The 50,927-nt window shown below is 37.7% G+C and carries 55 protein-coding genes, 1 tRNA gene and 1 pseudogene; 22 read left to right on the forward strand and 35 right to left on the reverse strand.

The window, feature by feature from the left end; all coding sequences use genetic code 11:
* Positions 1-221: 221 nt before the first annotated feature.
* From AC27EF_RS11660 to AC27EF_RS11670, 3 genes are all read right to left on the reverse strand, one after another.
* Positions 222-761 (reverse strand): CvpA family protein, encoded by a 540-nt coding sequence (locus tag AC27EF_RS11660; RefSeq protein ID WP_487110956.1) that lies wholly within the window; start codon positions 759-761, stop codon positions 222-224.
* Between the two features lie 13 nt (positions 762-774).
* Positions 775-1,968 carry a DUF5711 family protein gene (locus AC27EF_RS11665; RefSeq protein ID WP_487110957.1) on the reverse strand — a complete coding sequence of 398 codons (1,194 nt, stop codon included), beginning with the start codon at positions 1,966-1,968 and terminating at the stop codon, positions 775-777.
* A 104-nt stretch (positions 1,969-2,072) separates the two neighbouring features.
* Positions 2,073-3,212, reverse strand: a complete 1,140-nt coding sequence (locus tag AC27EF_RS11670; protein ID WP_487110958.1) for a LysM peptidoglycan-binding domain-containing protein — start codon at positions 3,210-3,212, stop codon at positions 2,073-2,075.
* A gap of 156 nt (positions 3,213-3,368) precedes the next feature.
* Here AC27EF_RS11670 and yyaC point away from each other — a divergent pair, with 156 nt between their 5' ends.
* Positions 3,369-3,941 (forward strand): spore protease YyaC, encoded by a 573-nt coding sequence (gene yyaC, locus AC27EF_RS11675; RefSeq protein WP_487110959.1) that lies wholly within the window; start codon positions 3,369-3,371, stop codon positions 3,939-3,941.
* Here yyaC and AC27EF_RS11680 read toward each other — a convergent pair.
* Positions 3,910-4,965, reverse strand: a complete 1,056-nt coding sequence (locus AC27EF_RS11680; RefSeq protein WP_487110960.1) for a PTS sugar transporter subunit IIC — start codon at positions 4,963-4,965, stop codon at positions 3,910-3,912. The two genes, yyaC and AC27EF_RS11680, sit on opposite strands and share 32 nt — an antisense overlap.
* Positions 4,966-5,088: 123 nt before the next feature.
* Between AC27EF_RS11680 and AC27EF_RS11685 the strand changes: the two genes are divergently transcribed.
* The 4 genes from AC27EF_RS11685 (at position 5,089) to AC27EF_RS11700 (ending at position 7,276) form a co-directional block, all read left to right on the forward strand.
* Positions 5,089-5,352, forward strand: a complete 264-nt coding sequence (locus tag AC27EF_RS11685) for a hypothetical protein (RefSeq protein ID WP_487110961.1) — start codon at positions 5,089-5,091, stop codon at positions 5,350-5,352.
* Positions 5,353-5,528: 176 nt separating this feature from the next.
* Positions 5,529-6,077 (forward strand): RNA polymerase sigma factor, encoded by a 549-nt coding sequence (locus AC27EF_RS11690; protein ID WP_487110962.1) that lies wholly within the window; start codon positions 5,529-5,531, stop codon positions 6,075-6,077.
* A complete protein-coding gene (locus tag AC27EF_RS11695; RefSeq protein ID WP_487110963.1) occupies positions 6,074-6,781 on the forward strand; it encodes a DUF4367 domain-containing protein in 708 nt (235 codons plus the stop codon). The genes AC27EF_RS11690 and AC27EF_RS11695 overlap by 4 nt, the downstream gene beginning before the upstream one ends.
* Positions 6,782-6,871: 90 nt before the next feature.
* Positions 6,872-7,276, forward strand: a complete 405-nt coding sequence (locus AC27EF_RS11700; protein WP_487110964.1) for a hypothetical protein — start codon at positions 6,872-6,874, stop codon at positions 7,274-7,276.
* A gap of 384 nt (positions 7,277-7,660) precedes the next feature.
* Here the strand turns inward: AC27EF_RS11700 and AC27EF_RS11705 are convergent, their stop codons facing one another.
* The 7 genes from AC27EF_RS11705 to AC27EF_RS11735 all read right to left on the reverse strand — a co-directional run bounded on the left by AC27EF_RS11705 (position 7,661) and on the right by AC27EF_RS11735 (position 13,133).
* Positions 7,661-8,173, reverse strand: coding sequence for a dCTP deaminase/dUTPase family protein (locus tag AC27EF_RS11705; RefSeq protein WP_487110965.1), 513 nt, complete (start codon positions 8,171-8,173; stop codon positions 7,661-7,663).
* 76 nt (positions 8,174-8,249) lie between these two features.
* Entirely contained in the window at positions 8,250-9,071 is an 822-nt protein-coding gene (locus tag AC27EF_RS11710) for a delta-lactam-biosynthetic de-N-acetylase (RefSeq protein WP_487110966.1), read from the reverse strand.
* A 44-nt stretch (positions 9,072-9,115) separates the two neighbouring features.
* Positions 9,116-9,805: a hypothetical protein gene (locus AC27EF_RS11715; RefSeq protein WP_487110967.1), complete on the reverse strand. Its 690-nt coding sequence runs from the start codon at positions 9,803-9,805 to the stop codon at positions 9,116-9,118.
* A gap of 87 nt (positions 9,806-9,892) precedes the next feature.
* A complete protein-coding gene (locus AC27EF_RS11720) occupies positions 9,893-10,585 on the reverse strand; it encodes a 5'-methylthioadenosine/adenosylhomocysteine nucleosidase (protein WP_487110968.1) in 693 nt (230 codons plus the stop codon).
* Between the two features lie 77 nt (positions 10,586-10,662).
* Entirely contained in the window at positions 10,663-12,021 is a 1,359-nt protein-coding gene (locus AC27EF_RS11725; protein ID WP_487110969.1) for an MATE family efflux transporter, read from the reverse strand.
* Positions 12,014-12,466, reverse strand: a complete 453-nt coding sequence (locus tag AC27EF_RS11730) for a MarR family winged helix-turn-helix transcriptional regulator (protein WP_487110970.1) — start codon at positions 12,464-12,466, stop codon at positions 12,014-12,016. The genes AC27EF_RS11725 and AC27EF_RS11730 overlap by 8 nt, the downstream gene beginning before the upstream one ends.
* A 235-nt stretch (positions 12,467-12,701) precedes the next feature.
* The gene (locus AC27EF_RS11735) at positions 12,702-13,133 is read right to left on the reverse strand and encodes a PTS mannitol transporter subunit IIA (protein WP_487110971.1); all 432 of its coding nucleotides are present in this window, start codon (positions 13,131-13,133) and stop codon (positions 12,702-12,704) included.
* Positions 13,134-13,416: 283 nt separating this feature from the next.
* On the opposite strand from AC27EF_RS11735, the gene AC27EF_RS11740 reads away from it, so the two are divergent.
* Complete coding sequence (locus tag AC27EF_RS11740) at positions 13,417-13,662, forward strand: TIGR03905 family TSCPD domain-containing protein (protein ID WP_487110972.1); 246 nt, start codon at positions 13,417-13,419, stop codon at positions 13,660-13,662.
* Between the two features lie 15 nt (positions 13,663-13,677).
* Entirely contained in the window at positions 13,678-14,748 is a 1,071-nt protein-coding gene (gene murG / locus AC27EF_RS11745) for an undecaprenyldiphospho-muramoylpentapeptide beta-N-acetylglucosaminyltransferase (RefSeq protein WP_487110973.1), read from the forward strand.
* Positions 14,749-14,861: 113 nt separating this feature from the next.
* Here the strand turns inward: murG and AC27EF_RS11750 are convergent, their stop codons facing one another.
* From AC27EF_RS11750 to AC27EF_RS11780, 7 genes are all read right to left on the reverse strand, one after another.
* The gene (locus tag AC27EF_RS11750; protein ID WP_487110974.1) at positions 14,862-16,091 is read right to left on the reverse strand and encodes a hypothetical protein; all 1,230 of its coding nucleotides are present in this window, start codon (positions 16,089-16,091) and stop codon (positions 14,862-14,864) included.
* A 31-nt stretch (positions 16,092-16,122) separates the two neighbouring features.
* Positions 16,123-17,271: a hypothetical protein gene (locus tag AC27EF_RS11755; protein WP_487110975.1), complete on the reverse strand. Its 1,149-nt coding sequence runs from the start codon at positions 17,269-17,271 to the stop codon at positions 16,123-16,125.
* A complete protein-coding gene (locus tag AC27EF_RS11760; protein ID WP_487110976.1) occupies positions 17,271-17,825 on the reverse strand; it encodes a 5-formyltetrahydrofolate cyclo-ligase in 555 nt (184 codons plus the stop codon). The genes AC27EF_RS11755 and AC27EF_RS11760 overlap by 1 nt, the downstream gene beginning before the upstream one ends.
* Before the next feature lie 96 nt (positions 17,826-17,921).
* Positions 17,922-18,827, reverse strand: a complete 906-nt coding sequence (pfkB, locus tag AC27EF_RS11765; RefSeq protein ID WP_487110977.1) for a 1-phosphofructokinase — start codon at positions 18,825-18,827, stop codon at positions 17,922-17,924.
* On the reverse strand, positions 18,805-19,569 hold the full coding sequence (locus tag AC27EF_RS11770; RefSeq protein ID WP_487110978.1) for a DeoR/GlpR family DNA-binding transcription regulator: 765 nt from the start codon (positions 19,567-19,569) through the stop codon (positions 18,805-18,807). Before AC27EF_RS11770 ends, pfkB begins: the two co-directional genes overlap by 23 nt.
* Before the next feature lie 184 nt (positions 19,570-19,753).
* Positions 19,754-21,799 (reverse strand): ABC transporter permease, encoded by a 2,046-nt coding sequence (locus AC27EF_RS11775; protein WP_487110979.1) that lies wholly within the window; start codon positions 21,797-21,799, stop codon positions 19,754-19,756.
* Entirely contained in the window at positions 21,789-22,556 is a 768-nt protein-coding gene (locus AC27EF_RS11780) for an ABC transporter ATP-binding protein (protein ID WP_487110980.1), read from the reverse strand. Before AC27EF_RS11780 ends, AC27EF_RS11775 begins: the two co-directional genes overlap by 11 nt.
* 175 nt (positions 22,557-22,731) lie before the next feature.
* Between AC27EF_RS11780 and AC27EF_RS11785 the strand changes: the two genes are divergently transcribed.
* Positions 22,732-23,082 carry a cupin domain-containing protein gene (locus tag AC27EF_RS11785; protein ID WP_487110981.1) on the forward strand — a complete coding sequence of 117 codons (351 nt, stop codon included), beginning with the start codon at positions 22,732-22,734 and terminating at the stop codon, positions 23,080-23,082.
* 41 nt (positions 23,083-23,123) lie between these two features.
* Here AC27EF_RS11785 and AC27EF_RS11790 read toward each other — a convergent pair whose 3' ends face one another.
* The 17 genes from AC27EF_RS11790 to rpmH form a co-directional block, all read right to left on the reverse strand.
* Positions 23,124-23,912, reverse strand: a complete 789-nt coding sequence (locus AC27EF_RS11790) for a histidinol-phosphatase HisJ family protein (RefSeq protein ID WP_487110982.1) — start codon at positions 23,910-23,912, stop codon at positions 23,124-23,126.
* 23 nt (positions 23,913-23,935) lie between these two features.
* The gene (locus AC27EF_RS11795; protein ID WP_487110983.1) at positions 23,936-24,949 is read right to left on the reverse strand and encodes a sensor histidine kinase; all 1,014 of its coding nucleotides are present in this window, start codon (positions 24,947-24,949) and stop codon (positions 23,936-23,938) included.
* Positions 24,946-25,623: a response regulator transcription factor gene (locus AC27EF_RS11800; RefSeq protein ID WP_487110984.1), complete on the reverse strand. Its 678-nt coding sequence runs from the start codon at positions 25,621-25,623 to the stop codon at positions 24,946-24,948. Before AC27EF_RS11800 ends, AC27EF_RS11795 begins: the two co-directional genes overlap by 4 nt.
* Positions 25,610-26,896, reverse strand: a complete 1,287-nt coding sequence (gene serS / locus AC27EF_RS11805) for a serine--tRNA ligase (protein ID WP_487110985.1) — start codon at positions 26,894-26,896, stop codon at positions 25,610-25,612. The genes AC27EF_RS11800 and serS overlap by 14 nt, the downstream gene beginning before the upstream one ends.
* Before the next feature lie 15 nt (positions 26,897-26,911).
* Positions 26,912-27,403: a DUF4446 family protein gene (locus AC27EF_RS11810; RefSeq protein WP_487110986.1), complete on the reverse strand. Its 492-nt coding sequence runs from the start codon at positions 27,401-27,403 to the stop codon at positions 26,912-26,914.
* 12 nt (positions 27,404-27,415) lie between these two features.
* On the reverse strand, positions 27,416-28,300 hold the full coding sequence (locus AC27EF_RS11815; RefSeq protein ID WP_487110987.1) for a ParB/RepB/Spo0J family partition protein: 885 nt from the start codon (positions 28,298-28,300) through the stop codon (positions 27,416-27,418).
* Positions 28,297-29,070, reverse strand: coding sequence for a ParA family protein (locus AC27EF_RS11820; RefSeq protein ID WP_487110988.1), 774 nt, complete (start codon positions 29,068-29,070; stop codon positions 28,297-28,299). Before AC27EF_RS11820 ends, AC27EF_RS11815 begins: the two co-directional genes overlap by 4 nt.
* A 168-nt stretch (positions 29,071-29,238) precedes the next feature.
* Complete coding sequence (gene argS / locus AC27EF_RS11825; protein WP_487110989.1) at positions 29,239-30,924, reverse strand: arginine--tRNA ligase; 1,686 nt, start codon at positions 30,922-30,924, stop codon at positions 29,239-29,241.
* A 12-nt stretch (positions 30,925-30,936) separates the two neighbouring features.
* Positions 30,937-31,689, reverse strand: coding sequence for a hypothetical protein (locus tag AC27EF_RS11830; protein ID WP_487110990.1), 753 nt, complete (start codon positions 31,687-31,689; stop codon positions 30,937-30,939).
* Between the two features lie 36 nt (positions 31,690-31,725).
* Entirely contained in the window at positions 31,726-32,451 is a 726-nt protein-coding gene (gene rsmG, locus AC27EF_RS11835) for a 16S rRNA (guanine(527)-N(7))-methyltransferase RsmG (protein ID WP_487110991.1), read from the reverse strand.
* Positions 32,452-32,454: 3 nt separating this feature from the next.
* Positions 32,455-34,338, reverse strand: coding sequence for a tRNA uridine-5-carboxymethylaminomethyl(34) synthesis enzyme MnmG (gene mnmG, locus AC27EF_RS11840; protein WP_487111007.1), 1,884 nt, complete (start codon positions 34,336-34,338; stop codon positions 32,455-32,457).
* Positions 34,339-34,340: 2 nt separating this feature from the next.
* A complete protein-coding gene (gene mnmE / locus AC27EF_RS11845) occupies positions 34,341-35,714 on the reverse strand; it encodes a tRNA uridine-5-carboxymethylaminomethyl(34) synthesis GTPase MnmE (protein ID WP_487110992.1) in 1,374 nt (457 codons plus the stop codon).
* 45 nt (positions 35,715-35,759) lie between these two features.
* Positions 35,760-36,557: an RNA-binding cell elongation regulator Jag/EloR gene (gene jag / locus AC27EF_RS11850; protein ID WP_487110993.1), complete on the reverse strand. Its 798-nt coding sequence runs from the start codon at positions 36,555-36,557 to the stop codon at positions 35,760-35,762.
* Between the two features lies 1 nt (position 36,558).
* Positions 36,559-37,548 (reverse strand): YidC/Oxa1 family membrane protein insertase, encoded by a 990-nt coding sequence (locus AC27EF_RS11855; protein WP_487111008.1) that lies wholly within the window; start codon positions 37,546-37,548, stop codon positions 36,559-36,561.
* Positions 37,545-37,787 (reverse strand): membrane protein insertion efficiency factor YidD, encoded by a 243-nt coding sequence (gene yidD / locus AC27EF_RS11860; protein WP_487110994.1) that lies wholly within the window; start codon positions 37,785-37,787, stop codon positions 37,545-37,547. The genes AC27EF_RS11855 and yidD overlap by 4 nt, the downstream gene beginning before the upstream one ends.
* 6 nt (positions 37,788-37,793) lie before the next feature.
* Entirely contained in the window at positions 37,794-38,132 is a 339-nt protein-coding gene (gene rnpA, locus AC27EF_RS11865; RefSeq protein ID WP_487110995.1) for a ribonuclease P protein component, read from the reverse strand.
* Between the two features lie 49 nt (positions 38,133-38,181).
* Positions 38,182-38,316, reverse strand: a complete 135-nt coding sequence (gene rpmH / locus AC27EF_RS11870) for a 50S ribosomal protein L34 (protein ID WP_008392981.1) — start codon at positions 38,314-38,316, stop codon at positions 38,182-38,184.
* Between the two features lie 430 nt (positions 38,317-38,746).
* On the opposite strand from rpmH, the gene dnaA reads away from it, so the two are divergent.
* The 14 genes and pseudogenes from dnaA to AC27EF_RS11940 all read left to right on the forward strand — a co-directional run bounded on the left by dnaA (position 38,747) and on the right by AC27EF_RS11940 (position 50,670).
* Positions 38,747-40,078: a chromosomal replication initiator protein DnaA gene (gene dnaA, locus AC27EF_RS11875; protein ID WP_487111009.1), complete on the forward strand. Its 1,332-nt coding sequence runs from the start codon at positions 38,747-38,749 to the stop codon at positions 40,076-40,078.
* Positions 40,079-40,361: 283 nt separating this feature from the next.
* Positions 40,362-41,465: a DNA polymerase III subunit beta gene (gene dnaN, locus AC27EF_RS11880; protein WP_487110996.1), complete on the forward strand. Its 1,104-nt coding sequence runs from the start codon at positions 40,362-40,364 to the stop codon at positions 41,463-41,465.
* Positions 41,466-41,477: 12 nt separating this feature from the next.
* Positions 41,478-41,687 carry an RNA-binding S4 domain-containing protein gene (locus tag AC27EF_RS11885; protein WP_487110997.1) on the forward strand — a complete coding sequence of 70 codons (210 nt, stop codon included), beginning with the start codon at positions 41,478-41,480 and terminating at the stop codon, positions 41,685-41,687.
* A gap of 11 nt (positions 41,688-41,698) precedes the next feature.
* Positions 41,699-42,784: a DNA replication/repair protein RecF gene (gene recF / locus AC27EF_RS11890; protein ID WP_487110998.1), complete on the forward strand. Its 1,086-nt coding sequence runs from the start codon at positions 41,699-41,701 to the stop codon at positions 42,782-42,784.
* Positions 42,785-42,793: 9 nt separating this feature from the next.
* Positions 42,794-44,713, forward strand: a complete 1,920-nt coding sequence (gene gyrB, locus AC27EF_RS11895; protein WP_487110999.1) for a DNA topoisomerase (ATP-hydrolyzing) subunit B — start codon at positions 42,794-42,796, stop codon at positions 44,711-44,713.
* 14 nt (positions 44,714-44,727) lie between these two features.
* Complete coding sequence (gyrA, locus tag AC27EF_RS11900; protein ID WP_487111000.1) at positions 44,728-47,193, forward strand: DNA gyrase subunit A; 2,466 nt, start codon at positions 44,728-44,730, stop codon at positions 47,191-47,193.
* A gap of 15 nt (positions 47,194-47,208) precedes the next feature.
* Positions 47,209-48,051 carry a fumarate hydratase gene (locus AC27EF_RS11905; RefSeq protein WP_487111001.1) on the forward strand — a complete coding sequence of 281 codons (843 nt, stop codon included), beginning with the start codon at positions 47,209-47,211 and terminating at the stop codon, positions 48,049-48,051.
* Between the two features lie 14 nt (positions 48,052-48,065).
* The gene (locus AC27EF_RS11910) at positions 48,066-48,632 is read left to right on the forward strand and encodes a Fe-S-containing hydro-lyase (protein ID WP_487111002.1); all 567 of its coding nucleotides are present in this window, start codon (positions 48,066-48,068) and stop codon (positions 48,630-48,632) included.
* Entirely contained in the window at positions 48,633-48,806 is a 174-nt protein-coding gene (locus AC27EF_RS11915; protein ID WP_487111003.1) for a hypothetical protein, read from the forward strand.
* A gap of 88 nt (positions 48,807-48,894) precedes the next feature.
* Positions 48,895-49,125: a PH domain-containing protein gene (locus tag AC27EF_RS11920; protein WP_487111004.1), complete on the forward strand. Its 231-nt coding sequence runs from the start codon at positions 48,895-48,897 to the stop codon at positions 49,123-49,125.
* Positions 49,106-49,330, forward strand: coding sequence for a hypothetical protein (locus AC27EF_RS11925; RefSeq protein WP_487111005.1), 225 nt, complete (start codon positions 49,106-49,108; stop codon positions 49,328-49,330). The genes AC27EF_RS11920 and AC27EF_RS11925 overlap by 20 nt, the downstream gene beginning before the upstream one ends.
* A 15-nt stretch (positions 49,331-49,345) precedes the next feature.
* Positions 49,346-49,939: pseudogene (locus tag AC27EF_RS11930) on the forward strand (PH domain-containing protein); the annotation flags it as partial.
* Between the two features lie 78 nt (positions 49,940-50,017).
* Positions 50,018-50,428 (forward strand): hypothetical protein, encoded by a 411-nt coding sequence (locus tag AC27EF_RS11935; RefSeq protein ID WP_487111006.1) that lies wholly within the window; start codon positions 50,018-50,020, stop codon positions 50,426-50,428.
* Positions 50,429-50,582: 154 nt separating this feature from the next.
* Positions 50,583-50,670 (forward strand) — tRNA-Ser (locus AC27EF_RS11940).
* Positions 50,671-50,927 lie beyond the last annotated feature (257 nt).

Here is a 50,927-nt window from a genome sequence, read left to right on the forward strand (position 1 = left end):
ATTTGCAACGTTCTATATATTATCACTATTTTAAATTAGTGTCAACACCTTTTTGCTATTTCAAAAAATTTAGTTTTCTCCCCACCAAACACCCCAAAATGCATCTTCTTTTTCATAATTACGCTGTGAATATCTGAAAATGTTTCTTATTATTTATTCTAAAGAAAAAACATTCCGCCTTAGAGATTTTTCATCTTTCCGACGGAATGTATCATTATCTTTTATTTGATTTTAATATTTAGCAAATCCTGAGATTGGATTTGTTGTTTCATCATCTTCTGAATTGGATTCTCCCGAACCATTTGCTGGAGCATAGGACTTCCTCCAACCGCCTGCTGATATTGTCGGTTCAAACCGACATACGGCATTAATGAAATAAAAAACAGTACAAAAGCAATCACTAAAAAACCTTTTGCCAGCCCCAAAATTCCTCCGGCTGCCCGATTGATCAATCCTACTCCCGGAATATTATTAATTTTGTTAATTATCCGAATTATAATAGAAAAAATAATTTTACACAAAATTACAATTACGGTAAAAGCTATCAAATATGCAATTTGATCTGTTAAAATCGTTCCTTGAATTTCCGGCGCATACTTAAGAACCATCCCCTGAAACGAGCCCGCACTCTGATACGCAATCGCAAAGGTTAAAATCCATGCTGCTAAATTGAGCATACTTTTTATCAGTCCTCTTCGATATCCCATAACCACCTGAAAAATTAAGTATAATCCTAAAATACCCAAAATTATTTGTCCCATATGTACTCCATTTCTACTGCACTTCTACTAATTGTGTGCTATCTTCGTACGAAAATAGATATCTGCAGTTTTTTCCTGTTGGTGAAATATTTAAAATCCTCTTTTTAAAATCTTTCTGGAACATTTCATGCCCTGTAAAATTCAAAATCGAACAATGATAATTTCCTGCTAAAATCATCTCTCCGTCATTTAGCAGCAATTTATTATATTCTGAAGAAAAATCCTTGGACATAACCTTTCGACCTGATTTACTGTAAACTCTTGCTTCATATTTATCTTTCGCTGATTTTTTCTGATTTTCAAATACAATTCCAATATGCTGATCATTAATTGCCACACTCTTTACATTTTTATCAAATGAAATCTCATTCTTTTTTGTTGGTGCTTTTCCTACTTTAAATAATATCAGCTGATTATCTCCGATTGCTGCCACAGTAGAGTCCCCCATAAACTGTATTTTCGGAATCACCGTATCTTTAAAATCAAACCCTCCGATTAACTGATCCTCTTTTTCTTCCCCTTCTTCGCCAAAATTATAAAAAGCAATCCGGCTTTTTGTATTAATTCCGTCTACTACCAAATAGCTTACTGCCAGCGTTTCTCCATCCGATGATAAATCAATGTCCAGCGGATATCCATTTTGCTCTGACGTTACCTTAATACTAACAAGCTTTTTCTTTGCAGCTTCATATAACTCAATATAATTTCCGTTCTCTCCCTGCAGATTCATTGCCACAACCCCCTGTTTGGCAACTTCCACATCGACAATTGAATACGAAGCACTAAACTTTTTCATCTGGCCCTCATCATCCAAAAGAACTGCCTCATTCCCATTTTTCGATGCCACCACAATGTAATCTCCACAGTAAGAAGCAATCGGATTATCAAAAGAGTAGGTACGATTCCATTTCTCTTTTCCATCTTTATCCAAAAAGGAAATTCCATCCTCACTGTAGCAAATGGTTCCATCTTTATATGCAAACGATTGAAAAGATTCTGTCAAATCCTTTGCAATTGATTTTACAACCTTTAATTGATGGTAAGTTCGATAGCGGTATGCAAAAAATCCGCAAATTAAAATAAATACCAATCCAATTGCCAGCCCAATTCGATACTTCTTTTTCCTCTCTCGAACAAACATCGCATTCTGGAAATTTTCATTTGAATTAATGTAAAGTGAAAATCCCGATTTCGTCTTTTGTTCCATAAGCATCCTTCCATTCCAAAACATTTTTGCTACTTGAATACACGTTATTATACCTTATCGAGCAAAGCTCGTCCAGTGCGAAGCACTTTGAGGCGATATTCTGTTTAATCTTGATTTGGAATTTTTAATTTTTGTCCGGGATAGATTTCATTCTCATTGGTCATTCCATTGACACTCTTAATTTGAGGTACTAATTTCTGAGTTCCATACATTTTTCTGCTGATGGAAACCAGTGTGTCTCCCCTTTTTACAATATAAGTCTGATAAGTTCCGGCAGCGGTCTCATTCACTGTGGTGACAGCTGTTGCAGTGGAGGATTCTGTGGCTGCGGCAGTTTGGCTCGTATTATATTCTGATGTTTTCGTTTCCTTCTGTTTTGTTGATGCTTCCGTATCTAAGGTATCCGGAATTGTTTCATCCTCCGACTCAATCTGACTGCTCACGCCTTTTCCCATTGTCTCAACTGCACCTTGCACCATCCCCTGAAAATCTATTGTCCCATCATTTTTTCCATAATAATACATTGTACCTCCGATCACGATGACCAGAGCTGCTGCCGCTGCAGATGACAGCTTTCGCACGGTTCCCTTGCGCTGACTGCTCTTTGCTTTCTGGGAAATTTTTTCACGAAATTGCTGCACAAGCTTCTCATCTCTCTTTGCTTCCATCATGTTTTCATAGGACTGTGCCTCACGGAGCTGTTGATTTCTCTCTACCAGATAATTTTGCATCATTGGATTTCGTTCATAATAAATATAGTATCCATTCTGCCTTACAAGGTCCTGTCCCCGATAAACATAAAATGCATCCTCCTGCTCCAGGTGATCTATCATATATAAAACCTTTCCCTCCCCGGGGAAATTTTCAAAATGAGTTTTTTTAATTTTATCATTTAACCGCACAGAAAATCCCATTCTTGATAAAGCCCATCCAATGACTTCAAGATCCGGAAACAGCCTGTCCTTTTCCTGATAGATTTCCCGCCAAACTTTATCATCAAACACTGCTTCTTCTAAATCAAGCTCCAGATTTTGTCCCTCGATTGCCCCGCGCACAAAAATTACCGTATCACTTCCGATATTTTTCTTCTCACCAAATAAAATTGCGCCTCTCACATATGTATTCTTATCCATTGATAATGCATTCAGAAAAGTAATCACATAATCTTCTATATATACCTTTGTATGTCCCACCGGACTCCCAATCTGCCGAATATTTTTTGGCAGCTGCTGCTCTGTCTTCACAAAAAAAGCCTCCTTTTCTTCTAATATCAAGGAGACTTTACCATAAGAATTGAAAATTTTTTATCAAACCGCGTCGAAGAATTCTAATTTTTTTCTACATACTTTTTTCTCTTTTGTATAAACTAGGAAGAGAATCTAACAATCAGGAGGATCTATATGCTGTTTTCAGAAAAAATATTCTACTACGATTCTGCACAAACTGTCGATTTTCAAAATTTTCAGAGTGATCTTAGAAATCAGATCAAGAAACGCCGTAAAAAGAGACAGCCGTTGGTGATTGTATGTATCGGAACAGATCGTGCCACCGGAGACTGTCTCGGACCTTTGGTGGGACATTATTTAATGCATCGCTCTCGTCTGTATTCTGTTTACGGCAATCTGCGTGAACCAATTCATGCGCAAAATCTGGAAGAAACAATGAAAAAAATTTATCATACGTATGAAGATCCTTTTATTATTGCCATTGATGCTTGTCTGGGATGCCAGGAACATATCGGATATATCACACTGTCTCCGATGCCTTTGTTTCCGGGACAGGGAGTTTCCAAAAAACTTCCGCCCGTCGGACATCTGTCGATCACCGGAATTGTAAATCTTATTTCTGATTCCAATGAAGAAACCATTCAAAATACCAGACTTCAAGTTGTGGTAGAGCTGGCGTCTTTCATTTCCTCCGGTATCGAAACGTCAATCGCCATTAAATCTCAAGCTTCATATCCCCCGATTTAATCATACCAGTACGGCGCATTGCTTCTGCGATAAAATAGGTTAAAAATGCCGGGGCAATAATATACATGATTAAGATCATAATTGCCACAGTTACTGGTGATTTTCCCTGTCCGATCATTGTTTTATATGCCATCATTGGCCCCACAAATCCAGCCGTTCCCATACCGGATCCAATTGCATTATTTGTCATCTTCAACAATACCGTAGAAATCGGGCCGAGAATCGCACTGGTAAGCACCGGAGGAATCCAAATCCATGGCTTTCTCACAATGTTCGGAATCTGAAGCATGGAAGTTCCAATTCCCTGTGCCAACAGCCCTCCAACCCCGTTTTCCCGAAAACTTGCCGCCGCAAATCCTATCATCTGAGCACAGCATCCGACCGTCGCAGCCCCCGCTGCAATTCCGGATAAATTCAAAATAACCCCCAACGCCGCGGAACTAATTGGCAGTGTCAGTGCCATTCCCATCAAAACAGAAACAACCATTCCCATAACCAACGGCTGCTGCTCCGTTCCCCAGAGAATCCACTCTCCAAACTGTCTCATCATTTGGGATATATATGGTCCCACCGTAATCCCGACAATTCCTCCAGTTAAAATTGTAGCCATAGGACTCAAAATAATATCCAGTTTTGTACGTCCTACAAAGAAACGCCCCACTGCAATGCCTGCATAAGCTGCCAGAAACGCTCCCAGAGGCTCACCGGGACTCGATAAAACGATGGTTCCCTTGACAAGAATCGAGCCTTTTACCAATTCTGACGAAAACGCTCCTATCATTCCTGCACTTGCTGCCGAAGCGCATACCAGCGCAGACTCCCCCAATTTGCCGGCTACACCAACTCCAATGCCTGCTCCGGTAAGTATTTTTGCAATGGTCGCCATCAAAACAATGGTATTTCCGACATCTCCTCCAATCAGTCTGCCCGCCTGTTCTAAAACTGTACCTATAATCAAGGTAGAAAATAATCCAATTGCCATTCCTGACAAACCATCCAAAAACAATCTTTTCAATAATTTCATGAATTTCTCCCTTTTTCTTCTTTTTTTTAGTATAACACATCAAATGTGCTTTACAAGAAACAAAAATACTTCTATACTAAATCCAAAGAAGTATTTATCTATGGTTTGAAAGCAGGAATTTATATGTTTCGGATGTGGGGAAAAATTTTTTATGAAAATCGTTTGCAAAAGGATACTGTGATCTCAATTGATAATGACCTCAATCGTACCCGCAAAGTTTATCAGGCTTTGGAGGAAATCTGTTATGAATTTGATCTCTCAAAACCTCTCTGGCTGGAAAATAACAAGCAGGAATTTCTTCTCCATGCAAAAACTCGTTTCACAAAAGACAGTTTTGTAGAGGATATTGATTTCGATTTTCTTGAAATTCAAGTCATCGAAGAATGACAAATATTTTATGACCGCTCCGTCATGAGCTTTGAAAAACGCAGTGACGAAACTGTCCCATTATTTTCATTTTTTTCTTTGAAATCATTTACAGAGTGACGGAATTTTATTATACTTAAACTACATGGTAAACATCTTGTCCACATGAGTTATACTACCATTTGAGGAGTTGTTTTATGAAAGGACAGCCATCAGGCCCCTCCGGGAGGCAAATTACACAATACATAGCTCATTTGTATCAGGAATACTCCAGCAGATTATATTGTTCGGCGTTTCAGTATACTTCCAATAAGAGCACTGCTGAAGATGCCGTACAGCGAGTATTTGAAAGGGTACTTCTTTACCCCACAGCAGTTTTAAATGTACCGGAAGATGAAGCTCTTTTCTTTCTCTTTGCAATTCTTAGAAATGTCATGAGAACGATTGCTTCGGAAGAAGAGAAAAATGCTCATCTGCCTTTAAACTATGAAGATGGCTTAGAATCCTATGATCTGGCAGACCCGGAAGATGCATATCTCCGTTTTATCAATCTTCAATCTACCAAAGATAAACTCTCAAAATTGAAACCAGAACTTTGCGACATTATGATTTTTCATTATGTATATGGTTTTAAAAACCGTGAGATTGCAGATATGTTTCGTATCTCGGAACGCGCTGTAAAGAAAAGGATATCTGTAGCCAAAAAGGAACTTAGGAAAATGTTTCGGAAAGAGGACTTTCTATGAGTGATCAGGATAAAAAAATCGTCGGCGAGCAAGAAAAACTTTTAGATCACATCATCGAATATGGTGGCCGGCAGTACATAGATGATGAGATTAAAAAATGTGAAGATGTTCCAGAACTGGAACCCTCCAAAGAATTTGATGAGAAGATGAATCGGATGTTCAAAGAAGCTTACAAAAAGGAAGCCAGAAAAGAGAACATGCGGTTCGGAAAAAAAATAGCGGTAATTTTAGTTGCCGTCATTGGTGTGGGATCTGCTGCAGCTATGAATATTCAAGCTGTGCGGGAACCTGTATTAAATTTTGTCTTTAATAAAAACAGCAATGGCAGCAAAACTAAAGTTAATGTCCAAGAAAATTCTAAAGAAAAGATTAATTTTATTTTTGGATATATGCCAGATGGATACAAATGTACCAAAAAGCAATATCTATATAAAGAAAAACAACAGATTTATAAATATGAAAATTCAAAAATTAATGACTACATTTATATAAAGATTCAAACCGATCAAAAGTACGATAGTTATACTAATTTAATAAACGATGGTTACTCTGAAATTACAAAAAATTCTAAATCCTACTATTGCATAACTGGCGATAAAAACCGTCTTTTATGGTATCATAACAAAAGTATTTTTAATATTATTTCCTCCTTATCCGAAGATGAGATGATTAAAATTGCCCAAAATATAAAACTAGCGAAATAAGTTTTAGTAAGACCTTTTTAGGTCTTATTTTTTTCCTCCTTTCTATCCGGAAACTGTTAAGAGCACAGTAAGGATGGAAAGGATTTTTTTATGAAAAGACTTCGTAAAGCAATTGCTCTCTGTTCTATTTGCGCAATTACATTTGTTTCCTCTGTTTCTTCCGCTTCCGCTGCAGATAGCTGGGCAGGATTTGAGGATGTAACAATCGGTCTGTCCTTTGAAACATTAGGAGAAGCTGTTTTTTATACCAGTGTTATTCCAAGCAAAGATTCCTACTATTCTAAAATTACAATGAAGCTCCAGCGCTATTCCGGCGGCTCCTGGCATACTCTGACTAGCGGCACACATGGTGATACCAGTATTCATGGATATAGCCGAAGTTATTTCGTTTCCAAAGGCTATACTTACCGCGTACATAGCACCGTAACAATATATAAGTCCAAAGGCGGAGCTAAGGTAAACAGCGATACCTTTACCTATAAAAGAAAATACTAATATCTTTGACATCATTTAACCAATTATTTTAAGATCCTTACTCGTCAAAACTTTTCACACAGGCAGGTTTTCCTGTCTTTTTGACGTTTTTTAGAAATTTTTACACTTTCCCCACATAAAAATCTCTTATTTCAAAAAAAATTTTAATTTTTTTTGAAATTTGGTTCCCTTTTTTCCGAAAAAATCGGTTTACTAAGTGTAAGAGAGATTGAGTGATAAATTATTATCACAACAGAAACTATTAATAACATAAAATTAACAAACCCTTGCCCTATAGTTCCCAAAATATAAGGTTTAGGGAGGGCCACTAAAAAATATCTCATTATATCCAATCTCTCTTACATAAAAGGCCGGAGTCCCCCCAAGACTCCGGCCGATTCTATCTTATTTGGTTGTACTTCCGAAACCACCGTTTCTCACCTCAGTGACTTCATCATCAATGGTAATTCCATACTGCATAAAAATTCCCTGTACCATTCCCGTACCTTTGGCTACAGAAACTTTTTTCCCTTCATTGCTGTCATTGGTCAATTTAACAAAAATGTGCCCCTCATTATCGGAATAAAAATAATCACTATCAATAATTCCAACTGTATTATTCATCTGGAGCCGGAATTTAAATCCCAGACCGCTCCTCGGGAAAATATTCAACACCCAATTCTCCTCAATAAATACCCGGATTCCTGTAGGGATCTTGATCGTCTCTCCCGGAGCCAAAGAAAAATCAATCGGACTGAAAAAATCATATCCGGCAGATCCTTTTGTAGCCCTTCGAGGCAGCAAAATCTGATCATAAATTTCCTGAATCATCTCCTGTGAAGCATCTGGAAATGTATCCTTCCAATCCAATGCAAACTGTTCCAAACTCACTTTATGAAATTGCGCAATTTTATTCATGCTTTCTCCTGTCATATATCTTCGTTGATACTCTATTTTGTTCCAGTACTGATTCTACCAAACAAGTAAAAGTCTTTCAATAGTCTGCTAATTTTTTCAGGGAACGGAATTCATACTTTTCCTTTTTTAAATTTTTAATCACTGTATCAAGAGCCTCTGCATTGGACTGGGATACATTGTGCATCAAAGGAATCGCTCCGTTATGTATATAGTCCTGAAAATGCTTGATTACATAGTCCTTTCCCGGCTGTTTGTTCACATCAAAATCAACATATGCCATACTCCAAAAGATGGTTTTATATCCCATTTTTTGTGTGAGCTTTAATGTATTTTCATTATACTCTCCCATGGGAGGACGAATAAAAGGGTCCATTTCATACCCGGTTTTCTCTTTACAAAACTCTGCACAGTCGATTAGTTCCTGTTTATTATCCCGATCAGACAGAGACGGCATACTCTTATGATGTACGGTATGATTTCCAACCACATGCCCCTCTTTTTTCATTCTTTTCACCAGTTCCGGTTCCTCACGAATAAATGGTTTTGTCACAAAAAACGCTGCAGGAACTTTATTTTTCTTCAAAACATCCAAAATTTTCGGCGTAAAGCCATTTTCATAGCCACAGTCAAAGGTCAGGTAAACACATTTCTTTTTTCCGGGCTTTGGGTCTGCATAATATGCGTCATATTCAGAAAGGTCAATTTTATCGGAAACTTCCGGGACCTTATGATCTTCATTTCTCTTCAGCCACCAACGTTGAGTTTCCGTTGCTCCCTCACTAACCGTCTCCTCCACCTGTTCTTTTTTCACTTCGGTATTCTGCACCTTCTGCTGCCTGGAACAGCCTCCAAGCATCAGTACACCTGCCGTAGCCACTATGATGATCGTACGCTTCATATACAAATATCCTTTTTTCTTATTTTATTAAGGATCTCCGCAATTTATAAGTCATTGATAAAATCTTTCAAAGTTTGTATGTCCTCCGGCGTCAGAGAAAGCTCCTTGGCACTGGCAATTTGCTCCCAATGCCCGGCAATCTGCCGTGTTTGTTCTTTCTCTTTCTCCATCTGTTTCCCTTTTTGAACTTCCTCACATTTGACCCTGCTTTGTTTGGATAAATTCTTGTCGATTCGATTTGGCAGCACATTCTCCAAATAATAAATAAGATTCATCCGAATCATCCTTTTCATATGATCCATTCTCGTTAAATAATCCAACATAAAAATTCCGATTCCAAATGCAGCGCTTAAAATCAGACTTCTTCCCCAGAAATTAATATCTGTATTCATTGAAATCCCCCGAATTGCACCGATACAACCAAGAAGAACACAAAGAATTCCGCAAAATCCCGGTATTTGCTCCAAAAGCATCGAATTTATCCCCAGAATCTTATGGGCTTCAAAATACTTATCCACAATACAGCCTGCATTTTTCACATTTGCATTCAGCGTGTAATAATTTTCAAATTTCTTCTTTAAGGTTCCAATCCAGGAACGCTTCGGCCTGTCCATATTTTCCGTTGACACAAATAGTCTGTGATAATTTCTCCAGACAAGCAATTTCACAGCCACTGCAATAAAAACCGAAGCCATTAGCCCCTGAATAAAAAAAGTTTCTCTTAACATCTCCATATCACTATCTCCTTTTATAATTCTTTGTATCCTAATTATAAAAGTAATGACATCGAAACTTAAGAGAAACCCTCCTACAAAGTTAGACTAAAGTCTGTCTAAAATTCCAAAAATAAGCCGAACAATGTGTTTAATTGCCGCTTTTTCAAATTCTTCGTAACTTCCTGCCGCTTCCTGGTCCGCTTTGTCGGAAATTGCGCGCACAATGAGAAACGGAATTTCATTTAAATAGGCTGTCTGAGCCATTGCGGCTCCTTCCATCTCTGCACAATAGCCGTCAAATTGGCGAATAAGCGCATGTTTTGTTTCATTATCCGAAATAAATTGATCTCCGCTCACCACTCTTCCAACATAACAATGAATCTCAGGATTTACTTTCTCACACGCTTCTTTTGCAACAGTCACCAGATTTTGATCTGCCTGAAAATACGATGTATCCATTCTTGGAATTTCTCCCTTTTGATATCCAAATATCGTGGCATCCACATCATGCTGAACAGCGTCACCGGAAATGACAATATCTCCGATTTCAATATCTTTATAAAGTCCTCCTGCTACGCCTGTGTTGATCAGATGTGTAACTTCAAAACAATCTGCTAAAATCTGTGTGCATACCGCCATATTGACCTTTCCGATTCCGCTCCGAACAACCACCACCTGCTTTCCCTGCAGCTCTCCTTGATAAAAATCCATTCCTGCCCGATGGGTGATTTTTTTCCGATCCATGGCCTCAATCAGCTGACTGACTTCTTCTTCCATTGCACCAATAATACCAATCATTCCTGTTTTCTCCTATTCTATCATTTAAATTCAGTTTAGAGGAAATTCACATACTTGTCAATTTTCCTGTCACTGATTTAAGAAATCTGACGCAGCGCTTTGCGGAATTGAAAAAAGAACAAAATTGCTGTAAAGGTCACTGCAAGAACATCTGCAATTGGTTCTGCCATATAGACTGCTCTCGTTTGATTTTCTCTCATAATCTGCGGCATAATATAAATCAAAGGAATGAGAAGAACAAATTTTCTCATAACAGCCACAATAATCGAAGCTTTTGCATTACTCAAAGAAGTAAATGTCATTTGACATGCCAATTGAATTCCAAATAAAAGGGCTGCAGCCATATAAATTCTCAAAGCAGTTTGTGTAAATTGCAGCAATTCGCTGTTGGATGTGAAAATTGCGGCAAATCCTTTTGGAAAGACCATAACAAAAAGCCATAAGAGAGTAGAATAAAACATACTTACTTTCAACAGCAGCTTATATGCATCCTTTACCCTCGTTACCTGCTTGGCTCCGTAATTATAACTAATGATCGGCTGAGCGCCCTGACCCAATCCCTGAAGCGGAAGCATTGCAAACTGCATAACACTGGTTAAAATCGTCATAGCCCCCACCGCCACATCTCCCCCATATTTTAAAAGAGAAGAATTAAAGCAAATTGAAATGATACTCTCACTTGCCTGCATAATAAAGACAGAAACGCCGAGAGCTAAACTCGGCAAAATAATTTTTGCTTCTAACTTCAAATATTTCTTTTTAATCTTCAAATGACTTTTCTTTCCAAATAGGAAGCTAAGAACCCATATGCAGGACATAGCCTGTGACAAAACGGTGGCTAAAGCAGCGCCTCTTACCCCCATTCCGAAACCGAAAATAAAAATCGGATCTAAAATAATATTTACCACTGCTCCAATTAATACAGACAGCATTCCTGTCTTTGCAAATCCCTGTGCTGTAATAAAAGCATTCATTCCCAAAGTTAATTGAACAAAAATGGTTCCTATTGCATAAATGTTCATATATGCTACGCCATACTCAATGGTATTGGCACTGGCTCCAAAAGACATTAAAAAGCTTCGATTCCCAATGAGAAGAATTACGGTTAAGAGTGTGGATACGAGAATCTGCGTACAAAAACAGTTGCCCAACGTCTTTTCCGCAGACGCATGATCTCCCTTTCCCATAAAAATTGTTGCTCTCGGCGCTCCTCCGTTACTTACCAAAGCGGCAAACGCCGATACAATCAAAATTAAAGGCATACATACACCCACACCGGTCAATGCCAATGCACCCACCTTCGGAATATGACCAATATAAATTCGATCCACAATATTGTAAAGCATATTAATTAATTGCGCTGCCACCGTAGGAAACGCCAGCTTTGCCAAAAGCTTTCCTACCGGCTCTGTACCTAAAAAATCTCGATCATTCATTTTCTTCCCCTTTCAGTCCCTGCAGTGTATTGCTCAGAATTTGACTGTTGACTTTAAAATATAGTTCCAGCTCATCTTTTGAGATTCCATGAAAAATTTTTCGCTCATATCGTTCTTTTGCAAGATCAATCTCTGCTGCCATATCTTTTACAGAATCTCTCAATCCAAGATGAACTTTTCTTCGATCCTTTTGATCCGGTATTCGATACAATAACCCCTTTTTAATCAAACTTTCAACTGCTTTTGAAATATTTCCCTTAGGAAGCATTCTAAGTTCCGCAATATCTGCCGCCGTATCTTTTTCCGGATTGTTATAAAGAAAACTGATAATTTTAATTTCCATATGAGAAAGCTGATGATCCCTTCGGACCTTCTCGATGCATTGATCATATAGTTTTTCCAGTCCTCGTATCATCAACAGCATATCCGTTGTCCTTACCAACACTATCATTCCTCCTTCTAAATACTTTCTTTTAAAACAGTTATAATTATAACCAGTTTACATTTTATTATAAGGAATTCTATGTAATTGTCAAGATTACCTGTTTCTTCTCACAGTGGACAAAGCCTCCTCCAACTGCCGCATTCTGCCGAGCATTTTATGATATATGATAAAAAAAATCCACAGCTTCTGAATTTTTTTCCAAAAGCTGTGAATGTCTTGCTTCCTTTTCTGATTTTTAAACGTCTGCAAGGATATCTAGTACCTTTTGTTTGGATTCTGCCGTCCGCAGTTCTTCCACCTTATCAAGATCAGAGCAGGTAATTGCCAATTTTGCTAAAATGTCCAGATGTTCGTCATTGACGCCTGCGATTCCAATCACAATATACGCATCTTTTCCATCTCCGAAGCTGATTCCCTCCGGTACCTGAAGAAAGGAAACACCGGACGCTTTAATATATTTTTCAGATCCTGCAACACCATGAGGAATTGCCACTCCATTTCCAATATAGACGGACACTTTTTCATCTCGCTCGATCATAGCGTCAATATACTCCGGCTCTACACATCCTCTGTCAATCAACATCTGACCTGCTGCTTTAATTGCCTCTACCTTATGATCAAAACTCTGATTTAGTAAAATACTGTTTTCGTCAAATACCTTGCCCATTTACTGTACCTCCCATTTTTTCTTACGAATATCAATGAATCTTTTCGTATATAATTTTACCATGAGATATTTTTTTGTGCTAGATAAAACACCGATATATTTGTCAAAAAAGATTATGACAAAATTTTCTTTCCCTCATTTCATAGTGCTGCGCACTGGACGAGCTTCGCTCGATAAGGTATACCCTCTGGGGCACTCGTAAATACATAGTGCTGCGCACTGGACGAGCTTCGCTCGATAAGGTATACTCTTATTGTATTGATACAGTTACAGGAGGATTTTTATGTTATACAAAACAAAAGGTACTTGTTCTAGTGCAATTGAATTTGAAATAGAAGATGGCATTTTAAAGGATATTCGTTTCGTCGGAGGATGCCAGGGAAATACTACCGGCGTGGCAGCATTGGCCAAAGGACTTCCAGTTGAAGAAGTCATTGACAAGCTGTCCGGCATTCAATGTGGTTTCCGCGGTACATCCTGCCCGGACCAGTTGTCCAAAGCTCTGATGGAATACAAAAAAAATCAATAGGCAGGTGAAAAAGGAATGAAACGTATTATATTAACCGGCGGCGGAACCGCCGGACATGTGACACCAAATATGGCTTTGGTTCCCAAATTAATTGATGAAGGTTATGATATTTCTTACATTGGATCTTATGATGGCATGGAAAGAAAGCTAATCGAGGATATCGGAATTCCTTACTATGGAATATCTTCCGGAAAACTCCGCCGTTACTTTGATCTGAAAAATTTCACAGATCCTTTCCGTGTGATCAAAGGATTTTTTGAAGCAAAGAATTTGCTGAAAAAGCTAAAACCACATGTTGTCTTTTCAAAAGGAGGCTTTGTTACCGTCCCGGTTGTAATAGCTGCAAAAAAACTTCAGATTCCGGTAATCATTCATGAATCTGATATGACCCCGGGTCTTGCCAACAAATTAAGTATTCCAAGCGCCAGTAAAGTTTGCTGTAACTTTCCTGAAACCATTCACCACCTACCCGAGGGAAAAGCGGTTTTAACCGGCTCTCCCATTCGCGAAGAATTATTTCAGGGCAGCAGGGAGGAGGGACTGCGCCTGTGTGAATTTGACAGCCAAAAACCCGTCCTTTTGATTATTGGAGGAAGTCTCGGTTCCGTTGCCATCAACCGTGCTGTTCGAGATCATTTAGATCCGTTGCTTGAAAAATATCAAATCATTCATTTGTGCGGTCGAAAAAACCTGGATTCCGGTCTCCTCAATCGAAAAGGTTATCAGCAATTTGAATATGTAAAAAAAGAATTAAAACACTATTTTGCGTGCGCAGATGTGGTTATCTCCCGCGCCGGAGCCAATGCGATTTGCGAGCTTCTTGCTCTGCGCAAACCAAACATTCTCATCCCCCTTGGCTTGGATGCCAGCCGCGGAGATCAGATTTTAAATGCAAAATCCTTTGAAAAACAAGGCTACAGCTATGTTCTTCAGGAAGAAAATGTAACCGGCGATACACTGTTAAATGCCGTCAATACCGTTTATGAACATCGTCAGGATTACATTCATACAATGAATCAAAGCAAACTTGCCAATCCTATTGAGACCATTGTAAATCTTGCCAATCAGCTTTCCTCCGGAATTTAATTCTTTGAATAAATAAAGCAGAGCAGTTCTTTCTACCCTGAACTTGCTCTGCTTCATTATTATATTTGATGAAATACAGCTAAACCTGCACGTATTTTGACTGGAAAGCATCCTTACTTATATTTTATTTTATACGTTCCATTGGTTTTTTTACTGATTTTTGATACACGAATCTTATAAGTGCAAATTTTTCGCGGAAGTTTGAACGTCTTAGAACGTTCTCCTGCTAATCTTACGATCTTATATGGCTTTTGACTCCCTTCCTTATAGATTTTAAATTGAAATCCTCCTTGGTTCGCTGACACAGTAAATTTCAATTTTCTCTGTTTTTTCTTTGTTGTCACAGAAACCTGATGCCATCGAGCCGCTTGCTCTCCCGTCGTATAAAGATTGGAAATTGTTTTTCCAACATTCAGATTTTTAGCTTTCGATGCTTTATAAGATACCTTTTTTTTGACTGCTGTTCGATCACACAAAACAAAAACGCCCTGTTTTGTATCTGATTTCAACATCAAACGATAGCTGCCCGGAGAAAGACCATACATTACATTGGCTCCATCTCCTGATACAAACCGTTTTTTTCCGATTTTCTTCCATGTACCGTTACTCTTTTTCTGCAGATACATCTCTGCTTTTCCGGCATTTCCATCGATCGTCTGCAGGGTCAGACACACACGGGATCTTCTTTTCACCTGAAATGCATGTCTGGTAAAATTTCCGGTTCCTTTTTGAATCTTCACCGCTCCATTTTTTAAACTCTGAAACTGATTTTCCAAAACGCAGGCTGTGATGATACCCTCCTTTGCATTGGCAGGAAATTCTACGTAAAAGTATTCTCCGGCTCTGGCATCCACTTTTACAAATCCTGTTGAAGGAATTCTTTGGATATAGCTCATATTCTGGTCATAAAGAACACCATTTTTTTCATTATCTGCTGTCATCATCAAAGACAGGGCACCCGATTCCACAACCTTTACTTTAATTTTGTAAGGAGCGGAAAAATACGTCTGATTATAATACTTGACTCCGCTGATCAGCATATATTTCATTGCTTCCTCAATCCCAGCAAACTTATACGCCTTTATCTCCTTTAGATTCCACTCTTCCGGTTCTGTTTTTCTGGCAGATGAGATATTCTTTCCACTCTTTGACATTTCCATTATCTCTTTTGAAGACCACATCTGCTCCTCTGCTTTTACAGGCTTCGCGGTAAAAATCACAGACAATGTCATTACAAAAATTATGATACTGCTCATGATTGAGACTCTATATCCAAATAGGATTCGTGAATTCATAAGGCTGCGCAATAGACAGGCTTTGCTGGATAAATTGATTTTTTTCATACTCAGTCTCCTTTCCTACCTCCATGAAAGACTAATAATATCCAATTTCATAAATGCCATTGGTATCATTTGTTAACTTTGATACTTTAATATAGTAAGTTCCCCTCTTTTTTGGCAGCTTCACTATTTTTTCATTGATATTGCTCTTAACCTTGACAGTTCTCACCGGCTTCTTTCTTCCTTTTCGGTAAATTGTAAACCGATATCCTCCGGACACCGTATCTTTTCCAAAGCTCAATTCTCTCCTGTTTTTCTCAGCCTTTGCCTGAATCCGATACCATCTGGCTGCTTTTTCTTTCGATGTATAAAGATTATAAATATTTTTTTCCAATTTTATAACGTTTGCTTTTGACTTTTTAAAAGAAACCTTTTTCTTGACTGTCATTTTAGAATAAGAAGCTGATACCAGCTGTCTCGTCCCCGATCTCAATGCCATCCGATATCTTCCGGAGGCTAATCCATAAACAAAGCTATCATCCTTTGAACTATAATTTAATTTTACTTCAGATGCGATCTTCTTCCATCTGCCGTTTGTATATTTTTCCAAAAATACTTCGGTTGCCCCTCCGTTTTTCAGCAGTGAAGAAATTGTAATTTCCACAGCCGACCGTTTGGAAACAGAAAACGGATGATATGTAAACGCTCCCGTTCCTGCCTGATAATAAGTATTCTCTGCCTTCATAGCCCCAAAGCTTTCTTTCATAACCGCAGGCATCAAAATAATATGATTCACTTTTTCCGGCATTTTAACATAAAATACTTCTCCGACTTTCACCCTTGTGCTATATTTCATATCATCGTCTTTTGTTGATCTGGCCAACACCTTTTTCTTCGTTTTGTCATACAGCACCACATCTGTTTGATCCTCATTCTCCGATAAAAGCACAAAATACCCGGAGTCTACAATCTGAATTTTTACCATCCGATCCGATTTCTTAAAATTCTTATTAAAATATTTCATCCCTCCTGACAAAAGATACCCGTCATATTCATCAGAGGAATCAAACTGATATGCCTTAATTTCCGCAGGATTCCATTCTTCCGGCTGTATATACCTTGTTTGCTTTTCTTCCAAAAAATGACGCTCGCCGGCTTTCACCTCTGTTCCTGTCCAGATTATCCCAAAGGATAATCCTGCCGCCATCAAACAAACTACTGCTCTTTTTACGATCCTTTTCATTACAGCATTTCCCCCTCTTTTTCAAAAATCACCCGATCCATCTGCACATCATATTTCTCTGTCGGTATTTCCTCCATCATCAGAGTCCGAAAACATAACAGTACTTTAGGAAACTTTGCTTTCTCCAGAAAACGATCATAATATCCCGCACCATGTCCCAAACGATGTCCCTGACGATCCGCACTGACACAGGGGATGATTCCAAGATCAATCTCTTCTTTCCCGATTACAGGGCAATCTTTTGCAGGCTCCATAATTCCATAAGCCCCCTTTTCTAATTGTTCTAAACGATGAATCTCCCTTACTTCCATCCTTCCTTTTCCAATACATCTCGGCACCCCAACTCGTTTTCCCACCTCCAGTGCATGGGCAATCAACGGCCATGTATTCACTTCCTCCAGCGTACTTACATAACAAAAAATTGTTTTTGCCTTCTGATATTCTGAAAGTTCTGCTGCCTGTTTTAAAATGGATTGCTGTGCAATTTCCCGACGGATTGGATCGAAACCTCTTTGACGCTCCCGAATCAGTATTCTGATCTCTTGTTTTGTCATCTTTGCCCCTCCAAACTCTCTTTATATTAAAATAAATCTGACATTGCTACCAGATTTATTCTAACATAAAGATATTATCTTCCTATTAAATTTTTCTTACAATTTATGATATAATTCCATGATTTTTTCACCGGTGGCAAGATCTTCCGAAAATGCACTGGCACTTCCCGCCGCAGTTCCCATTTTCAGTGCTTCTTTGTAATCTCCTCCGCTTTGAAGATAACCGGTTAAAAATCCCGCAACCATAGAATCTCCCGCTCCCACAGAATTTTTCACTTCCCCCTTTGGACAAGGCGTCACATAGACATCACCGTCCTCAGTAATCAAAATGGCTCCGTCTCCTGCCATTGATACCAAAACATTTCTGGCGCCCTTCTCCTGCAGTTTCTTCGCATATTCAATGATCTCTTCCTCGTTTTTCAGTACAACTCCGAACATCTCTCCCAACTCGTGATTATTTGGTTTAATCAAAAACGGATGATATTTTAGTACATTCAGTAATAAATCTTTCGTTGCATCGACAGCAATTTGAATTTTCTTTTTCTGTAGCCGATCCATAATCCGCTCATAAATGTCTTCCGGAAGACTTGCCGGGATACTTCCTGCCAAAACCAGAAGATCTCCGTCCCGAAGCTCATAAAGCTTTTGAAACATCATCTCCAGTTCATCTTCATGAATGATCGGTCCCATTCCGTTAATCTCACTTTCTTCCCCGGATTTAATTTTCACATTAATTCTTGTCATTCCTTCCCGCAGTTTAATAAACTCCGGTTTAAATCCTAAGTTTTTTGCTCCTGCTTCGATTGCGTCTCCGGTAAATCCCGCAATAAACCCAAGTCCGGTATTCTCCATTCCAAGATTGGACAACACCCTCGATACATTAATTCCCTTTCCCCCACAATAAACGTCTTCTTTTATCGTACGATTTACCGTACCCAGAGTCAGATCATCCACTTTTATCACATAATCGATTGCCGGATTAAATGTTACTGTATAAATCATGAATTACCTCCTGTAAATTTTCTAAGTTCTTATATTTTTCATTTGTCAGATCATCTGTAAGAATCAATGCATCCTGTAAATCTGCAAACGTAACAGCTGAAATTTTATCAAACTTGCTATGGTCAGCCAGAATATAAGCGTTTCTGCACTTTTTTATCGCACTCCTTTTGACAGCGGCTTCTCTGAAATCCGGCGTTGTCATTCCATGTTCAAGATCAACGCCGTTGGTTCCGAAAAATCCCCTGGTAAAATTATATTTCTCCAAATGTTCCATTGCTTCTTCACCGACAATTGCTTCGGTTGCCGGTTTGATTTCTCCGCCAATCAAATGTACCTCAAAACCTTTGTTCATTAGCTTTCTGGCATGTGAAATACCATTGGTTATATAAACTGCATTTGGTTCCTTTAAATAGTCTGGCAGCATCTCTGTCGTTGTTCCTGCATCAAGATATACCAAATCTCCTGCTTCAATCAATCTTGCCGCATACTCTGCAATCCTTCGCTTTTCATGGAGATTTTTCTTTGATTTTGCAATGACAGCTTCTTCTCTTAACAATACAGACTTGCGTGCCGTTGCCCCGCCGTGAACCTTTGTTAGGAGTCCTTTTTGATCCAACTCTGTCAGATCTCTTCTTATTGTGGATTCCGACGTTCTCAGCCGATTCGTAAGCTCAGTCACAGTGACTGACTGCTGTGCTTTCACAATCTCTAAAATTTTTTCAAATCTTTCCTGCGGCAGCATACATTCACCTCATTTCTCTCCCTTTCAGTATATCACGTTTTCAGTCAAAGTCAATCATTTTCTTTCATTTTCAGTCACTTGTAGAGAACGCAGTTCCTATATCACAACAAGCCCGCGGAGCATTTTATAATAGAAAAAGAGACGTGCAGCACTGATATTTTGCACATCTCTCTAAAAATAAATTTTATTTTCCCTTCAGCATACTTTTACTTCCAAAGTAAGTGGCAAGCATATAACCTCCGTAAATAATTAAAACGGTAATAAGAGATTTCATTACCGCACTGGTAATATCCATATGTCCTAATGTGGAAATTAAGCTGGAGGCTGTTGTAATCCCCACATAAGAGTGAACCAGCGCAAGGCTTAGAGGAATCAGAAAATAGATTATAATTTGTGCTTTGATAGAACCATAAACCATTGTTTTCGGCACACCGATTTTATCCAGTAGCTGATATTTCTCAATATTGTCCGCATTCTCACTTAATTGCTGCAATGCCAGAACAGCAGCGCAGGTAATCAGAAATACCAATCCGATGTACACAGCAACATAAGTCACCATTGTACTTAGTCCTGTGTTTGACACATAAACATTCTCTCTTGAAATAGAAGTTGTAAATGGTTTTTGTTTTTCCAGACCATAAGTTTTTTCCAGCTGTTCATCCATTTGCTTTGACACTTTAGCTCCATTTGATTTCCAATTGATGCTTACATAAGTTGTGATCGGATGCAGACCCAGCTTTTCAATCCATACATCATTTACAATGACAGTTCCGGCATCATATTTTCCTGTGGATATAAAATATGTATCCTCCAGCAGCTGATACTTTAAATCAAACGTTTCCTTTCCGAAATGCAGCTTTTGACGATCTTTGACCGCCTGCTGCATCATTTCAATCAAATTACTGTAGTTGCAGCTCAATGCATATTGATGATCCTTCAATGTCAACGGTTTCTTTCCTGTCACTTTACGAAATTTATTGTAGTCCGATAATCTCACAAAGCTGATCGGCACCTTATATAATTCTTTCATCTGCGTTTTCGGAAAATCTGCCAGCTCCTCCCTTCCCTTCATAAATTCTTCCATGGTATATTTAGATTTTGTCATATCACTTGTATCAGAAAACAGCATGACTGGCACAATGTCTTTGGCATCTTTTGTCAAATCAATACCGTCTTTTTTTAATTGCTGCGTCAAATAATCAGGATTCTTCGTTTCCTCCTGTTTTGTCTCGTAATCATAAAATCCATAATCGAACTTTGTAACATCTTTCAAATCACTTTTTACAGTTGCTGCCATGCCTGTTCCTGTGGCAAACGCACTGATTGCCAAAAACAGCATCAGGCAAAGCATTGTCATTGATACGAAAGCCGTTGTAATTTTGGAGTTGATCTGGCGCAGAACAAACATATGAAGTCCCCGATAGTAAAATGCTTTATTGCTTTTGGCAAGACGCAGCAGAAATCCGGAGAGCGATAAGAAAAATAAAAAGGTTCCTGCAATTCCCAGCAAAATACTCATCCAGAAATTCAGATCGGCTTCCAGCATTCCGTTTTCAATGATCAAGTGATATGCCCAGCCGATGCACAATGCCGAAATGATAAACATCACAACAGAAAACCATAAATGATTGACTTTTAATTTTTGATTCTTTTTCGCAGAATTTATCAGATCAATCAATTTATACTTTGAAATTGAAATTCCATTAAAAATCATTACAATGATGAAAATAATCGCAAAATACAAGATAGTTTGAAAAAATGCATCTGTGGAAAAAACAAATCCAAATTCCTTCATTTGTACGGAAAACATTTTTGCCGTCAGCACTGCCAGTCCCTGAGATAGAAAAACTCCGGCTGCCAATCCCACAATCAAAGCAAAGATTCCGATAAACATTGTTTCAATGATCAGAATTTTTGATACTTGCCCCTTCTCCATTCCAAGAATTAAATAGATCCCCATCTCTTTATGTCTGCGCTTCATCAAAAATTGATTGGCATAGATAATCAAAAATCCCAGAATCACTGCTATGAAAACAGATATTCCATTAATCATAGATGACAAAAGCTCCATCATAGATCTCTGACTTTCATTAATTTTTAAAACCGCCTGCTGTGACTGAATGGAATTAAACATATAGAATAGACAGATTCCGAAGGTTAATGTGAGAAAATAAATAGTATAATCCCGAATACTTTTCTTTACATTACTAAATGCAATTTTAGAATACATTGGTACTGTCACCTCCCAGCAGAGTCACAACTTCAATAATCCGATCAAAAAATTGTTTTCTGGAATCCTGTCCTCTGATCAACTCATTAAAAATTTTCCCATCCTTAATAAATAAAATTCTTTTGCAATAACTTGCAGTAAATGCATCGTGGGTAACCATTAAAATCGTAGCCCCCAGCTCGACATTCATTGTATCCATGCTGTCCAGCAGCATCCTTGCCGATTTACTGTCCAGGGCTCCTGTGGGCTCGTCTGCCAAAATAATCGAAGGATTGGATATCATTGCCCTGGCACTGGCAACTCTTTGTTTTTGACCTCCGGACATTTGGTACGGATATTTCTCGAGAATTTCTGTAATCATTAATTTCTCTGCAATAGATCGAACTCTTTCATCAATCTCTCTTGCGGGGATTTTCATAATTGTCAATGCAAGTGCTATATTTTCGTACGCAGTTAAGGTATCTAAAAGATTAAATTCCTGAAAAATAAAACCTAATTCTTCTCTTCTGAATTTTGACAGATGTTTTCCTTTCAGTTTTGTGATCTCCATACCGTTAATGTAGATATTTCCCGCGGTAACCCGGTCAATTGTGGATATACAGTTGAGCAGCGTTGTTTTTCCGCTTCCTGATGCTCCCATAATGCCGATAAATTCTCCCGGTTCCACATCAAAACTAATTCGGTCTACTGCTTTTGTTAAATTTTGTCTGTTTCCATAATACTTTTCAATATTTTCTACTTTTAATACAGGGTTCATTTTTTTCATCTCCTTATCAGTATTCCTTTCAGCTGTCTTTATCTTACCATTGAATTCTTCCTTCTTCCATCGAACTACCTTACGGAAATCTTACACTTTTGTCATCTTTTCATTTGCTATTCCGATAAAAAGATACTATACTAATTTTATGGCATCAAAAAAGGAGGAGAATTTCATGTATTTAAAAAAAGAAGATGTACTTACAGAAACATTAAAAAGCGCCAATGGATGTGAAACCCCGATTCAAAAAGTAAGTTTTCTGACAGAAGCGGAAATGAAAAACAGCAGCCGCCTTTTTGGCAAGGTGATTGTCCCTCCGGGTTGTTCTCTTGGCTATCATATGCACGAGGGAGAAGGAGAAGCCTATCACATTCTTCAGGGCAGCGCTCTCTACAATGACAATGGCACTACTTATGAAATTCACGCAGGTGACACAACCTTTACAGCCAGCGGTTCTGGGCACGCCATCGAAAATATCGGCGATGATGATCTGATTTTTATTGCTCTTATTTTACTAGATCAGTAAATCAGACGCCGGAACAATTCCGGCGCCTGATTTTAATTTTTCTATGAAAAGGAATGAAATCTGGGTTCCATCCGATCAAATGTATAGATTCCTCCAAATCCGATTTCTTTTAAAATCTCTTCGCTTTCTTTTATGTGATCTCCAATGCGGTCTGCATTATGAGCATCAGAACCGATCGTAATGATTCTTCCCCCCATGTCATAATATAACTCCAGTATTTCTCTGGATGGCATCAAACTCTTTAATTGATAGGCAAAACTGGATGTATTGAGTTCAATGCCCTTTCCATCTGCAATAATTACTTCAAAGATTTCTTCAATTAAATCTCTGATCTCATCAAATGCGATTTCCCCTTTCAGATCATAACGTTTCACAACATCCAAGTGCCCCAGAATACTATAGTTCTTATAAATCTTGGCTACATCTAATATTTCCTGATAATATCTTCGATTGTATTCTCTTTGCGTTTTGCCTTTTTGAACCTGCTGCCGGCAAAATTCCTGATTTTCCACTTGATGGCAGGAAAAAATCACAAAATCAAACGGATACTTTGAAAATATATTTTCGTAATAATCCACCGTGTGAACTTGAATTCCAAACTCAATTCCCGTTTTCAACGCAATCTTCTCTTGATACTTTTTCTTCATACGATCCATTTCTTCAAAATAAGCATCGTAGTCACAGTTAATTACCGTCGGAACCCCGTAATCCACGTGTTCTGTAAAACACAATTCATCCAGTCCCAACTCGATTGCTTTTTGAATTTCCTTCTCCATAGGAAAATCTGTATCATCACTAAAATGCGAATGCACATGATAATCTGCCAACATCTTTCAAAACCTCCAATATTATTTTAACTTAAAAATGTCATAGAATTTCTTGGAAATCCTATTCTTACGGTCGTTCCGGTACCTTCTTCCGATTCAATTTCAAATTGAATTCCCAATTTCCTGCATAGATTTCTGCACAAATATAATCCCATTCCTGTAGATTTCTTATAAACTCGCCCCGTAGCACCAGTGTACCCTCTTTCCATAACTTTTGGCAAGTCTTTCTTAGAAATCCCAATTCCATTATCTGAAATTTCTAAAATAACAGTTTCTTTTTCTTCTCTGCCAGAGAAACGAATCATTGGTTTCTGATCTCTTCGATATTTGACAGCATTGATTATAATTTGATTTAAAATAAACTCTATCCATTTTTCATCACTGAAAATAGAAAATTCCAACTCCTCTTTTTCTACTTTTACCTTTTCCCGAATCATTCTTTTGGCATTTGACCGAATTGCCTGATCTACAATTTGATGTAAATCTAGCTGTTTTACCATATAATCTTTTTCTGCACTGGTACTTCTGGCATAATAGAGTGCCTGATCTAAATAGTAATCTACCAGAGCAATCTCTTCCTCCAAGGCCTTTGCTGTTTCAAGGGAAGCATTTTCCAGAATTAGTTTTTCTGCTGCCAGCGGAGTCTTAATCTCATGAATCCACATTTCTACATACTCCCGGTAAGCAGAAGACTGATTTTTATACTTTAAAATCTCATCATTCATTGATTTATTACACTCAATCAAACAGTCATACAATAACACACCTTCTAAAAAATCTGGCTCTTCAATTAAACCCGAAATAATATTTTTCTTCTCTAAACGTCCTTGATTTTTCTTTAATTGACTGTAAAACTTATGCTTTCTGCAAAAATTATATCCCATTGCAAAGATAAAAAAAATTCCCTGTATGCTAATCACATAGATTGTTGCAAACGCATTGATCCCAAATCCGGTCAACATAAGACTAAATACAAGAATAAAAAGCATTTCCAGCAGCAAAATCATTTTTTGATCCCACAAGTACTCTTTCAGACTCATATCATATATCCTCTTCCTCGTTTCGTCTGAATAAAATCATTCAGTCCAACAGCTTCCAGCTTTTTTCTGACACGGTTGACATTGACCGTCAATGTGTTATCGTCAACGAACTCATTGGACTGCCAAAGACTTTCCATCAATGCATCTCTGCTGACAATCGTTCCCTTCTTCTGCATCAATGTACACAGTATTCTCATTTCATTTTTGCTAAGTTCGATCTCCTGTTCGTCATAACACATTGTACTTTTTTCAGGAAAAACTTTTAATCCTTGATACTCTATCCCCTGATCTTTTGCCTTTTTCATCGTTCTTTTTAGCAGTGAAGAAATTCTTGCCAGTAAAATCTGTGTGTTATATGGTTTGGTAACAAAATCATCTGCTCCAATATTCATACTCATTAACTCATCCATTTCGCTGTCTCTGCTTGTGACTACAATGATCGGAACCTCCGATTGATTTCTGATTTCTCTGCATATATAATACCCATCATAAACAGGCAGATTGATATCTAACAATATCAAATCTGCCTGTTCCTCTAAGCAGCATTGAACAACGTTTTCATAATCCGTTACTGCCTTTGCCTCATAATTATATTTTTCCAGAAATTTACACAACTCAATCTGAATCGGTTCATGATCTTCTACAATTAGAATTTTTGCTCTATTTCTGTACATTGATTGTTTCCATGCCTCCCATATATGGTTTCAATGCTTCCGGAATTCTAACAGAACCATCTTCCTGAAGATTATTCTCTAAAAATGCAATCAGCATTCTCGGCGGAGCGACCACTGTATTATTCAGTGTGTGGGCAAAATAGTTTCCATTTTCCCCTTTAACCCGAATTTTCAGTCTTCTTGCCTGTGCGTCTCCAAGATTGGAACAGCTTCCAACTTCAAAATATTTCTTCTGTCTCGGAGACCATGCTTCCACATCGACAGATTTTACTTTCAGATCTGCCAAATCTCCAGAGCAGCATTCTAAGGTTCTTACCGGTATATCCATAGAACGGAATAAATCTACTGTGTTTTTCCACAATTTTTCATACCATTCTTTACTTTCCTCCGGTTTGCAAACAACAATCATCTCCTGCTTTTCAAATTGATGAATTCGATAAACGCCTCTCTCCTCGATTCCATGAGCTCCTTTTTCTTTGCGGAAACACGGAGAATAACTTGTCAGTGTCTGAGGAAGATTTTGTTCTTCTAAAGTAGTATCAATAAATTTTCCAATCATAGAATGCTCACTGGTTCCAATTAAATATAAATCTTCTCCTTCGATTTTATACATCATGGCATCCATTTCATCAAAACTCATAACACCGGTTACTACATTGCTCCGAATCATAAACGGCGGGACACAATACGTAAAACCGCGTTCAATCATAAAATCCCGGGCATAGGAAATAACTGCAGAATGTAATCTCGCAATATCTCCCATCAAATAATAAAATCCATTTCCTGCTACTTTTCTGGCGCTGTCCAAATCAATTCCATGAAATTTTTCCATAATTTCTGTATGATAAGGTATTTCAAATTCTGGAACAACAGGTTCTCCGAATTTTTCAAGTTCCACGTTTTCACTATCATCTTTTCCAATCGGAACAGAAGGATCAATAATATTAGGAATGACCATCATAATTTTCTGAATTTGCTCTTCCACATTCTTTTCTCTTACACTTAATTCTTCGATGCGATCTGCCTGAGAAGTTACCTGTTTTTTTACTTCTTCTGCCTCCTCTTTTTTCCCCTGCCCCATCAGCGCGCCAATCTGTTTTGATAATTTATTTCGATTTGCCCGCAGAGCCTGAACTTCCTGTTTAATTTCTCGGTTTTCTTTATCCAGTTCAATTACTTCATCTACCAATGGCAGTTTTTGATCTTGAAATTTGTTTTGGATATTTTGTTTTACTACTTCTGGATTTTCTCTTAAAAATTTAATGTCTAACATAATTTCCTCCAATTTTTATTGATTCATACATTCTTCTAGAGCTATAGCTTCTTCCTTTGACAGTGCGACTTGTGATGTTCCGTTCTTTATCTCTTTCGTATAAACATAGGTAGCATTCTGACTGCTGACGCCATTTAACAAGATTCCATGATGATTATGGTCTAAAAGAGCAATCACAAAACTGGTTTCCCCTCCCATATCCTCAAATGCATTGTACTTTAACACCTTGATTTTTGAAAAGCTTGTTTTATGTTCTTCGTCAATTCTCTGCAGCTCTTGTTCAATAAAATCCTGCTCTACAACAATTTCATTCATTTTTTCAAATTTTTCAATAATACTTTGCTCTAATGATTTTCCATTTTTTCCGGTTAGAAATTTTTCATATCTTTTCTTCAATTTGCTGACTTTTACCAACAAAATAAGAATTAAAATCAAAGATAAAAAGACCACTCCTGCAAGTCCCATTACCATGTATTCTATACCGATTCCGTTTAAAATCTCTCTCATTTGATGTTCCTCCTAAATTGATCTGATCATATCCACAATGCGTTCTAATTCATCGCGAGAATAATATTCAATTTCAATTTTCCCCTTATTGTTTTTTTTATTTTTAATATTTACTTTACTTCCCAAAATCTGTTTCATAGATTCCTCCAGATCTGCATATAGAAAATCATGTACACTCTCTTCTTTTGGCTTTTCTTTTTTTATTTTTTTCAGATCCTTTACCAACTTTTCAATGTCCCTGACACTTAGTTTTTCATCAAAAACTTTCATTGCAATCTCATATTGCTGATCTCCGCTCTCTATAGAAAGAAGAGCTCTGGCATGTCCGGTACTAATCATCTCTTCTTCCAGCATTTGTTGAACTCGTAAATCTAATTTTAACAACCTTAAAGAATTTGTGATGGAGGCTCTGCTTTTGCTGACTTTGGCTGCCACTTGATCTTGTTTTAACTGGAACTCTTCCATCAGGCGTTTATATGCCATAGCTTCCTCAATGGGACTTAAATCTTCCCGCTGAATATTTTCAATCAACGCAATTTCTACAGTTTCATTTTCTTTCAGATTCCGAATTACTACCGGAACTTCTTCTAAACCTGCAAGCTTTGCAGCCCTCCACCGCCGTTCTCCTGCAATAATTTCATAAAAATTTTCTCTTGGATTTACAAGAATTGGCTGTAGGACTCCATATTGTTTGATCGAATCGGCTAATTCTTGAAGATTATCTTCATCAAACTGATTTCTTGGCTGATCTGGGTTTGGTTCAATTTTGTGTATTGGAAGTGTATGTGTATCTTCTTTTTTCTTTTCCTCTTTTTGTTCTGGCATTTCATCTGGAAGAGGTGTATTCGGAATCAATGTATTTAAACCTCTCCCCAGTCCTTTTTTCTTTGCTGTCAAGATTCTTCACCTCCATTTTCGATCACTTCTTCTGCTAGAAGTGCATAACTTTCAGCTCCAACCGAACGGGCATCGTATAGATTAATTGGAAGTCCGTGACTTGGCGCTTCTGCAAGACGTACATTTCTCGGAATAATCGTCTTATAAATATTTTGATTTAAGTAAGACTTAACATTCTCCACTACTTGGAGAGATAAATTAGTTCTGGCATCATACATTGTAAATACAACACCTTCAATTGTTAATTTAGGATTTAAACTTTTTTGAATAAGTTCAATGGTGTAGATCAACTGTGTCAATCCATCCAGAGCATAAAATTCACATTGAATTGGCACAATTACAGTATTTGCGGCAGTCATTGCATTTACTGTCAACATTCCCAATGCCGGGGGACAGTCTAAAATAATGAAATCGTAGGAATCTCTCACAGTTTCCAGATTTTTTTTCATAATAAACTGCATTTTATCCACTGTCATTAGTTCAATTTCAGCTCCTGCTAGATTCCGATTTGCCGGAAGTAAAGATAAATTTTCAAAAACTTCATCTCTAATACATTCTTGTATTGCATTTTCCTCTATGATGACCTCATATGTAGTTTTCTCCAATTCATTTTTATCTAATCCTAATCCACTGGTAGTATTCCCTTGTGGGTCCATATCTACTATTAATGTTTTTTTTCCTTTCGCTGCCAATGCCGCAGAAAGGTTTACTGCTGTTGTTGTTTTTCCCACACCGCCTTTTTGGTTTGCAATTGCAATAATTCTTCCCATTTTTTTCTCCTTTTGTATCACATTATAACACTTATTATTTTTCTTTTCTATATGTTTCACGTGAAACATATGAGAAGTCTATGTGATTGATCTTTTCATTTTTTCCATTGTCAAAAAAAGAAGGAAAATATTTATCAAATATTTTCCTTCTTACATTTTCTATATAGTTTACATTTGTTCAGGACATTGAATTCCCAATAATTCTAACGCATCTTGGATTACTTGTTTGGACATGAGTACCAGTTTTACTCTTGCTTCTTTTAATTTTTGATTTTCTACATTACATTGATTTTCATGATAAAAACGATTAAAACTTTGAGCTACAGCCATTACATATCTTGCAATTACAGATGGTTCTAAACGGTCTGCTGCTGTTTTTACCGCCTCAGGAAATCTCTCCAATTCTTTTAACAAAGCAATAGAAGCATCATCGGTAATATATGAAGCATTAATTTCTTCCAGCTTATCAATACCTGTTTTTCTTAAGACACTTGCCGCACGGGCATAAGTATATTGAACATAAGGTCCTGTTTCTCCATCAAAACTATGAATTTTTTCCCATGTAAACGTCACATCTTTAATTCTTTGATTATACAAATCATTAAAAATAATTGCTCCAATTCCAACTTTCTGAGCGACATCATCTTTATCTTTCAAGTCAGGATTTTTATCTTCGATAATTTCCTTAATTTTTGAAACTGACTCTCTTAAAATGTCTTCTGCATAAACAATGTTTCCACTTCTTGTTGATAGCTTTCCGCCTTCCAAGCTTACCAATCCATAAGGAACATGAATCAGTTGATCTTTTGCCCAGTCGTACCCCATCAACTCAACAACCTTAAATACTTGTGCAAAATGAAGCTTTTGCTCCAGTCCAGTGACATAAATGCACTTATCAAAATTATACTCTTTTTTGCGATAGAAGATTGCCGCCAAATCCCGTGTAGCATAAATACTGCTTCCATCCTTCTTTGTTACCAGACACGGAGCCATGTCATAATCATCTAAATCTACAATCATCGCCCCTTCACTTTCCTTTAGCAGCTGTTTGTCTGTTAATTCTTTTACTACCGCTGCAGTTTTATCCCGATAAAAGCTTTCTCCGGTATAATGGTCAAATTCCATATTCAAAATTCCATAAATTCTCTTATATTCTACCATACTGATATTCTTAAACCATTCCCAGATTTCAAGCGCTTCTTCGTCACCCTTTTCCATCTTGACAAACCACTCTCTTGCCTGATCATTTAATGTTTCATCCTTCTGAGCCTCTTCATGAAATTTTACATAAATTTTTAACAGCTCTGGAATGCCATGTTTCTCTACAGCTTCTTTGCTGCCCCACTTTTTATAAGCAACAATTAATTTTCCAAACTGTGTTCCCCAATCTCCTAAATGATTAATTCTCTCTACATGATACCCTAATTTTTGAAAAATATGATACAGAGAATTTCCGATGATTGTAGTTCTCAAGTGTCCCACATGAAAGTTCTTTGCAACATTGGGAGAAGAATAATCAATACAAATTGTTTTTCCTTTTCCCAGTTCTAAAGAGCCGTAACCTTCCCCTATTTTTGCAATAACTTCTCTTGCATACTCTTCTTTATTCATAAAAAAGTTTACATATGGTCCCATTGCAGTAATTTCCGTCACTGCTTCTGTCTTCGGAATCTGCTGGACTAATTCTTCTGCAATCATATTTGGAGCCTTACGAAATACTTTTGCCAGCTGAAAACATGGAAAAGCAAAATCTCCCATATCATCCTTTGGTGGAATTTCCAAAATATCTGCAATTTTCTCACGATCAAATTCTTTTAATGTCTGATCTAATAAATCAATAATCTTATCTCTCATAATTTTTCCTTTCTATTGTTCCATCAAAACCTGAATAATCATAGAATTTGCTTTCCATCTCACAACAGAAAACTCATCCGACCACAGTTTTTCTAAATTTTCCCTATTTTTATAAAATTCCCCTGCATCATTTGGGATTTTAGGCTTAATATGAAATTGAAGTAAAATTTTATAGTCATCCACAAATTGTTCTACATTAATTACAAACACGCCAATTTCTTCAATTAAAAATTTCATACATTGACGAAACCCTTTTAAAAAAGAAAATGTCATGCAAATTTTGGAGGAATCCTGCCTTTTTTCAAAATTCAGACGAAGCTGCGGATATACTTTTTTTACACATTCCAACAACTCATAAAAGGCTGGAAAAAACATAACTCGCTCTTTCGATTCGTTTATATCGCTCTCCGTAATAAAATAATTTTCCTCCAATGCCCCAAGATACTCTCTGAGCTGACTGATCTTTTCTTCCTTTGCCCCAATGCTGTTTCTCTTATTCTGAATCTTTTTTTCCAGCTCTATGGTATCCTCTGAACTTTCCTCTCGCTCTTCTTCTATTTCCAAAGAAAGCGGAGAAAAAATTTTACGAATCCGGTACATTCGATTGCGATCTGCAATCACGCTTTCTTTCTCATTCTTTTCCCGCAAAAGCCTACGAAGTTCCTCCTTCTGCTGATCTCTCTCATATTTCACAGCCTGCATTTCATCTGCCAGATAATCATACAACTGATTCATTAAATGATCTTTATCTATTTTCTTTTCCATTGTCTCACTACTTTCCTCACCATTCAACCAATTCTTTTAAGACGGAATTTCTGAACAAATAGGATCTTTTGCCGGCAGCCCTGCCTTTCTTGGAAAACGTTTTGGCGTCGTCTTAATTTTTTTTATTTTTAAAATTGTCCTGCCCAGGTCTGTATCAGGAACCTCAAAGTCAATCACTTCTTCTGTAAAACCGCCCAAAATCTCCACAGCTTTTTGAGCTTGATTCAATTCCTCCTTGATATTTCCAGACTTATAAGGAAGAAAATAACCCTCTTTCCTGACGTAGGGAATGCAATACTCTGCCAACACTGATAAATTTGCTACGGCTCTGGAAACAACATAATCAAACTGCTCCCGATACTCTTTCTGTCTGGCAAAATCCTCGGCTCTTCCATGAACTGCCTGAATTTTTTCCAATTCCAGATTTTCTATCACTTCATTTAAAAAACGAACGCGTTTATTTAAGGAATCCAACAATGTTATTCTAAGGTTTGGAAATGCAATTTTCAACGGAATTCCAGGAAATCCTGCTCCTGTGCCAAGGTCAAGAATCTTTTGATCCTCCAAATGAACTCCTGTTTTTACCAATGCCAGACTGTCCACAAAATGTTTATCAATCACCTCTTTTTTCTCTGTGATTGCCGTTAAATTCATAACCTTATTCTTTTCCACAAGCATTTCATAATACCGCTCAAATTGATTCAGCTGAAAATCACTTAATTGGATTCCCCAAAATGCCGCCTTTTCCTTTAGTTGCTTCATGACCTATCTCCTATGTTTCATTTGCTCCAAATAAATTAATAGTACGGAAATATCTGCTGGAGATACTCCGGAAATCCGAGATGCCTGTCCAATGGAAACCGGACGTATTTTTGCAAGCTTTTGTTTCGCTTCAATTCTTAGACTTCCCACATTTTCATAATCAATATCATCTGGAATTCTCTTTTTCTCCATTTTATGAAATTGTTTTACCTGAGATTCCTGACGTTTCAAATATCCCTCATATTTCAGCTGTATATTTACCTGCTCACCAACTTCCGGCTGAAGTTGAGGTCTCTGCGAATCAATGGGGGCCAAATCCATATAGGTAAGCTCCGGTCTCCGAATTAACTCTGCCATTGTGGCAGAAGACTTAAGCGTCGTACTTCCCAATCGCTCCAACAACTCCTGCACGTTTTTTGATGCGCCCACATTCAGTTTTTTCACCCGATCAACCTCTTCTCTGATCTGCTTTTCTTTTAAGATCAGACTGTCATAGCGCTGTTTTGAGATTAACCCAATTTCATATCCTATTTTAGTTAAGCGCAAATCTGCATTATCCTGACGGAGAAGCAGACGATACTCTGCTCTCGATGTCATCATTCGATAGGGCTCTTGTGTTTCTTTTGTTACCAAATCATCAATTAATACACCAATATACGCCTGGGAACGATCCAGTACCACAGCTTCTTTTCCCTGAATTTTTCTTGCTGCATTAATTCCTGCCATCAATCCCTGAGCTGCTGCTTCTTCATAACCGGAACTTCCATTAAATTGTCCTGCAGAAAACAGTCCTTCAATGGCTTTAAATTCCAGCGAAGACTTTAACTGTGTCGCGTCGATGCAGTCATATTCAATTGCATAAGCATTCCGAACAATCCTTGCATTTTCCAATCCCGGAACGCTATGATACATTGCATACTGCACATCCTCCGGCAAGGAACTTGACATACCTCCGATATACATTTCATTGGTAAATTCCCCCTCAGGTTCAATAAATACCTGATGCCGGTTCTTATCTGGAAACTTTACAATTTTATCTTCAATGGATGGACAGTATCTGGGTCCGGTTCCCTCAATTGCACCCGAAAACAATGGGGAGCGATGAATATTTTCCCGAATAATCTGATGTGTCTCTTCCGTTGTATAAGTCAGCCAACAAGAAATCTGTTCTCTCTTAATGTCTTCTGCCTGATTTGTAAAACTAAAAGGCACGATGTTCTCATCTCCGCGCTGCTCGGACATCTTCTGAAAGTCAATGGAGTTTTTATCAATTCTCGCTGGAGTTCCTGTTTTAAATCTCCGCACAGAAATACCATGTTTCTCTAAAGATTCTGTCAAATAATTTGCTGCCTGCAGTCCATTGGGTCCGGTATTGGTACTCACATCCCCATAAATGCATCTGGCTTTCAGATAAGTTCCCGTTGTTAAAATAACTGTCTTTGCGCAGTAAACCGCACCGGAATATGTTTTTATTCCTCTGATCTTTCCCTGCTCAACAAGAAGCTCTGTAACCTCTCCCTGCCGAAGTGTTAAATGGGGCGTATTTCCCATAACCTGCGTCATAGACATTGAGTACATCTTCTTATCTGCCTGTGCTCTTAAAGAATGTACCGCCGGTCCTTTTGATTGATTTAACATCTTCGATTGGAGATATGTCTTATCTATATTCTTTCCCATCTCGCCGCCCAATGCGTCAATTTCCCGGACAAGATGTCCTTTGGAACTCCCTCCAACATTAGGATTACACGGCATCAATGCAACACTATCCATATTTACCGTAAAACATATCGTCTTAAACCCCATTCTTGCTCCCGCAAGAGCTGCTTCGCATCCGGCATGACCTGCGCCGACAACAATCATATCATATTCTTCTATTATATTTTTCATCATTATTTACCCATACAAAATTCTGCAAAAATTTCATTCACCAGGTCCTCTCCAACCGATTCTCCTGTAATGAATCCTAAGTGTTCGTAGGCATCCATGAGATCAATGGAAAAGAAATCCTCCGGCATTCCAGCTTCAATACTCTCCATGACCATAGATAAACTATTTAATGCATCAGAAACAGCATTTTTATGCCGCATATTCGTCAAATAAATCTCATCATTAAAAGAAACCTTTCCTTCAAAAAAGATATCTTGAATCATCTGATATAAGTCCTCAATTCCAGTCTGTTCTTTTGCTGAAATCACTGCGACATGCTCAAACCCTCTCTGCTTCATTTCATCTATTCCAATTTTGGAAGCCAAATCCGATTTATTTAACAATACAATCGTCTCTTTCCCCTCAATCAATCTTACAATTTCCTCATCCTCTTCGGTCATTGGACTTGATGTATCCACCACATAAAGTATAAGGTCGGCCTTGTTTAATAAGTTCTTTGCCTTATCTACACCAATTTTCTCTACAAGATCATTGGTATCACGAATCCCGGCTGTGTCAATCATATTCAACGGAATCCCCTTAATTTGAATTGATTCTTCCAACGTATCTCTCGTTGTACCGGCAATGTCCGTGACAATCGCCCGCTCTTCTCCCAACAGTACATTCCACACAGAAGATTTTCCGGCATTTGGTTTTCCGACAATCACCGTTTGAATTCCTTCTCTTAATATTCTCCCATTATCTGCATTTTCTAAAAATGATTGAAGCTCTTTTATCATATGTTCAATCTGAATTTTCAACTCATCCGAGAATCCATCAATGCTGTAATGCTCCGGGTCATCCAACGCCGATTCAATCCATGCAACGCTATGTAAAATTTGCTTTCTAAGATCTGTGATCTTCTTTCCCAGAACTCCTTCCAGTTGTTTTAATGAGCTCTGCATCGCAAATTCATTCTTGGAATGAATTAAATCCATTACCGCCTCAGCTTTTGATAAATCAATTCTCCCATTCAGAAACGCCCGCTTTGTAAATTCTCCGGGCTCTGCCGGAACCGCACCGGCAAAAAATACAGCCTCCAAAATTTTTCTCATCACTACCACGCCGCCATGACACTGAATCTCTGCCACATCTTCTGCCGTATAGGAATGAGGACCTCTCATAATCAAAACAATACATTCATCCAAAAGCTCATCCTCATGATAAATATGCCCATAATGTGCTGTATAAGACGGAACCTCCTTCATATTCTTTTGTTTTTTCGGCTGAAAGATCCGGGAGATAATATCCAAGGTCTGATTTCCGCTAATTCTGATAACCCCAATTCCACTATTGGTCATTGGCGTGGCTATTGCCGCGATTGTATTTGATTTCATTTTTATACCTCAAAAGGGCCGCCTTCCTAAGGCAGCCCCCAATTCTTATTTTTTAAGCATAACAACAACTTTACGATAAGGATCCTTACCTTCGCTCTTTGTAATTACTTCCGGATCTCTCTGCAAAGCAGAATGAATAATCCGGCGCTCATTTGGATTCATCGGTTCCAAATAAATCGGTTTTTTATTCTTCTTTACTTTGTAGGCAATACTTCCTGCTAATTTCTCTAAAGTTTGCTGTCTTCTTTCTCTATAATTCTCTGTGTCGAGTTTAATCTTCATAAAAGAGTCACTCTCTTTATTTACATACAAACTTACAAGATACTGTAATGCATCCAGTGTTTGTCCATGTTTTCCAATCAACGCTCCCATCTTTTCACCGGAAACGTTAATATTCAGTACATTTTCTCTGCGGTTATAGTAAAGATTCAGCTTTGGGTTTAATCCCATTGCTCTTAATACTTCATCTAAATATTTTTCTGTATCTTTGATAATCTCATCCAAATTTTCCGGAGCCTTATGCTTCTTTGGTTCTTTTACAGAATCATTTTCTTTCGATTTCTGCTGTTTCTTCGGAGGATGAGTTGTTTTCTTTTCATCTTTTCTCTCTGATTTATTTTTTTGCTTTTCTGGTTTTGGAGCCTGTTTTTTTGCCTCCTTTGCCGCCGGCTTCTTGTCCTCATTCATTTCGATGATTACCGGCTTTTTGAAAAGACCAAAAAAACCATTACTTCCCGGATCGATGACTGTATAATTCAGGTCGGTACTTGGAACTCCCAGTTCCATTGCCGCATTCATTACTGCATCAGATTCAGTTTTTCCAGTAAATCTTTTTGCTGACATACTATTTCCCTCCCTTATTCTTGTTCAGCGCATTGGCTTTAGAAGCAATTCCTCCTTTAGCATTTCCAGAATATGTTACATTTCTGGTAGATTTTGTTGCAGCTACTTTCTTGATATTGCCGTCCTCTGGCTGCACAACTGCCTGAGTTCCGAGCATCTTTTCATAAAAAGAAGGACCTTTTTTCTTTTTCTTCTTGGCTGCTTTCTCGCGGCTCTTTTCAATAATCTTTTCCATGTCTGTATGATCATAGTGATAGTTAAATGCAATTTGCTGAATATACTGGAAAAGTGCACTAGCGGTCCAATATATACCAATACCGATCGGCAGAGTAATACACATAACAAAAGACATTAACGGCATCGTATACATCATACTTTTTGTCATTCCTGCACCAGGGGCATTTTCATCGGTCTGCGTACTGGCCATAGAAGTTTTCGCACTTAAAAACTGAAAAATAAAAGATAAAACAGGAATGATCATTAATGGAGTCAGCCGAAATCCCGGCGCGGAATTTAAATCCATTCCGAAGAAGGAATTCGGGTGAAACTGTGCATCCTGCGCAATTTGAGGAATATAAATTTCTACTCCGCGAATTACATAATATAACGCCATAATGATCGGGAACTGAATTAAAGTTGTTGCACATCCTCCCGTAGGGCTTGTACCATACTTTTCATAAACCTTCTGCATCTCTTCATTTTGCTTCATCATAGATGCCTGATCTCGTTTATTTCGATACTTTTTTGTAATTTTATTAATTTCCGGCTGGGCAATCTGATTGATCTTCATAGAACGCTGCTGCTTCATTGTCAACGGAAGCAAGATCAATTTTGATACCAATGTAAACAAAATAATACATAATCCAACATTATAGATGCCCATCGCAGCCAATCCACTGTAGATTGCTTTGATAATCCATCCAAAAATTATAACAAACGGAGCCAAAATTCCTCCGTTGCCCGCACTTTGGGCTTGCGCCAAAAACATCATTTTCTGCACCTTTTTCCTTTCCTGACTTCCGGAACAGGGTCATATCCGCCTTTTGAAAATGGATTGCACCTAAGAATTCGATACCCCGCCAGCAGACTTCCTTTGATGGCGCCGTGCTTCTCCAATGCTTCTATGGCATATTCCGAACAAGTCGGAACATAAATACATGTTCCTCTTCCCTTTAATCTTGATAAATATTTCCGATAGAATTTAATGATGGCTATTAATAATTTTTTCAATTGTAATCAACTCTTTTTTAGATCATGCAAACCTGCCAAATGCAGAAATGCGCTCTCAATTTCCTGATAGCCTTTTTCTTTTGCAGTATTTCTAGCAATCACTACTACATCATGTCCTGGTTTTAAATTATCCTGGTTTAAACGATAGCTTTCACGAATTAAACGTGTAATCCGATGTCTGACTACACTGTTTCCAACTTTTTTACTTACTGATATTCCCAAACGATTATATGTGAGATCATTTTTCCTGCAATACAATACCAAATATTTATTTGCCTTTGATTTTCCCTGATTATAAACAATCCCGAAATCCTTTGTTTTCCTTAATGAATGATAATTCCTCATGACTCTCTTCCTTATTTAATAAGAAAAGAAAAGGTCACATCTCTGCGACCTAAGCTGATAATCTATTTCTTCCTTTTGCTCTTCTGCTCTTCAGAACTTTTCTTCCGTTTGCAGTGCTCATTCTCTTTCTGAATCCGTGAACCTTAGATCTCTGTCTTTTCTTCGGCTGAAATGTCATTTTCATGTCCTAACACCTCCTTAACAAAATTTTGAATTATATATATGAATAATATTCGTAAAAACATCACTCCTATTATAGACAAAGAGTACCGTAAAAGTCAAGTAAATTCTTTGTTTTTTTCACTTTCCGCGTTTCAATCATACATGTTGTAGGACGATAAAATGTTATCCACAATTTGTAGATAACCTGTGTATAACTTGATGATAAACTGTGAATTTTTAAAATTCGACATCTTTCTTTGCTTTATTTTTCCACATTTTTCGACATGTGTATATTGTGGAACAAGTTATCCACAATCTATGGATAACTATCCACTGAAATGATGATAACTTGGAAAGAATCATTGAAAAAAAAATATTTTTGTTATACACTAACTATAGTGCCGTACTTTGCACTTTTATAAAAAATACGCAGAAAGGGATTTATGTTATCCATGAAAAAGAAGATCGAAGAAATCTGGGATGATGTATTAGTGAAACTGGAACAGGAGCATGATGTTTCCAGCGCTGCAATCAATGCCTGGATCAAACCATTACATATTAAAGATGTTCAGTCAAACAAAATAATTCTTTCACTGGATGCCAAATATGATGAACGTGGAATTCAGTTTATTAAGAAAAAAATGTACGATTTCTATATTTCTTTAGCCATTCAAGATCTGACCGGAACGAAATACGACATTGTTTTTGAGCTTGAAAAAGAAGGAGAGCAGCAAAAACCAAAACAAACAGAACCTGTACATGATAATAATAACTTAAATCCTCGTTATACTTTTGATACTTTCGTGATTGGAGATAATAATCAGATGGCGCATGCTGCCAGCATTGCCGTGGCAGAAGCTCCAGCGGAAGCTTACAATCCACTGTTTCTTTACGGAGGCGCCGGACTTGGAAAAACCCATCTGATGCATTCCATTGCACATTATATTATAGAGCACAACAGTTCACTGAATGTCCTGTATGTAACAAGCGAAGACTTCACCAATGAGGTAATCAACTCCATTCAACATAAAAAGCAGGAAGAGCTGCGCAGTAAATATCGTAATATTGACGTTTTGCTGGTGGATGATATTCAATTTGTCATCGGTAAAGAAAGCACACAGCAGGAATTTTTTCATACTTTCAATGCATTATATAATTCAAAAAAACAAATTATTCTTTCCTCCGACAAACCTCCAAAGGAATTGGATGTCTTAGAAGAACGGTTAAGGAGCCGCTTTAGTTGGGGACTCCCGGTTGATATTCAGCCACCGGATTATGAGACTAAAATTGCAATTCTGAGAAAACGAGCCGAATTGGATAATGTATACATTGATGACGAAATTTTTGACTATATTGCAACTCACATTAAATCCAATATTCGAGATTTGGAAGGCGCATTAAATAAAATTAAGGTTTATTCTAAGCTTAATAAAAAGCCAATTGACCTTGAATTATCAAAAGTTGCTCTGCAGGACCTCATTGACAATAAAACAAAGCAGCAAATTACACCGGATTTGATTCTTCAGACGGTTGCAGAACACTTCAATATTCAAACAAGCGATATTTTATCCAAAAAAAGAAGTCATGATATTGCATATCCAAGACAGATTTGTATGTATTTATGCAAAAAAATGACAGACCAGTCTCTTGTTAAAATTGGTGAAATTATCGGCAAACGAGATCACTCCACTGTCATTCACGGAATTGAAAAAATTGAGAAAGATCTTGAAAAAGATGCGGAATTAAGCAAGGTCATAGATGTTATCACAAAGAAAATGGATTAATGTAGAAGGTTTTAAATATTTTATCAACACTTATCCACAAATTTTGTGGATAAGTTGTGGATATCCTGTGTATTTTATGATTTACTGCTTTTTGCGATTGTTGATAAAACTCTTTTTATCCTCCATTTTTTAAGGAGTTTTAAACATTTTATCAACCCTTCAAACCCTTTATATTTAGCAGTTTTTTAAGGTTATCCCCAAATCCACACCTACTACGACGATTACTACGACCCTAATTTATTTATTTATAGAAAATTTCACACAAAAAGGAGTTATTCACATTATGAAGATGATATGTAAAAAAACAGACTTAGTGCATGCTGTCAGTACTGTTTCAAAAGCTGTTTCAAATAAAACAACCTTACCAATTCTTGAATGTATTCTAATTGAAGCAACAGCAGGAAAAATAAAATTAACTGCCAATGATATGGAGTTGGGAATTGAAACCTGCATTGAAGGAAACATTCAAGAACCAGGAAAAATTGCTATGAATGCAAAACTCTTTTCTGAAATTGTAAGAAAACTACCGGATAACGATGTAACCTTTGAAACAGATGAACAATATAAAGCAACGATTACCTGTGAAAAAGCATGCTTTCAAATCATGGGACAGGAAGGAAATGAATTCCCATATCTCCCGGAAATTGAAAAAAATCAAAGTATTACCTTATCCCAATTCTCCTTAAAAGAGATCATTCGTCAGACAATTTTCTCAATTTCTGATAACGAAAATACAAAATTGATGACAGGGGAATTATTTGAAGTGAAGGATCAACAGTTAAGTGTTGTATCCTTAGACGGACATAGAATTTCAATTCGGAAAATTCAATTAAAAGATAGTTATGATTCTTTTAAGGTCGTTGTTCCAGGAAAAACTTTGCAGGAAATTGTAAAAATTATTTCCGGTGAAATGGATGAAAATGTTTCAATTTATGTTACTTCAAAGCATATTTTATTTGAATTTGATCAGACAAGAGTGGTTTCAAGACTGTTGGAAGGAGAATTTTATAAAATTAGTCAGATGCTGTCCAGTGATTATGAAACAAAAATTACAATCAATAAAAAAGAATTTTTAAATTGTATTGACCGGGCAAGTCTTTTAATTCGCGAGTCGGAGAAGAAACCAATTATTATTGATATCACAGATCATTCTTTAAAATTAAATATAAATTCCTTTTTTGGATCCATGGAGGAAGAAATTATGATTCAAAAAGAAGGACGTGATTTACTGATTGGATTTAATCCAAAATTTTTGATGGATGTCTTAAGAGTTGTTGATGACGAAGAAGTTCATATTTATCTGGTAAACCCAAAAGCGCCTTGTTTTATTAAGGATGATGCCGGTTCTTATAACTATTTAGTTCTTCCGGTCAACTTTAATCACTAGAAAGGGAAGCTTATGAAAGAGATTAAGATTAAAGATGAATATATAAAATTAGGTCAGGCGTTGAAAGCGGCAGGGCTTGTAAGTTCTGGTCTGGAAGCGAAAATTGTAATTCAGGATGGAGAAGTTTCTGTCAATGGCGAGATTGAAACTAGACGCGGGAAAAAATTATTTGGCGGAGAGAGAGTTTCTTTTGGCAATGAAGAACTTCAGATTTTGAAATAGTTGGGAGTATTATGATAGTTAAATCTTTGGAATTAAAGAATTATCGAAATTATAATGAACTTTCCATGGATTTTGCCAAAGGTACCAATCTTTTGTATGGTGACAATGCGCAGGGAAAAACAAATATTTTAGAAGCAATTTATCTTGGGGCAACGACCAAATCTCATCGAGGCAGCAAAGATCGGGAGATCATTCAATTTCATGAAAATGAATCGCATATTAGAATTCAATATGAAAAACAGGAAATCATTCATCAGCTGGATATGCATTTGAAAAAAAGCAGGGCAAAGGGAGTGGCAATTGACAGAATGCCAATTCGACGTTCTGGAGATTTGCTCGGGCAAATTCCTGTCATCTTTTTTTCTCCGGAAGATCTGAAAATTGTAAAAAATGGTCCAAGTGAGCGAAGAAAATTTTTGGATATTGAGCTATCACAGATGGAACCGCTTTATTTATATCAGTTAACGAATTATAATAAAATATTAATGCAAAGAAATAATTTGTTAAAGCAAATTCGATTTCAGAAGGAGTTGATGGATACATTAGAATCGTGGGATATACAATTGGTGAAGTACGGTTCTGAAATTATTCGATATCGTGAAAAATTTATCAAGCATTTAAACAAAACGATACAACAGATTCATAAAAAACTGACCGGTGGTAAGGAACATATGTTACTCACTTATGATCGAAATGTTGCATATGATGAATTTCTTACAGAGATTGGACGAAAGCGTGAAAAAGATTTAAAATATTCAACGACGAATGCAGGTCCCCACCGGGATGATCTTGGTTTTATGGTGAATGATATTGATATTCGAAAATATGGCTCTCAGGGACAGCAGAGAACGGCTGCGCTTTCTTTAAAATTAGCGCAAATTCAGCTTGTAAAGGAGGTTATGAAAGAATCTCCCATTCTTTTGTTGGATGATGTGCTGTCAGAATTGGATAGCAGCAGAAAGATTTATTTATTAGAAAGTATTAAAAATACGCAGACAATCATTACCTGTACAGGACTGGATGAATTTATTGATCAGCATCTGCCGATTGAGCGTATGTTTCAAATAAAAGCAGGAAAAATTGTAAAGGAAAATTAGGAGGAAACTATGGGTACACAAAAAAATGGGGAGTATGGTGCGGATCAGATCCAGATTTTGGAAGGACTGGAGGCTGTGCGCAAAAGACCTGGTATGTATATTGGAAGTACGTCGGAAAAGGGGCTTCACCATCTGGTTTATGAGATTGTGGACAATGCCGTGGATGAATCTCTGGCAGGATACTGCGATACAATTCATGTGACACTAAACAAAGACGGATCTGTCACAGTGAAAGATAATGGCCGAGGTATTCCGGTAGGAATGAATAAGAAAAAAGGTGTATCCAGTGTGGAAGTTGTATTTACAATTCTTCATGCAGGAGGAAAATTCGGCGGAGGAGGATATAAGGTCTCCGGAGGACTGCATGGCGTGGGCTCTTCGGTCGTAAATGCACTGTCAGACTGGCTGGAAGTGACTGTATGTAAGGAGGGAAAGATTCATCAGCAGAGATATGAGAGAGGAAAGGTTTGTTATCCGTTGAGAGTGATTGGGGATACGGAGCAAACTGGTACGACGGTGACTTTTTATCCGGATGCCTCCATTTTTGAAACGATAGAGTTTGATTATGAAACTTTAAAGCGCAGATTAAGAGAAACGGCATTCCTGACGAAAAATTTAAGAATTGTATTAATTGATGACCGACAGGAAGAACAAAGGACAGATGTTTTTCATTATGAAGGCGGAATTAAGGAATTTGTCTCTTACCTCAATCAGGGAAAGGAGTCTTTGTATCCGGAAGTTATTTATTGTGAAGGTGAGAAAGACGGCGTTTATGTGGAGGTTGCATTTCAGCATAATGATTCTTATAATGAGACATCCTTAAGCTTTGTGAATAATATTATTACCCCGGAGGGCGGAACTCATTTGTCTGGATTTAAGGCGGCGCTGACGACTACCTTTAATGATTATGCAAGAAAAAATAATTTGTTAAAAGAAAAAGAGGAAAATCTCACTGGAGAAGATATTCGAGAGGGATTGACGTCTGTAATCAGTATTAAAATCGGCGAGCCTCAATTTGAGGGACAGACAAAGCAAAAGCTTGGAAATAGTGAAGCCAGAGGAGCAGTGAATAGTATTCTCTCAGAACAGCTCAGATATTTTCTGGAACAAAATCCGCAGGTTGCAAAATTAATTTGTGAAAAAGCGGTATTGGCTCAGAGGGCAAGAGATGCGGCGAGAAAAGCAAGAGATCTTACCAGGAGAAAAACTGCGCTGGACGGAATGAGTCTTCCTGGAAAGCTGGCAGACTGCTCAGATAAGGATCCGGAAAAGTGCGAGATCTATATTGTGGAGGGAGATTCTGCGGGAGGATCGGCAAAAACTGCCCGTTCCCGTGCAACACAGGCAATTTTGCCTCTTCGCGGAAAAATTTTAAATGTAGAAAAGGCAAGGCTGGATAAAATTTTGGTTAACAAAGAAATTCAGGCGATGATTACAGCCTTTGGAACCGGAATTCATGAAGATTTTGACATTGATAAGCTTCGTTATCATAAAATTATTATTATGACAGATGCAGATGTGGATGGAGCACATATTGCAACATTGCTTTTAACTTTTTTATATCGGTTTATGCCGGAGTTGATTAAGCAGGGATATGTGTATCTTGCGCAGCCGCCGCTGTATCGAATTGAGAAAAATAAAAAATACTGGTATGCTTATAGTGATGAAGAATTAAGCAATACTTTGAATGAAATTGGAAGGGATAATAATAAGATTCAAAGATATAAAGGTTTGGGAGAAATGGATGCAGAACAATTGTGGGATACGACCATGGACCCGGAAAAGAGAGTTCTTTTGCGGGTTCATCTGGATGAAGACTCTGCTTCAGAAATTGATTTGACATTTACTACACTTATGGGGGATCAGGTGGAACCCAGAAGAGAATTTATTGAAGCCAATGCCAAATATGTAACGAATCTTGATATTTAGGAAGGGAGAAACAGATGGACGAGAATACAATTTTTGATAAGGTTCATGACATTGACTTAAAGAAAACAATGGAAAAATCATATATTGATTATGCCATGAGCGTTATTGCCTCCAGAGCTCTTCCGGATGTGCGTGATGGCTTGAAACCAGTGCAGAGAAGAATTCTTTATGCGATGATTGAGCTGAATAATGGTCCGGACAAACCTCATCGTAAGTGTGCGCGTATTGTCGGTGACACAATGGGTAAATATCACCCTCATGGAGATAGTTCTATTTACGGCGCTTTGGTGAATATGGCTCAGGAATGGTCTACCAGATATCCTTTGGTAGATGGACACGGAAATTTTGGATCTGTGGATGGAGACGGTGCGGCAGCAATGCGTTATACTGAGGCAAGACTCAGTAAAATTTCCATGGAACTTCTGGCAGATATTAATAAAAATACCGTAGATTTTATTCCAAACTTTGATGAGACAGAAAAGGAACCGATGGTATTGCCGGCTCGTTTTCCAAATTTGCTGGTCAATGGGACGCAGGGAATAGCAGTTGGAATGGCAACCAATATTCCGCCTCATAATTTAACGGAAGTAATTAACGCAGTGATTCAAATTATTGATCATCGTGTGACAGAGCAGAGAATTACAACAATGGAAGAGTTACTGGAAATTGTCAAAGGACCGGATTTTCCAACCGGGGCAACTATTCTCGGTCGCGGGGGGATTCAGGAAGCCTACCGCACCGGACGAGGGAAAATTAAAGTTCGCGCAGTAACAGACATTGAGGCCATGGCAAACGGAAAACAAAGAATTATTGTGACAGAGCTCCCGTATATGGTCAATAAGGCAAGGCTGATTGAAAAGATCGCTGCTTTGGTCCGTGAAAAAAAAGTGGAAGGCATTACGGAGCTTCGGGATGAATCTGACCGCAGCGGTATGAGAATTTGTATTGAACTGCGCAGAGACGCCAATGCCAACGTGATTTTAAATCAGTTATATAAACATACGCAGCTTCAGGATACTTTTGGAGTCATTATGCTTGCCTTAGTGAATAATGAGCCGAAAATTATGAATCTGCTTGAAATGCTACAGTATTATTTGAAGCATCAAGAAGACGTTGTTACGAGAAGAACCCAATATGAGTTAAATAAAGCAGAAGAGCGGGCTCATATTTTAGAAGGCTTACTGATTGCTCAGGACCACATTGATGAAGTGATTAAAATTATCCGCGGTGCTGCTAACATTCAGGCTGCAAAAACAGAATTAATGGAGCGTTTCGGATTATCAGATGCTCAGGCACAGGCAATTGTAGATATGCGTCTGAGAGCATTGAATGGTTTGGAACGGGCGAAGCTGGAAAAAGAATATCAGGAATTGATGGAGCGCATTGCACAGTTAAAGGCGATTTTGTCAGATGAAAAATTGTTGTTGGGCGTAATCAAGGAGGAATTGACCGCAATTCGTGATAAATATGGAGATGAACGACGAACCAAAATTGGTTTTGATGTGGATGATATTTCTATGGAGGATTTAATTCCGAGAGAAAATACAGTCATTACAATGACAAAACTTGGATATATTAAACGAATGACGGTAGACAATTTCAAGAGTCAAAACCGAGGCGGAAAAGGCATTAAAGGAATGCAGACGATAGATGAGGATTACATTGAAGAGTTATTTATGACCACAACTCATCACTATATTATGTTTTTTACCAATGCGGGAAGAGTCTATCGTTTAAAAGCTTACGAAATTCCGGAAAGCGGAAGAACTGCAAGGGGAAGCGCAATCGTAAATCTTTTGCAGCTTCAGCCGAACGAAAAAATTACGGCTGTGATTCCTCTGGATCAATATGAGAATGATCGCTATTTATTAATGGCAACTAAGTATGGCGTAGTGAAAAGATCTTCCATTATGGAATATGCAAATATCAGAAAAACCGGTTTGGCAGCTATTACGTTGAAGGATGAGGATCAGCTGATTGAGGTAAAATATACAAAGGGAGATGAGGATGTATTCCTTGTAACAAAGAACGGACAATGTATTCGCTTCTTTGAACAGGATGTCCGCTGTATTGGACGTACATCCATGGGAGTACGCGGTATTAATCTGTCCGGAGATGATGAAGTCATTGGAATGCAGCTTGAAAGGCAAGGGGAAGCATTATTGATTGTTTCTGCCAATGGCATGGGAAAACGAACGATGATTTCAGAATTTTCACCTCAGCATCGAGGCGGAAAGGGAATTAAATGTTATAAGATTACTGATAAGACAGGAGATGTGGTCGGTGTCAAAGCTGTCAATGAAGAAGATGAAATTATGATGATTACCACAGAAGGAATTATTATAAGAACTGCTGTGAATTCTATTTCGATTCTTGGAAGAAATACTTCCGGTGTTAAGGTGATGAATGTCGGGGAAGATGTCCAAGTTGCAAGCATTGCAAAAGTTAGGGAAGAAGCAGAAAAAGGTACGGCAGAATAAAAATTGGAGGCATTTATGAGAATAATTCATACAGATGAGATTATCAAAAATGTCAGAGAGATGTGTATTGAAGCAAATCTATCCTTAACAGATGATATGAGATGCAGATTTCAAAAGGCATGTAACAGTGAGAAAAGTGATTTGGGGAAACAGATTCTGGAGCAATTACAGGAAAATATGGAAATTGCAAAGGAAGAAGCAATACCGATTTGCCAGGATACTGGTATGGCGATTGTTTTTTTAAAGATTGGACAGGATGTCCATATCGAAGGATGTGCGCTTCATGATGCAGTGAATGAAGGCGTGCGCCAGGGATATCGGGACGGATATCTTAGAAAATCTGTGGTAAAAGATCCTTTGATTCGAGAAAATACAAAGGACAATACCCCGGCAGTTCTTCATATCGACATTGTTCCCGGAGAAAACATAGAAATTCTGGTGGCTCCGAAGGGATTTGGAAGTGAAAATATGAGTCGGATTTTTATGCTGAAGCCTGCAGATGGAGAAGAAGGCATTAAAAAGTCAGTGATTCAGGCGGTGAAAGATGCGGGACCCAATGCATGCCCGCCGATGGTAATCGGAGTAGGATTGGGAGGGAGCTTTGAAAAAGCAGCGCTGCTTGCAAAAAAAGCTCTAACGAGAAATTTGGACGTATCTTCTGATCAGCCTCATATTGCAAAACTGGAAAAAGAACTTCTGGATGAAATTAATCATCTGGGAATCGGACCGGGAGGTCTTGGAGGAAGCGTTACTGCTTTGGGATTAAATATTGAGACATATCCAACACATATTGCAGGAATGCCTTTGGCAGTGAATATTTGTTGTCATGTAAACCGTCATGCTCATCGCGTGCTGTAAAGGAGGGAATCGCTATGGAGAAGTATTTAAATGTACCGGCAAGCACGCAGGAACTTTTACAGTTAAAAGCGGGCGATTATGTATATTTAACCGGCACAATTTACACAGCAAGAGATGCTGCGCACAAAAGAATGTATGAAAGCTTTCAGGCAGGAAATGAACTCCCGGTGGAATTAGAAAATCAAGTGATCTATTATCTTGGGCCGACACCAGCCAAAGAAGGACAGGTGATTGGTTCTGCAGGACCTACAACCAGCAGCCGGATGGATAAATATACTCCGGCAATGCTGGAACATGGATTAAAAGGAATGATTGGAAAAGGAAAGCGTTCTGCCGAGGTTCTGGAATCTATCAGGGAACATCAGGCTGTGTATTTTGCAGCTGTGGGAGGAGCCGGGGCGCTTCTCTCAAAATGTATTCAGGAAGCTGAAGTTGTTGCATATGATGATCTAGGGACAGAGGCGATTCGCAAATTAAAAATCGAAAAATTTCCAGTAATTGTGGTCATTGACAGTGAGGGACATAATTTATATGAGACGGCAGTCAATGAATTTTTAACAAAAGAGGGAAAGGAATCATAAATGGAATATGAAAAATTGTCAAAGAATGCCTTAAAGTGTATGTATGCGGCTTCTTTGACGACGGGGGTGCTTCTTTTGGGAATCATTGCTGCAGTGAATTATTTTTGTCTGTTTCCGCAGGAGTTTTGGATTGGTAAAATAATTTCAATGGTTTTTGTATGTCTTATTTTTTAGATATGGCGGTGAGCCCCTATTTTCGTTATCACAGATATCGGTATCGAATGAATGATGACTGTATTGATATCAAAGAAGATATGTATTTGTGAAACAAAAGGTTGTTCCAATTGAAAGATTACATAAGCTTCAGATTGAGCAGGGACCAATGGATCAATTTTTTCATGTATCGAAGGTTGTGGTTACAACGGCGGGAGGAGATGTGAAAATTCAATTTTTAGAGAAAGAAAAGGCAGAGAAGATTGCAGAAAATCTAAAAAACCGAATCAATGAAATTGTAGCAGAAAGAAAGGAGCAGGATGGAGGGAAAGGAAATTAGATTCCGAAATCATATTTCAATTGTTGCAGAGCGGATCGGAGGGGTGATACTGAGCGCTTTTGCTGCTGTAATAGGCTCAATTATTCAAGATTATGACGAAATCATTCAAGATTTTTCTTTGAATACAGAAAATGTCAAACTCTATCTTATGATTTCAGCTGGAATTTTATTCTTAATTTCGGCAGTTGTTTTATGGAACCTTTGAGTCTGGTCCAAGACGTATATTTCAATTTATGGAAATACCATGGTCATTGAAAAGAAAACTTTGAATCAAAAAAAGAATAGTATTCACATTGGAAATATTTCTAATGTGAATATGGAACAGAATTTATTTGAAAGACTGATTGGAACCAGCAAACTAAAAATTGATACCAATACTTTTTCGACGGCAAATTCTACAGATGTAAAAATTATCCTGAGAACACCTCAAGCTCAGGAGTTCGAGCAATATCTTATGAAGCTGATGAAAAATATAAAGGGGGAGGAGGTTCAAAAGGAAGAGCCTGTTTTGAAATTTGATGTGGAAGCTTCCACAGAAGATATGATCAAAAATGGTTTATTTGGCATGAATCTTCTGTCGGTTTTTATTTTTCTCAGCGGACTGACCATTATAGCTGCTCAGATCACAAAGATTGCAGAGTCCGGAATCAGAGCTGGCGAATTTGTAAAAATGATAATACAAGGCATGATTCTGATTTCGATTTTTCTTTCTGCACTTTGGGATATCCTGAAAAATTTTATAAAATATTATGGATTTAAGGCAGTAAGGAAAGACAACACATTATATATTCAATATGGACTGTTAAAAAAGTAAATTATCAGATTCCGACGGACCAGATTCAAGCCTTTAAACTAAAACAAACACTAATTTCCAGAATTTGTAAAAAAATATGTGGCGGAGATTATTAACATTGGAATAGGAGATGAAAAAGGAGAACCGTCGTTTTTATTTCCGTACTGTGATCAGAAAAAGGCTCGGGCATATCTTGAAACATTGCTTCCGGAATTTAAAGATGTTCTGAAAGTGAAGGTTTATCCTCAGCCAAGATCTGTATGGAAAATTTGGACGGTTTCGTTCTTAGGTTATATTGTCGTGTTAGCAATTTCATTGTTTGTTGGGCTGCAGTTCTGGAAAACATATTTTATTTATATGATAACCGGAGCAGGTCTTTTGACTTTGGGGATCCTATGTTTTATGATTTGCAATTACCGGACAAGAGGAATGAAAATTACAAAGAATACGTTTGTTTTATCCAATGGTATTATAAAGAGAGAATATTGTTTCGTGAAATTTTGTAAATAAAATTTCAGCCATCGGTATAAAGTAAAAATAAATGGCAAGAATCCAAGAAAATCTATTGACAAAACAAAAATCCTTTGTTAAGATGTTTAAGCGTCATAAGTGATTTGGATTGTTTATGATGTTATGCAAAGATATTTTTTATATTTAGGCATTTGCAGAAGTACTCAAGTGGCTGAAGAGGTGCCCCTGCTAAGGGTATAGACCGTTTACGCGGTGCGAGGGTTCAAATCCCTCCTTCTGCGCTTTTAAATCTTTCTTTTGAAAGATTTAATTTTTTTGGCAATGCCATTGACAATGGAGTAAAAAAATGGTATTATGCTAAAGTTGCGTTAAAAAACGCAAAATCATCAAAAAAATAAATTGAAAAAAGTTCTTGACAAAAGATGTCGAATAATGCTATGATATAAAAGTTGCTGACGGAGATCGCTCAGAACAGAATCATAACATTTGAAAAAAAGTTCGTGACAATGAGTTTTGAAGATGGTATGATATAAAAGTT

This window comes from Anaerostipes stercorihominis, from assembly GCF_057535655.1.

Coding starts and splice junctions, on each gene's coding strand:
- argS (WP_487110989.1), bottom strand. CDS start 30,924: ATGAGAGATAAGATTATTGATTTATTAGATCAGACATTAAAAGAATTT.
- AC27EF_RS11780 (WP_487110980.1), bottom strand. CDS start 22,556: ATGAACCCTGTATTAAAAGTAGAAAATATTGAAAAGTATTATGGAAAC.
- AC27EF_RS11690 (WP_487110962.1), top strand. CDS start 5,529: ATGAAAGGACAGCCATCAGGCCCCTCCGGGAGGCAAATTACACAATAC.
- serS (WP_487110985.1), bottom strand. CDS start 26,896: ATGTTAGACATTAAATTTTTAAGAGAAAATCCAGAAGTAGTAAAACAA.
- rpmH (WP_008392981.1), bottom strand. CDS start 38,316: ATGAAAATGACATTTCAGCCGAAGAAAAGACAGAGATCTAAGGTTCAC.
- AC27EF_RS11695 (WP_487110963.1), top strand. CDS start 6,074: ATGAGTGATCAGGATAAAAAAATCGTCGGCGAGCAAGAAAAACTTTTA.
- AC27EF_RS11750 (WP_487110974.1), bottom strand. CDS start 16,091: ATGAAAAAAATCAATTTATCCAGCAAAGCCTGTCTATTGCGCAGCCTT.
- mnmE (WP_487110992.1), bottom strand. CDS start 35,714: ATGAAATCAAATACAATCGCGGCAATAGCCACGCCAATGACCAATAGT.
- AC27EF_RS11710 (WP_487110966.1), bottom strand. CDS start 9,071: ATGAAGCGTACGATCATCATAGTGGCTACGGCAGGTGTACTGATGCTT.
- AC27EF_RS11925 (WP_487111005.1), top strand. CDS start 49,106: ATGGAGGGAAAGGAAATTAGATTCCGAAATCATATTTCAATTGTTGCA.
- dnaA (WP_487111009.1), top strand. CDS start 38,747: ATGAAAAAGAAGATCGAAGAAATCTGGGATGATGTATTAGTGAAACTG.
- AC27EF_RS11685 (WP_487110961.1), top strand. CDS start 5,089: ATGTTTCGGATGTGGGGAAAAATTTTTTATGAAAATCGTTTGCAAAAG.
- gyrA (WP_487111000.1), top strand. CDS start 44,728: ATGGACGAGAATACAATTTTTGATAAGGTTCATGACATTGACTTAAAG.
- jag (WP_487110993.1), bottom strand. CDS start 36,557: ATGTCAGCAAAAAGATTTACTGGAAAAACTGAATCTGATGCAGTAATG.
- AC27EF_RS11795 (WP_487110983.1), bottom strand. CDS start 24,949: ATGAGTCTGAAAGAGTACTTGTGGGATCAAAAAATGATTTTGCTGCTG.
- dnaN (WP_487110996.1), top strand. CDS start 40,362: ATGAAGATGATATGTAAAAAAACAGACTTAGTGCATGCTGTCAGTACT.
- AC27EF_RS11810 (WP_487110986.1), bottom strand. CDS start 27,403: ATGAGAGAGATTTTAAACGGAATCGGTATAGAATACATGGTAATGGGA.
- AC27EF_RS11680 (WP_487110960.1), bottom strand. CDS start 4,965: ATGAAATTATTGAAAAGATTGTTTTTGGATGGTTTGTCAGGAATGGCA.
- AC27EF_RS11735 (WP_487110971.1), bottom strand. CDS start 13,133: ATGGGCAAGGTATTTGACGAAAACAGTATTTTACTAAATCAGAGTTTT.
- AC27EF_RS11820 (WP_487110988.1), bottom strand. CDS start 29,070: ATGGGAAGAATTATTGCAATTGCAAACCAAAAAGGCGGTGTGGGAAAA.
- AC27EF_RS11725 (WP_487110969.1), bottom strand. CDS start 12,021: ATGAATGATCGAGATTTTTTAGGTACAGAGCCGGTAGGAAAGCTTTTG.
- rsmG (WP_487110991.1), bottom strand. CDS start 32,451: ATGAAGCAACTAAAGGAAAAGGCGGCATTTTGGGGAATCCAATTAAGT.
- yyaC (WP_487110959.1), top strand. CDS start 3,369: ATGCTGTTTTCAGAAAAAATATTCTACTACGATTCTGCACAAACTGTC.
- pfkB (WP_487110977.1), bottom strand. CDS start 18,827: ATGATTTATACAGTAACATTTAATCCGGCAATCGATTATGTGATAAAA.
- gyrB (WP_487110999.1), top strand. CDS start 42,794: ATGGGTACACAAAAAAATGGGGAGTATGGTGCGGATCAGATCCAGATT.
- AC27EF_RS11715 (WP_487110967.1), bottom strand. CDS start 9,805: ATGGAGATGTTAAGAGAAACTTTTTTTATTCAGGGGCTAATGGCTTCG.
- AC27EF_RS11770 (WP_487110978.1), bottom strand. CDS start 19,569: ATGCTGCCGCAGGAAAGATTTGAAAAAATTTTAGAGATTGTGAAAGCA.
- AC27EF_RS11830 (WP_487110990.1), bottom strand. CDS start 31,689: ATGGAAAAGAAAATAGATAAAGATCATTTAATGAATCAGTTGTATGAT.
- AC27EF_RS11740 (WP_487110972.1), top strand. CDS start 13,417: ATGTTATACAAAACAAAAGGTACTTGTTCTAGTGCAATTGAATTTGAA.
- AC27EF_RS11720 (WP_487110968.1), bottom strand. CDS start 10,585: ATGATTGGTATTATTGGTGCAATGGAAGAAGAAGTCAGTCAGCTGATT.
- AC27EF_RS11705 (WP_487110965.1), bottom strand. CDS start 8,173: ATGAATAAAATTGCGCAATTTCATAAAGTGAGTTTGGAACAGTTTGCA.
- mnmG (WP_487111007.1), bottom strand. CDS start 34,338: ATGAAAAATATAATAGAAGAATATGATATGATTGTTGTCGGCGCAGGT.
- AC27EF_RS11665 (WP_487110957.1), bottom strand. CDS start 1,968: ATGGAACAAAAGACGAAATCGGGATTTTCACTTTACATTAATTCAAAT.
- AC27EF_RS11785 (WP_487110981.1), top strand. CDS start 22,732: ATGTATTTAAAAAAAGAAGATGTACTTACAGAAACATTAAAAAGCGCC.
- AC27EF_RS11660 (WP_487110956.1), bottom strand. CDS start 761: ATGGGACAAATAATTTTGGGTATTTTAGGATTATACTTAATTTTTCAG.
- AC27EF_RS11760 (WP_487110976.1), bottom strand. CDS start 17,825: ATGACAAAACAAGAGATCAGAATACTGATTCGGGAGCGTCAAAGAGGT.
- AC27EF_RS11790 (WP_487110982.1), bottom strand. CDS start 23,912: ATGTTGGCAGATTATCATGTGCATTCGCATTTTAGTGATGATACAGAT.
- AC27EF_RS11910 (WP_487111002.1), top strand. CDS start 48,066: ATGGAGAAGTATTTAAATGTACCGGCAAGCACGCAGGAACTTTTACAG.
- AC27EF_RS11915 (WP_487111003.1), top strand. CDS start 48,633: ATGGAATATGAAAAATTGTCAAAGAATGCCTTAAAGTGTATGTATGCG.
- AC27EF_RS11775 (WP_487110979.1), bottom strand. CDS start 21,799: ATGTATTCTAAAATTGCATTTAGTAATGTAAAGAAAAGTATTCGGGAT.
- AC27EF_RS11755 (WP_487110975.1), bottom strand. CDS start 17,271: ATGAAAAGGATCGTAAAAAGAGCAGTAGTTTGTTTGATGGCGGCAGGA.
- AC27EF_RS11855 (WP_487111008.1), bottom strand. CDS start 37,548: ATGATGTTTTTGGCGCAAGCCCAAAGTGCGGGCAACGGAGGAATTTTG.
- AC27EF_RS11700 (WP_487110964.1), top strand. CDS start 6,872: ATGAAAAGACTTCGTAAAGCAATTGCTCTCTGTTCTATTTGCGCAATT.
- AC27EF_RS11905 (WP_487111001.1), top strand. CDS start 47,209: ATGAGAATAATTCATACAGATGAGATTATCAAAAATGTCAGAGAGATG.
- AC27EF_RS11800 (WP_487110984.1), bottom strand. CDS start 25,623: ATGTACAGAAATAGAGCAAAAATTCTAATTGTAGAAGATCATGAACCG.
- recF (WP_487110998.1), top strand. CDS start 41,699: ATGATAGTTAAATCTTTGGAATTAAAGAATTATCGAAATTATAATGAA.
- AC27EF_RS11885 (WP_487110997.1), top strand. CDS start 41,478: ATGAAAGAGATTAAGATTAAAGATGAATATATAAAATTAGGTCAGGCG.
- rnpA (WP_487110995.1), bottom strand. CDS start 38,132: ATGAGGAATTATCATTCATTAAGGAAAACAAAGGATTTCGGGATTGTT.
- murG (WP_487110973.1), top strand. CDS start 13,678: ATGAAACGTATTATATTAACCGGCGGCGGAACCGCCGGACATGTGACA.